Source organism: Pseudomonas fluorescens (genome assembly GCF_018614655.1).
In the GTDB taxonomy this organism is placed as follows: Bacteria; Pseudomonadota; Gammaproteobacteria; order Pseudomonadales; family Pseudomonadaceae; genus Aquipseudomonas; species Aquipseudomonas fluorescens_BX.
The window spans coordinates 57,672-114,475 of the sequence record NZ_JAGGOG010000001.1 but is presented as its reverse complement, the minus strand read 5'-3'; the positions used below and the strand labels follow the sequence as shown (position 1 = coordinate 114,475).

51 protein-coding genes, 1 tRNA gene and 2 pseudogenes (2 of these 54 cut by a window edge) are annotated in these 56,804 nt (G+C 59.5%); 26 read left to right on the top strand and 28 right to left on the bottom strand.

Going from position 1 to position 56,804, the window contains the following annotated elements; all coding sequences use genetic code 11:
• Window positions 1-656, top strand: partial view of a protease SohB gene (sohB, locus tag J7E41_RS00500; RefSeq protein ID WP_214989456.1) — the 3' portion only. 367 nt of this gene lie to the left of the window's left edge; only the last 656 of its 1,023 coding nucleotides appear in the window; its start codon lies off the left edge, out of view; it ends in the stop codon at window positions 654-656.
• A gap of 203 nt (window positions 657-859) precedes the next feature.
• On the opposite strand, the gene dhaL is transcribed toward sohB, so the two are convergent.
• From dhaL to J7E41_RS00465, 7 genes are all read right to left on the bottom strand, one after another.
• Entirely contained in the window at window positions 860-1,501 is a 642-nt protein-coding gene (dhaL, locus tag J7E41_RS00495) for a dihydroxyacetone kinase subunit DhaL (RefSeq protein WP_214989455.1), read from the bottom strand.
• A 3-nt stretch (window positions 1,502-1,504) separates the two neighbouring features.
• Entirely contained in the window at window positions 1,505-2,506 is a 1,002-nt protein-coding gene (locus J7E41_RS00490) for a dihydroxyacetone kinase subunit DhaK (protein WP_214989454.1), read from the bottom strand.
• Between the two features lie 156 nt (window positions 2,507-2,662).
• Window positions 2,663-3,772: an MDR/zinc-dependent alcohol dehydrogenase-like family protein gene (locus tag J7E41_RS00485; RefSeq protein WP_169355112.1), complete on the bottom strand. Its 1,110-nt coding sequence runs from the start codon at window positions 3,770-3,772 to the stop codon at window positions 2,663-2,665.
• A gap of 28 nt (window positions 3,773-3,800) precedes the next feature.
• On the bottom strand, window positions 3,801-4,556 hold the full coding sequence (locus tag J7E41_RS00480) for an SDR family oxidoreductase (RefSeq protein ID WP_214989453.1): 756 nt from the start codon (window positions 4,554-4,556) through the stop codon (window positions 3,801-3,803).
• Between the two features lie 181 nt (window positions 4,557-4,737).
• On the bottom strand, window positions 4,738-5,745 hold the full coding sequence (locus J7E41_RS00475; protein WP_214989452.1) for a substrate-binding domain-containing protein: 1,008 nt from the start codon (window positions 5,743-5,745) through the stop codon (window positions 4,738-4,740).
• Window positions 5,746-5,799: 54 nt separating this feature from the next.
• Window positions 5,800-6,792, bottom strand: coding sequence for an ABC transporter permease (locus tag J7E41_RS00470; protein WP_155581984.1), 993 nt, complete (start codon window positions 6,790-6,792; stop codon window positions 5,800-5,802).
• On the bottom strand, window positions 6,789-8,276 hold the full coding sequence (locus tag J7E41_RS00465; protein ID WP_214989451.1) for a sugar ABC transporter ATP-binding protein: 1,488 nt from the start codon (window positions 8,274-8,276) through the stop codon (window positions 6,789-6,791). Before J7E41_RS00465 ends, J7E41_RS00470 begins: the two co-directional genes overlap by 4 nt.
• 283 nt (window positions 8,277-8,559) lie before the next feature.
• On the opposite strand from J7E41_RS00465, the gene rpiB reads away from it, so the two are divergent.
• The 3 genes from rpiB (at window position 8,560) to J7E41_RS00450 (ending at window position 12,034) form a co-directional block, all read left to right on the top strand.
• Complete coding sequence (rpiB, locus tag J7E41_RS00460; RefSeq protein ID WP_214989450.1) at window positions 8,560-9,021, top strand: ribose 5-phosphate isomerase B; 462 nt, start codon at window positions 8,560-8,562, stop codon at window positions 9,019-9,021.
• A gap of 63 nt (window positions 9,022-9,084) precedes the next feature.
• Window positions 9,085-10,065, top strand: coding sequence for a sugar-binding transcriptional regulator (locus tag J7E41_RS00455; RefSeq protein WP_169355107.1), 981 nt, complete (start codon window positions 9,085-9,087; stop codon window positions 10,063-10,065).
• A gap of 415 nt (window positions 10,066-10,480) precedes the next feature.
• Window positions 10,481-12,034, top strand: coding sequence for a TerC family protein (locus tag J7E41_RS00450; RefSeq protein ID WP_214989449.1), 1,554 nt, complete (start codon window positions 10,481-10,483; stop codon window positions 12,032-12,034).
• Between the two features lie 12 nt (window positions 12,035-12,046).
• Here the strand turns inward: J7E41_RS00450 and J7E41_RS00445 are convergent, their stop codons facing one another.
• Window positions 12,047-12,400 (bottom strand): thioredoxin family protein, encoded by a 354-nt coding sequence (locus J7E41_RS00445; protein ID WP_214989448.1) that lies wholly within the window; start codon window positions 12,398-12,400, stop codon window positions 12,047-12,049.
• Window positions 12,401-12,749: 349 nt separating this feature from the next.
• Here J7E41_RS00445 and J7E41_RS00440 point away from each other — a divergent pair, with 349 nt between their 5' ends.
• From J7E41_RS00440 to J7E41_RS00405, 8 genes are all read left to right on the top strand, one after another.
• Window positions 12,750-13,598, top strand: a complete 849-nt coding sequence (locus tag J7E41_RS00440; RefSeq protein WP_214989447.1) for a transporter substrate-binding domain-containing protein — start codon at window positions 12,750-12,752, stop codon at window positions 13,596-13,598.
• A 52-nt stretch (window positions 13,599-13,650) separates the two neighbouring features.
• Window positions 13,651-14,313 (top strand): amino acid ABC transporter permease, encoded by a 663-nt coding sequence (locus tag J7E41_RS00435; protein ID WP_155581992.1) that lies wholly within the window; start codon window positions 13,651-13,653, stop codon window positions 14,311-14,313.
• Between the two features lie 9 nt (window positions 14,314-14,322).
• On the top strand, window positions 14,323-14,985 hold the full coding sequence (locus J7E41_RS00430; RefSeq protein ID WP_214989446.1) for an amino acid ABC transporter permease: 663 nt from the start codon (window positions 14,323-14,325) through the stop codon (window positions 14,983-14,985).
• Window positions 14,982-15,767: an amino acid ABC transporter ATP-binding protein gene (locus J7E41_RS00425; protein ID WP_214989445.1), complete on the top strand. Its 786-nt coding sequence runs from the start codon at window positions 14,982-14,984 to the stop codon at window positions 15,765-15,767. Before J7E41_RS00430 ends, J7E41_RS00425 begins: the two co-directional genes overlap by 4 nt.
• Window positions 15,768-15,782: 15 nt before the next feature.
• The gene (locus tag J7E41_RS00420; RefSeq protein WP_214989444.1) at window positions 15,783-16,172 is read left to right on the top strand and encodes a RidA family protein; all 390 of its coding nucleotides are present in this window, start codon (window positions 15,783-15,785) and stop codon (window positions 16,170-16,172) included.
• 190 nt (window positions 16,173-16,362) lie between these two features.
• Complete coding sequence (locus tag J7E41_RS00415) at window positions 16,363-17,127, top strand: IclR family transcriptional regulator (RefSeq protein ID WP_214989443.1); 765 nt, start codon at window positions 16,363-16,365, stop codon at window positions 17,125-17,127.
• Window positions 17,128-17,144: 17 nt separating this feature from the next.
• Entirely contained in the window at window positions 17,145-18,353 is a 1,209-nt protein-coding gene (locus J7E41_RS00410; RefSeq protein WP_214989442.1) for an amino acid deaminase, read from the top strand.
• A 47-nt stretch (window positions 18,354-18,400) separates the two neighbouring features.
• Window positions 18,401-19,309, top strand: coding sequence for a sugar kinase (locus J7E41_RS00405; protein ID WP_214989441.1), 909 nt, complete (start codon window positions 18,401-18,403; stop codon window positions 19,307-19,309).
• Window positions 19,310-19,462: 153 nt separating this feature from the next.
• On the opposite strand, the gene J7E41_RS00400 is transcribed toward J7E41_RS00405, so the two are convergent.
• From J7E41_RS00400 to J7E41_RS00345, 12 genes are all read right to left on the bottom strand, one after another.
• Window positions 19,463-19,738, bottom strand: a complete 276-nt coding sequence (locus J7E41_RS00400; protein WP_010564624.1) for a peptidylprolyl isomerase — start codon at window positions 19,736-19,738, stop codon at window positions 19,463-19,465.
• Between the two features lie 53 nt (window positions 19,739-19,791).
• The gene (locus tag J7E41_RS00395; protein ID WP_214989440.1) at window positions 19,792-22,329 is read right to left on the bottom strand and encodes a PAS domain-containing hybrid sensor histidine kinase/response regulator; all 2,538 of its coding nucleotides are present in this window, start codon (window positions 22,327-22,329) and stop codon (window positions 19,792-19,794) included.
• Between the two features lie 136 nt (window positions 22,330-22,465).
• Window positions 22,466-24,424, bottom strand: coding sequence for an acetoacetate--CoA ligase (locus J7E41_RS00390; protein WP_214989439.1), 1,959 nt, complete (start codon window positions 24,422-24,424; stop codon window positions 22,466-22,468).
• Window positions 24,425-24,622: 198 nt separating this feature from the next.
• Window positions 24,623-25,396: a 3-hydroxybutyrate dehydrogenase gene (locus J7E41_RS00385; RefSeq protein ID WP_214989438.1), complete on the bottom strand. Its 774-nt coding sequence runs from the start codon at window positions 25,394-25,396 to the stop codon at window positions 24,623-24,625.
• A gap of 7 nt (window positions 25,397-25,403) precedes the next feature.
• A complete protein-coding gene (locus tag J7E41_RS00380) occupies window positions 25,404-26,795 on the bottom strand; it encodes a GntP family permease (protein WP_214989437.1) in 1,392 nt (463 codons plus the stop codon).
• Between the two features lie 384 nt (window positions 26,796-27,179).
• Entirely contained in the window at window positions 27,180-28,580 is a 1,401-nt protein-coding gene (locus J7E41_RS00375) for a sigma-54 interaction domain-containing protein (RefSeq protein ID WP_214989436.1), read from the bottom strand.
• Window positions 28,581-28,695: 115 nt separating this feature from the next.
• Window positions 28,696-30,273 (bottom strand): ABC transporter ATP-binding protein, encoded by a 1,578-nt coding sequence (locus J7E41_RS00370; RefSeq protein WP_214989435.1) that lies wholly within the window; start codon window positions 30,271-30,273, stop codon window positions 28,696-28,698.
• 14 nt (window positions 30,274-30,287) lie between these two features.
• The gene (locus J7E41_RS00365) at window positions 30,288-31,310 is read right to left on the bottom strand and encodes an ABC transporter permease (protein WP_214989434.1); all 1,023 of its coding nucleotides are present in this window, start codon (window positions 31,308-31,310) and stop codon (window positions 30,288-30,290) included.
• Entirely contained in the window at window positions 31,310-32,371 is a 1,062-nt protein-coding gene (locus tag J7E41_RS00360) for a microcin C ABC transporter permease YejB (RefSeq protein WP_214989433.1), read from the bottom strand. The genes J7E41_RS00365 and J7E41_RS00360 overlap by 1 nt, the downstream gene beginning before the upstream one ends.
• Window positions 32,371-34,239 (bottom strand): extracellular solute-binding protein, encoded by a 1,869-nt coding sequence (locus J7E41_RS00355; protein WP_214989432.1) that lies wholly within the window; start codon window positions 34,237-34,239, stop codon window positions 32,371-32,373. The genes J7E41_RS00360 and J7E41_RS00355 overlap by 1 nt, the downstream gene beginning before the upstream one ends.
• A 139-nt stretch (window positions 34,240-34,378) precedes the next feature.
• Window positions 34,379-34,660 carry a peptidylprolyl isomerase gene (locus J7E41_RS00350; protein ID WP_069075821.1) on the bottom strand — a complete coding sequence of 94 codons (282 nt, stop codon included), beginning with the start codon at window positions 34,658-34,660 and terminating at the stop codon, window positions 34,379-34,381.
• 308 nt (window positions 34,661-34,968) lie between these two features.
• Window positions 34,969-36,051 carry a 3-deoxy-7-phosphoheptulonate synthase gene (locus J7E41_RS00345; protein ID WP_214989431.1) on the bottom strand — a complete coding sequence of 361 codons (1,083 nt, stop codon included), beginning with the start codon at window positions 36,049-36,051 and terminating at the stop codon, window positions 34,969-34,971.
• 635 nt (window positions 36,052-36,686) lie between these two features.
• On the opposite strand from J7E41_RS00345, the gene J7E41_RS00340 reads away from it, so the two are divergent.
• The 8 genes and pseudogenes from J7E41_RS00340 to J7E41_RS00310 form a co-directional block, all read left to right on the top strand.
• Window positions 36,687-37,442: a carbon-nitrogen hydrolase family protein gene (locus J7E41_RS00340; RefSeq protein WP_214989430.1), complete on the top strand. Its 756-nt coding sequence runs from the start codon at window positions 36,687-36,689 to the stop codon at window positions 37,440-37,442.
• Between the two features lie 15 nt (window positions 37,443-37,457).
• The gene (locus tag J7E41_RS00335; RefSeq protein ID WP_214989429.1) at window positions 37,458-37,907 is read left to right on the top strand and encodes a GNAT family N-acetyltransferase; all 450 of its coding nucleotides are present in this window, start codon (window positions 37,458-37,460) and stop codon (window positions 37,905-37,907) included.
• 18 nt (window positions 37,908-37,925) lie between these two features.
• A pseudogene (locus J7E41_RS27920) lies at window positions 37,926-38,027 on the top strand (transcriptional regulator); the annotation flags it as partial.
• A gap of 151 nt (window positions 38,028-38,178) precedes the next feature.
• Window positions 38,179-38,820 (top strand): response regulator transcription factor GacA, encoded by a 642-nt coding sequence (gene gacA / locus J7E41_RS00330; RefSeq protein WP_008436066.1) that lies wholly within the window; start codon window positions 38,179-38,181, stop codon window positions 38,818-38,820.
• Window position 38,821: 1 nt separating this feature from the next.
• The gene (gene uvrC, locus J7E41_RS00325) at window positions 38,822-40,645 is read left to right on the top strand and encodes an excinuclease ABC subunit UvrC (protein WP_214989536.1); all 1,824 of its coding nucleotides are present in this window, start codon (window positions 38,822-38,824) and stop codon (window positions 40,643-40,645) included.
• A gap of 32 nt (window positions 40,646-40,677) precedes the next feature.
• The gene (pgsA, locus tag J7E41_RS00320) at window positions 40,678-41,238 is read left to right on the top strand and encodes a CDP-diacylglycerol--glycerol-3-phosphate 3-phosphatidyltransferase (RefSeq protein ID WP_214989428.1); all 561 of its coding nucleotides are present in this window, start codon (window positions 40,678-40,680) and stop codon (window positions 41,236-41,238) included.
• A 63-nt stretch (window positions 41,239-41,301) separates the two neighbouring features.
• Window positions 41,302-41,377: transfer RNA gene (locus tag J7E41_RS00315), tRNA-Gly, on the top strand.
• Window positions 41,378-41,602: 225 nt separating this feature from the next.
• Window positions 41,603-41,751, top strand: a pseudogene (locus J7E41_RS00310) (IS3 family transposase); the annotation flags it as partial.
• A gap of 614 nt (window positions 41,752-42,365) precedes the next feature.
• Here J7E41_RS00310 and J7E41_RS00305 read toward each other — a convergent pair.
• From J7E41_RS00305 to J7E41_RS00295, 3 genes are all read right to left on the bottom strand, one after another.
• Complete coding sequence (locus J7E41_RS00305) at window positions 42,366-42,908, bottom strand: histidine phosphatase family protein (protein WP_214989427.1); 543 nt, start codon at window positions 42,906-42,908, stop codon at window positions 42,366-42,368.
• An 89-nt stretch (window positions 42,909-42,997) separates the two neighbouring features.
• Window positions 42,998-44,065, bottom strand: a complete 1,068-nt coding sequence (locus J7E41_RS00300; RefSeq protein ID WP_214989426.1) for an SDR family oxidoreductase — start codon at window positions 44,063-44,065, stop codon at window positions 42,998-43,000.
• Window positions 44,066-44,068: 3 nt separating this feature from the next.
• Window positions 44,069-44,488, bottom strand: a complete 420-nt coding sequence (locus tag J7E41_RS00295; protein ID WP_214989425.1) for an ester cyclase — start codon at window positions 44,486-44,488, stop codon at window positions 44,069-44,071.
• 115 nt (window positions 44,489-44,603) lie between these two features.
• Between J7E41_RS00295 and J7E41_RS00290 the strand changes: the two genes are divergently transcribed.
• Window positions 44,604-45,536, top strand: a complete 933-nt coding sequence (locus J7E41_RS00290) for a LysR family transcriptional regulator (protein ID WP_214989424.1) — start codon at window positions 44,604-44,606, stop codon at window positions 45,534-45,536.
• A gap of 114 nt (window positions 45,537-45,650) precedes the next feature.
• Window positions 45,651-46,691 carry an alpha/beta hydrolase family protein gene (locus tag J7E41_RS00285; protein WP_353049384.1) on the top strand — a complete coding sequence of 347 codons (1,041 nt, stop codon included), beginning with the start codon at window positions 45,651-45,653 and terminating at the stop codon, window positions 46,689-46,691.
• A gap of 157 nt (window positions 46,692-46,848) precedes the next feature.
• Here J7E41_RS00285 and J7E41_RS00280 read toward each other — a convergent pair whose 3' ends face one another.
• The gene (locus J7E41_RS00280) at window positions 46,849-47,424 is read right to left on the bottom strand and encodes an NADPH-dependent FMN reductase (RefSeq protein WP_353049383.1); all 576 of its coding nucleotides are present in this window, start codon (window positions 47,422-47,424) and stop codon (window positions 46,849-46,851) included.
• Between the two features lie 246 nt (window positions 47,425-47,670).
• On the bottom strand, window positions 47,671-48,633 hold the full coding sequence (locus J7E41_RS00275; RefSeq protein ID WP_214989422.1) for a GlxA family transcriptional regulator: 963 nt from the start codon (window positions 48,631-48,633) through the stop codon (window positions 47,671-47,673).
• Between the two features lie 95 nt (window positions 48,634-48,728).
• Between J7E41_RS00275 and J7E41_RS00270 the strand changes: the two genes are divergently transcribed.
• From J7E41_RS00270 to J7E41_RS00260, 3 genes are all read left to right on the top strand, one after another.
• Window positions 48,729-49,172, top strand: coding sequence for a tautomerase family protein (locus J7E41_RS00270; RefSeq protein ID WP_214989421.1), 444 nt, complete (start codon window positions 48,729-48,731; stop codon window positions 49,170-49,172).
• Between the two features lie 239 nt (window positions 49,173-49,411).
• Window positions 49,412-50,935 carry a diguanylate cyclase gene (locus J7E41_RS00265; RefSeq protein WP_214989420.1) on the top strand — a complete coding sequence of 508 codons (1,524 nt, stop codon included), beginning with the start codon at window positions 49,412-49,414 and terminating at the stop codon, window positions 50,933-50,935.
• Between the two features lie 406 nt (window positions 50,936-51,341).
• Window positions 51,342-52,643, top strand: coding sequence for an Nramp family divalent metal transporter (locus J7E41_RS00260; RefSeq protein ID WP_140893153.1), 1,302 nt, complete (start codon window positions 51,342-51,344; stop codon window positions 52,641-52,643).
• 335 nt (window positions 52,644-52,978) lie between these two features.
• Here the strand turns inward: J7E41_RS00260 and J7E41_RS00255 are convergent, their stop codons facing one another.
• Both J7E41_RS00255 and J7E41_RS00250 read right to left on the bottom strand, forming a co-directional pair.
• Window positions 52,979-53,977 (bottom strand): NADP-dependent oxidoreductase, encoded by a 999-nt coding sequence (locus J7E41_RS00255; RefSeq protein WP_214989419.1) that lies wholly within the window; start codon window positions 53,975-53,977, stop codon window positions 52,979-52,981.
• Between the two features lie 150 nt (window positions 53,978-54,127).
• Complete coding sequence (locus J7E41_RS00250) at window positions 54,128-54,916, bottom strand: SDR family NAD(P)-dependent oxidoreductase (protein WP_214989418.1); 789 nt, start codon at window positions 54,914-54,916, stop codon at window positions 54,128-54,130.
• Window positions 54,917-55,200: 284 nt separating this feature from the next.
• Between J7E41_RS00250 and J7E41_RS00245 the strand changes: the two genes are divergently transcribed.
• Window positions 55,201-55,779 carry a TetR/AcrR family transcriptional regulator gene (locus J7E41_RS00245; protein WP_214989417.1) on the top strand — a complete coding sequence of 193 codons (579 nt, stop codon included), beginning with the start codon at window positions 55,201-55,203 and terminating at the stop codon, window positions 55,777-55,779.
• A gap of 295 nt (window positions 55,780-56,074) precedes the next feature.
• Here J7E41_RS00245 and J7E41_RS00240 read toward each other — a convergent pair whose 3' ends face one another.
• A protein-coding gene (locus J7E41_RS00240; RefSeq protein WP_214989416.1) for a TolC family outer membrane protein crosses the window boundary here: on the bottom strand, window positions 56,075-56,804 show its 3' portion. It continues 614 nt past the right edge of the window; the window shows 730 of its 1,344 coding nt (coding positions 615-1,344); its start codon lies off the right edge, out of view — the gene reads right to left on this strand; the stop codon is at window positions 56,075-56,077.

The following is a 56,804-nucleotide window of genomic DNA, read 5'->3' as shown; positions in this document are numbered from 1 at the left end:
CCAAGGATGAAGTGGTGCTGCGCCTGGAAAGCGGCGGCGGCATGGTCCACAGCTACGGCCTGGCGTCTTCGCAACTGGCGCGTATCCGCCAGGCGGGCGTACCGCTGACGGTGTGCATTGACAAGGTCGCGGCCAGCGGCGGCTACATGATGGCGTGCATCGGCGAGAAAATTATCAGCGCGCCGTTCGCCATCCTTGGTTCCATTGGCGTGGTTGCCCAGTTGCCTAACGTCAACCGTCTGCTGAAAAAGCATGACATCGACTTTGAAGTGCTGACTGCCGGTGAGTACAAACGCACCCTGACGGTGTTTGGCGAAAACACCGAGAAGGGTCGGGAGAAGTTCCAGGAAGACCTGGACATCACCCATCAACTGTTCAAGAACTTCGTGTCCCGCTACCGTCCGCAATTGGCCATTGACGAAGTGGCCACCGGCGAAGTCTGGCTTGGTGTTGCCGCGCTGGACAAGCAACTGGTGGACGAACTGCAAACCAGCGACGAATACCTGGCCGCCAAGGCCAAGACCGCCGAGCTGTACCACCTGCACTATGCCGAGCGCAAAAGCCTGCAAGAGCGGGTTGGCCTGGCAGCCAGCGGTTCGGTGGACCGGGTGCTGTTGGCCTGGTGGAGCCGCTTGACCCAGCAGCGGTTCTGGTAACAAAACCACTGGCTTGTGAAGATCAAAAGGTCGAGCGAATACGGTTGTAGCCGTTGCCGAGCTACAGGTTGGGGCAGCGCAAACGATCACCTGTAGCCGCTGGCGCAGCCTGCGATCGGTTGCGAAGCAGCCGCGGGATCTTGAAGGTCCTGCGGCCCTTATCGCAGCCTCGTGCCTCGACAGCGGCTACAACGGGTCGGTATCTACAGGCGCGATTGCACGGAGTCCGCCAGCCGGGTCAGGATCAAGCAGCACGACACCGCCCCCGCATCCAGCACCCCCAGCGAACGCTCCCCCAAGCGGCTGGCCCGGCCGATTTTTGCCATCAGATCCTTGGTCGAATCACGCCCCTGCGAGGCCGCGCTTTTCATTGCCTCCAGCGCATCATTGAACGAAGCACCCGACGCGTTGGCTTGCTCAAACGCCTCCACCGCCGGAATCAGGGTGTCCATCAAACACTTGTCACCCACACCCGCTTCGGTGATGTCCTGCAAGGACGTGAGGCCGCCCCGCAACAAGTGAGCAAAGATGGCGGCATCAATCTCGTCGCTGCCGCGCACCTCATCCGCCATGCCAATAAACAGGCTGCCATACAGCGGCCCCATGGAACCGCCGATGCCTTCCATCAAGCTCAAGGTCAGCTCGTCCAGGGCTTCGGCCAGGGTCAGTTGGCGGCCTTCAATCGTGCGGCCGCAATGGGCAAAACCCTTGGCCATGTTGATGCCGTGGTCACCGTCACCGATGGCGCCGTCGACTTCACTCAAATAGTCGCGGTTGGCGACAATCACGCTCACCAGGTCAGCGACGATGGCGCTGCCGTCATGGGTGGAGAAATACTGGCTCATGGTTCACTCCGCCTGGGTCATGCCGATGGAACGGCAAGGTTGGTCGATCAGGGTTTTCAGCTCGGCATCCAGGCCCAGCAGGGTCAAGGTCACGCCCATCATCTCAAGGGAAGTGAAGTAGTTACCGACGTAGCAGCGATGGATTTTCAGCCCTTTGGCCTTGAGCTGCTGCTCGACTTCGGCGTAGAAAATGTACAGCTCCATCACTGGCGTTGCGCCCAGGCCCGAGACCAGCACCACCACGCTGTCGTCCTGGCTGAAATCACGGTCGGCGAGAATCGGCGCCAGCATCCGTTCGGCCATGGCCGCGGCGGACTCGATGGGGATCACTTCAATGCCCGGCTCGCCGTGATGGCCGATGCCCAGTTCCATCTGGCCGTCCGGAATCTGGAAGTTCGGCTTGCCCACCGCCGCAATGGTGCAGGGCGTAAGGCCGATGCCGATGGAGCGGCAGTTGTCGACGGCTTTTTGAGCGACACGAATCACTCCGTCCAGGTCGTAATGCTGCGCGGCAGCGGCACCGCCGACTTTCCACATGAAGATTTCCCCGGCCACGCCACGACGCTTGGCGATGTCGGCTTTAGGCGCCGAAGCCACGTCGTCGTTGGCGACCACGGTACGGATCTGCATGTCTTTGCTGGCGGCCATTTTCATCGCCAGCTTCACGTTCATATTGTCGCCGGCATAGTTGCCGTACAGGCACGCCACACCGGCCCCATGGTCGGCTGCGCGGAAGGCGTCGAAGAAACTCTTGGCGGTGGGCGAGGAAAAAATCTCGCCGACGGCCACAGCGTCCACCAGGCCTGGGCCGACATAGCCGAGAAAGGCAGGTTCATGGCCGGAACCGCCGCCGGTGACGATACCCACCTGGCCCTGACGGGAAGGCTTGGCCTTACTGATGACCCGGGGGTTGGTGCCGCTTTGGCACAGCTCTGGATGGGCGACCAGAATGCCGCGCAGCATATCCTCGACCACTTGGTCCGGATCATTGATCACTCGATTCATAACGCGATTTCCTGTGTTCTTGTTTTGATCGTCTGTAGGAGCGAGCTTGCTCGCGAAGAACGTCAACGATAACGTGTGTATTCAGGGTAAACGCGGTGCCTGTGCGTTCTTCGCAAGCAAGCTCGCTCCTACAGTGAAAGCGGTTTGGTGGTGTTATCAGGGTTCGAGCACGACTTTAAGGGACTTGTCCCCACGCTCCATCACCGCAAATGCCTCCTTGAAATCCGCCAGCGCAAATTTGTGGGTCACCACGTCGCGCATGTCGATTTTGCGGTTGCCGATAAAATCGATGGCCCGGGGGTACATGTACGGTCCCAGGTGCGAGCCCAGCACGTCCAGTTCCTTGCGGTCGCCGATGATCGACCAATCTACCGTGGCCTCGTCGTTGAAGACGCTGAACTCCACGAAACGCCCCAGTTTGCGCAGCATCGCCAGGCCCTGGTTGACCGCCTTGTGGTGCCCTGTGGCTTCGATATAGATATCGCAGCCGTAACCGTCGGTGATCTCGCGAATCTTCGCCATCACATCGACTTCGGCCGGGTTCCACACTTCATCGGCGCCCATGCGCAGGGCGAGGGCGGCTCGCTCGGGTTTCATGTCGAGGACAATGAGTTTTTTCGGGTTGCGCATGCGTACCGCACCGATGATCCCCAGGCCCAGGGTGCCGGCACCGGCAACCACCACGATGTCATCAAAATCGACATTGGCCCGTTCGGCGGCGTGCAGCGAGCAGGCCAGCGGTTCGATCAGGATCGCTTCGTCCGGGGCAATCGAGTCCGGCACTTTATGGACGATGCCTTCCTTGGTGAAAATCATGTATTGGGCCATGGCGCCCTGGACGTTGTTCTGGAAGCCGTAGAGGTCGTGTTTCTGGCACATCCAGTACTGGCCGTGGTTGCAGAAGCGGCAACCCCAGCACGGTACGATCTGTTCGGAAATCACTCGATCACCGACCTTCACTCCGCGCTTTTCGGCGCCCGGGCCGAGAGCGACTACGCGGCAGACAAACTCATGGCCGGGGATCATCGGCGGCTTGACGTAGCGTGGCTGCTCGGCGTCGCCCCAGAACGACGGCGCGCCACGGTAGGTCTTGATATCGCCCATGCAGATGCCGCACAGCTCGACCTTGGTAAGGATTTCTTCGGGGCCGGGTGTCGGCACGTCGACGGTTTCCAGGCGGTAGTCTTCGGGGCCATGGCACACCACGGCTTGCATGGTCTTGGGGATGATGGGCGACAGTTGTTCGGCAGTGCGTTCGGTGGACATGACGATAAACCTCACGACAAAAGATGAATTACTGAATGCTGTAGCCGCCGTCGATCACCACGTTTTCGCCGGTGATCATCTTGGCGGCATCGCTGAGCAGGTACAGCGCCAGCCCGGCGATTTCTTCCGGCTGGGCGAAGCGGCCCGCCGGGATCTGCAATTTGGCCCGCTCGCCCAACTCACCTGCCCAGGCCTTCTTGCCCAGGGCGGTCTCGACGATGGTGGGGGAGATGGCGTTGACGTTGATGTGCGGCGCCCATTCCATGGCCAACACCTTGGTCATGCCGACGATGGCCGCCTTGCTCGCGCAATAGGCGACGTGGCGGTCAAGGCCGATCACCGCCGCCTGGGAGGCCAGGTTGATAATGCGACCACTGCCTTGGGCAAGCATGTGCCGCGCGCAGGCCTGGGCCACGAAAAAGCTGGCCTTGAGGTTGATGTCGAGGGTGGTGTCCCAGGCGTTTTCGCTGACGTCCAGGGCCTTGTCCAGTAGGGCGACACCGGCACTGTTGACCAGGTAATCCAGGCGCTTGAAGTGTTCGAAGACGTAGTCGACGGTACTCTGCACCTGATCGAGTTGGCGCAGGTCCACGGCAATGCCGATGTTCCCGGCACCGAGGCTGGCGGCGACGTCGGCCACGGCCGGGTCACGGTCGAGCAAGGCGACCCGCGCCCCACGTTCCACCAACAGGCTGGCACAGGCCAGACCGATCCCGGCGGCCCCGCCGGTGATCACGGCGCAGCGGCCGGTGAGGTCGAAGGCCTGATTCCAGAATCCAGACATTGGGTTGACTCCATTTTCTCAGGACGGTGGAGATCAAATGTGGGAGCGGCGGTGCGACGATTCGACTTGCTCGCGAAAGCGGTGTGTCAGACAGTGCATCAGTTACTGATCCACCGCTTTCGCGAGCAAGTCGAATCGTCGCACCGCCGCTCCCACACTTGACCGTATTTCAAGTCAAAACTTACTTACCACCACTGACTTGCTGATACAGCGCATCCGCATTGGCATTGGTCACCGGTACCCACGGCAGGATGTAGTTCTTGGCGGTGCCATCGCCCCACTTCACGTCTTTCGCGTAGCGTTCCCAGATCACCGACTTCGGCTTGTAATCCTCGCCGGCCAGGGCGCGCAGGGCCACATCGAGAGCCCCCTGGGACTGGGCCTGGGCATCTTGCAGGAACGTCGTGACTTCATCTTTTTTCGCTGCCTGGATCGCATCCGGCATGCCGTCGATGGAGGTCACCGGTACATCCTTGGACGACAAACCGTGGGACTTCAGTGCCTGCACGGCACCCAGGGCCATGTCGTCGTTCTGCGCGATCACACCGTTGATGCCTTTGGGGTGGGCGTTCAGCCAGTCTTCGGTCAAGGTCAGGGCCTGGGCGCGGTCCCAGTTGGCGGTCTTTTTCTCGATGATCTTGATATCCGGGTGCTTGTTCAGCACTTCCATCTCGCCCTTTTCCCGGTCGATCTGTGCCGACTGGCCGATCGGGCCCTGGATGATCACTACGTTGCCGCGACCCTTGAGTTTGTCGACCATGGCCTGGGCCTGTAGGCGACCACCTTCCACATCGTCGTTGCCCACGTAAGGTACGTTGGCGTCGGCCACCTTGGCGTTGGAAGCGATGACCACCACGTCGTTACTCATGGCCGCCTTCACGGTGCCAACCCCGGCCTTGGTGTCGATGGGCACAAAGAGGATGGCGTCGTAGTGCTGGGTGACCATGTTTTCAATCTGGTTGTTCTGGGTCAGCGCGTCGTAGTTGCCGTCGAACACGGTCAACTGCACGGTGCCGTCTTTGACCGCCGGGTGTTCCTTCAACTCGCGGACCCAGTTCTGCATGAACTGGCCTTTGAGCCCGTACACTGCGGCGCCGATCTTGTAGGTCTTGCCATCGGCGGCCAGGGCGATGCTGCTGGCGAGCAGGGAGAGTGCCGCGACGGCGGCTAAGGTTGTACCCAATTTCATGATGAGAACTCCGGTTATTGTTATGGTCGTTCAGTTCGGTTCAGAGCACAGGGACTAGCGTTTTTTCTTGCGCCACACGTCAATCAGTACGGCGAGTACGATGATCAGGCCCTTGGCGACCTGCTGGTAATAGGAGGACACGCCGAGCAGGTTCAGGCCGTTGTTGATCACCCCGATCAACAGGGCGCCGAACAGCGTGCCGACGATGCTGCCGGTGCCGCCGGAGAGGCTGGTGCCACCGATGACTACGGCGGCGATGGCATCCAGTTCATAGGACATACCGGCCTGGGGCAGGGCGGAGGTGGTGCGTGCTGACAGCACCACGCCGGCCAACCCAGCGAGCAGCCCGGACACCACGTACACCGAAAACATCACTTTGCGCACGCCGATCCCCGAGGTGCGTGCGCTCTTCTCATTGCCGCCCACCGCATACACGTAACGGCCGTAGGTGGTGTAGCGCAGCACCATCCAGAAAATCAGCGCGACCACCGCGAAGATGATGATCGGCACGCCAATCGGGCCGATTTTGCCAATGCCCAGCGCCAGATAGGCGTCGGGCAGGTCGGTGACCGGACTGCCGTCGTTAAGAATAAAGGTCATGCCCCTGGCCACACTCAACATGCCGAGGGTGGCGACAAAGGGTGGGATCGACAGGTTGGCGACCATGAACCCGTTGACCACCCCGAGCATGGCGCCGGCAAACATCCCGGCACTCACCGCCGCCAGCAGGCCGTAGCCCTGGGTCGCGACCATCGCGCTGCACAGCCCGGCAAAAGCCAGGATCGAGCCCACTGACAGGTCGATGCCCTTGGTCAAGATCACATAGGTCATGCCCACGGCGAGAATGCCGTTGATGGAGGTCTGGCGCAGGATGTCCATCCAGTTGCGCCAGGTCATGAAGTATTCGCTGGAAAACGCCATCACCACGCACAGCAGGATAAACACCAGCGGCAGGCCGAAGCGGTCGAGGGACAGGCGCAGGCGACTGCGCGGTGCCGCCTTGACGGGGGCGGCGACAGGTGTGGACAGGGTTGTTTTGGCGTTCATGAGGCAAGACTCAACAAGGCTTCCTGGGAAAGGGCGGTGTCAGTGCTGATGGTCACCAGCCGACCGCCCTTGAAGACAGCGATTCGATCGCTCAGATGCAGCAGTTCCGGTGCTTCCGACGACACCACAATGGCCGCGCCGCCGGCGCGCACGAATTGGTCCAGCAGGTGATAGATCTCCTGCTTGGCGCCTTCATCAATGCCGCGTGTCGGCTCGTCGCAGAGCAGGCAGATCGGCTGGGTCGAGAGGCATTTGGCGAGCACCACTTTCTGCTGGTTGCCGCCGCTCATGGATTCCACCGGCAGTTCCAGGGACGTGGTCTTGATCTGCAGGCGCTTGACCATGTCCTGAGCCAGTTGGTTTTCCTTGCGGGCATTGATCAGCGACCAACTCGACAACTGCTTGTAGGCCGACAGCGCAATGTTGGAGAGGATGCTGCCACTGAGCACCAGGCCGCTGTCTTTGCGGTCTTCGGTGACCAGGGACATGCCGGCGCGAATGGTGGCCTTGGGCAGGCCGATGGGCATCGGCTTGCCTTGCAGGGTGACGCTGCCGGAGTCCGGTGTGGTCAGGCCGTAAATGCAGTTGAGAAATTCGCTGCGCCCCGAGCCCATGAGGCCATAGATGCCCAAAATTTCGCCCTGGCGCAGTTGCAGGCTGATGTCCTGGAACTCGCCGGCACGGCTCAGGCTGTCCACGTCCAGGCAGCACTCGGCCGCACATTCGCGGCCGACCTTGTGATCGATCCGCGTCAGTTCCTGGCCAACGATGCCGCGCACCAAGTGGGCACGGTCGATATCGGCCATGCGTCCGGTTTCGACGAAGGCGCCATCGCGGAAGATGCTGTAGTCGTCGGCGATCTGCGCCAGTTCGCTGAGGCGATGGGACACATACACGATGCCGGCGCCACGGGCCGTCAGGCGGCGGATGGCCTTGAACAGGGTTTCCGCTTCGCGCTCGCCGATGGCGGAGGTGGGCTCATCCATGATCATCACCTGGCAGTCATGGCTGAACGCCTTGGCGATTTCCACCAGCTGGATCTGCGCCACGCTCAGGCGGTGCATGGGGCTGGTGGCGTCGACGTCGAACTCCAGGCTTTCCAGCAATTCCCGAGTGCGGCGGTTCAGTTCCTTGCTGTCGACGATGCAACCGGCGCGGCGCGGTTCGCGGCCCAGCCAGATGTTTTCGGCGACGGTCATGTAGGGAATCGGCTCCAGCTCCTGGGTGATCATCGCGATCCCCGATGCCAGGGCCTCGCTGGGCCGATGGAAGTGTACGGGCGAACCGTTGAGCAGGATGGTACCGGCATCACGCGCCGTGATGCCCATCAGGATGCTGAGAAACGTTGATTTGCCTGCGCCATTGCCGCCGCACAGGGCGTGGACGCTGCCGGCCCGCAGAGAAAGGCGCCCGTCACGCAGGGCAGGGATCCCGGCGTAGGCCTTGGCGACGTGTTCAGCCTGGAGCAGTAATGGCGTGGCCATCGGCGTGTCCTCGTGCTGTGAATTCTTATTAGGTCGCACAGTCATGTTTCACTGTGAGCATATGTGTATCAAATGAAATTCTGATCAGTCAATCTCTTTCATGGAAAAGATGTAAACGCGTCAGTTTGCGCAAATCACGGCCTTTTAGAGGGCTTTGACTGGTGAGTCAGTTAAATCTTGCTTGACAGGGGGAGGTGAATATCTGAGAAATAGCTGATACAAATTTCACTGAGTGATCATTTGATCAGTCTTAAGCACGACCACGGCAGCGGAGCCAGACGCCATGAACACACCCTTCCCGGTGGCTATCGGATGCGATGAAGCGGGTTACGAGCTCAAAGAAGTGTTGAAGCGCCATATCGAAGCGCTGGGCTATCCGGTGACCGACTTTGGTACCCATTCCACGGCGCCGGTGCTGTACCCGGACATCGCCCTGGCGGTGGCCACCGCGATCAATGCCGGGCAACAGCGGCTGGGGGTATTGGTGTGTGGCACGGGGATTGGCATGGCCATTTCGGCCAACAAGGTCCTGGGGATTCGTGCGGCCCAGGCCCATGACACGTATTCGGCGGAGCGGGCACGCAAGAGCAACGATGCGCAGATCCTGTCCATCGGCGCGCGGGTGATCGGCGCGGAACTGGCGAAAAGCATCGTCAAGTCGTTCCTGGAATCGGAGTTCGAGGCGGCGCGTTCCGGGGCCAAAGTCGACCGTATCAACGCGATCGAGCGTGACGGGCATCAGTAGTGGACGTGACGGGTCTATAGTCGGGAGAATGCGCCTTTGACGCCGAAACGGAAGCCCGTGCCCATGAGTGACAGTACCCAGCGCATTGCCAGCGATATCGATCTGATGACCGAAGTGGCGATGCTCTATTACCTTGAGAACGTCACTCAGGAAGCCATCGCCAAGCGCTTCGACCTGTCTCGGGCAAAAGTCAGCCGTTTGCTCAAGCGTGCACGGGATGAAGGGATTGTCGAAGTTCGGGTGTTACAGCACCCGGCGATGAATAACGAGCTGGAGCAGGCGCTGGTGGAGCGCTTCCAGCTGGATCGCGCGCTGATTGCGGTCGACCACAGTGACCCTGACACCCAGCGTTCGGCCGTCGCCAGCCTGGTGGCCAACTACCTGAACAAGACCTTGAGCGACGGCATGATCGTCGCCGTGGGCATGGGTCGTAACGTCGGCGCGGTGGCCGACAACGTGTTCTTGCCGGTGACCCGCAACTGCACGTTTGTCTGCGCCATTGGTGGTTCGCTCAAGGCCGGCGAATACATGAACCCCGACCATATTTGCCGGCGCCTGGCCCTGCGCTTTGGCGGCGAGAGTGAAAGTTTGTACGCCCCGGCGCTGGTGGCCAACCCGGAACTGCGCGGGGTGTTGATCAGCAACGACACCGTACGGTCCACCCTGGACCGCGCCCGTCGCGCCGACATGGCGTTGATCGGCATTGGTGACATGAGCGAAAACAGCAACATGGTGCGCATGGGCTGGTTTTCACCCCAAGAGATTGCCCAGGCCCGATTGTCCGGCACCGTGGGTGACATGATGGGTTATGACTTCATTGATATTCACGGCCAACCGGCGATCAACGCTATTCAGGGGCGGGTGATCGGCTTGACCGTGCAGGAGTTGTTTCGGATTCCGGATGTGGTGGCGATTGCCAGTGAAAACACCAAGGCGGCGGCGACGTTGGGCGCGCTGCGCTCCGGTGTGATCAACACCCTGGCGACCACCGTGACCAATGCCCACACCATCCTGGCCCTGGATGATGCCACCCGCAAAAACTGACACACCATCGATCAAAATGTGGGAGCGGGCTTGTGTGGGAGCGGGCTTGCTCGCGAATACGGAGTGTCAGGCAAATAGATATCAACTGATCCACCGCCTTCGCGAGCAAGCCCGCTCCCACACAAGCCCGCTCCCACATTGGATTAGTGGTATTTGATGGATTGGTGGGGGTACAGATCTTGTAATAGTTTTGCGTTGTAGGGAATTTGCCTTTCGCCTGTACGATTCAAGTCCTTTTCCCGCTACAGGACTTGCATGAACACCCTCTCGGAGCCTCCCAGTCGTCTTTCCCCAAGACATTTGCTGCTGTTCCCGCTGAAACATCCCGTATTTCGACTGCTAACCTTTTTCCGGTCTCCTGACCGTGCCTTGCCGTGCCCGGCATTCTGAAAACTTTTAAAGAGACGACATTGATATGGAATGGTTAGCGGATCCCACGGCCTGGCTCGGCCTATTGACGTTGATTGTGCTGGAGCTGGTGCTGGGCATCGACAACCTGGTGTTTATCGCGATCCTGGCGGACAAGTTGCCGCCGGAGCAGCGCGACCGTGCGCGGCTGATCGGTTTGTCCCTGGCCTTGCTGATGCGCCTGGGCCTGTTGGCGAGTATTTCCTGGCTGGTGACCCTGACCCAGCCGTTGTTTGAGGTGTTCGACAAGAGCTTCTCCGGTCGAGACCTGATCATGCTGTTTGGTGGTGTGTTCTTGCTGTTCAAGGCCACTATGGAGTTGCATGAGCGTCTCGAAGGCCATGTCAGCCAGCGCACCGGCAATGTCGCCTATGCGATGTTCTGGCCAATCGTGGCGCAGATCGTGGTGCTGGACGCGGTGTTCTCCCTCGACGCGGTGATTACCGCCGTGGGCATGGTGGATGAGTTGGCAGTGATGATGATCGCCGTGATCATTTCCATCGGCCTGATGATCATCGCCAGCAAGCCGCTGACGCGCTTCGTCAATGCGCACCCGACGGTGATCATGCTGTGCCTGGGCTTCCTGATGATGATCGGTTTCGCCCTGACCGCCGAAGGCTTGGGCTTCCATATTCCGAAGGGTTACCTGTACGCGGCCATTGGTTTCTCGATCCTGATCGAGGTGTTTAACCAGATTGCCCGGGCGCGCCGCAAGAAATCGGCCCAGGGCGCGCTGCCGATGCGTGAGCGTACGGCGCATGCTGTGATGCGTCTGCTGGGTGGCCGGAGCCTGGCGGTGGAAGAGGTGAGTGAAGAGGTGGCCGACCTGCTGGGTGAAACGGATGCCAGCCAAGGTCCGCTGTTCGACCGTCGCGAGCGCGTGATGATCAGCGGCGTGCTGCAATTGGCCGAGCGGCCGATCCGTAGCCTGATGACACCGCGTGCGAACGTCGACACCATCGACCTGGCGGACGATGCAGACACGATTCGCCTGAAGCTGATGTACTCTTCCTATTCGCGCCTGCCGCTGATCCGCAATGGCGTGATCGATGAGCCGCTGGGCTTTGTGCACAAGAAAGAACTGCTCAAGGAATACTTGGCCGGTAATGAGCCCGACCTTGAGCTCCTGGCTCGCCGCGCGGTCAATCTGCTGGAGAGTTTTTCGATCCTCAATGCCCTGGAGCAGATGCGTCAGGCGTCGACCCACATTGCGTTTGTGATCAACGAATTTGGTGATTTCATGGGTGTATTGAGCATGACTGACATCCTCGAATCCATCGCCGGCGAGTTGCCGGACGCCAGTGAAATCGACGGGCCGGATATCATTGAAGAAGGCGGTGGATTCAGGGTCAGTGGCGCCTTGAATCTCAATCTGATCCGTCAGCGCACCGGCTTCAAGGCCGTGGAGACCGAGGATTACCAGACATTGGCCGGGCTGGTCATGAGCTTGCTGGACCGTCTCCCGGTGGTGGGCGACAGCCTGGAGCACGAAGGCTGGCACCTGACCGTGGCGGCGGTGGAAGAGCGGCGGGTGACGCAGGTGCTGCTGCGTCGCGGCTGATAACTTGTACCTTTACACACGCTTGGTGCGCACGCGGCGGGTGTGCCGGTTGAAGGTTTTTTTCAGGGTCTGCTCCTGGGTTTCCCAGGGGCCGAAACCCTTGAGTTTTTCCACCAGCTTGCCGTTCTTCAATACCAGCAGGGTCGGCGTACCGGTGACGTCGGGATGCCTTGGCGTCTGCGTGGTATCCAGTACGTACAGCTTCGTGCGCGAGCGGTAACGGCTGGCGACCTTCAGGAACAGTGGCTTGGCCTCGCCGCAGGCGGGGCAATTGGGCGAGACGAAGAGTATGAACACCGCACGTTGCGTCTGCAGCGCCCTCTGGTATTCGCCCGCGTCGTTGATGGCAGTCGTTGCAAGCCCCATGAGCGATCTCCTTGTGCGAAAGGCTAAATGGCACTTTCGCTCACGCTAAGCCAGGGGATTAAAACGGTCTACTGTCAGAATTCACAGGTATCCCTGGCCGTACGCGATAACGGCTCACCCGCGCACTTAAATGTGGCCTGTCACCGCAGGGTGGGGCCAACAGTAGCAATCTGATTACAGGTGCTGGCGCAACGCTGCGCCTCACAAGAATCTTATCTATTTGTTTTTAAATACATTTAACTCGGAAATAGGCTTCTGCGGCCGCGTGTGGCACACTTTCTGCTGTCTATTCCGTTGTTACATACCAATTTCCGATATAGCGGAATACACAACTCCTGGAGTGCTTGTCATGCATCACCGACCTTCCGTGTTTAAAGCGTGTGTTTTTCTCTTCGCCGCATCGGCTTCCCTTGCCTGCACAGCGCAGGCAGCGGACAGCAAGCTCGACAATGTGCTCAAGCGTGGGCACCTGATCGTGGGTACAGGCAGTACCAATGCGCCGTGGCACTTCCAGGGAGCGGATGGCAAGTTGCAAGGTTTTGATATTGATATCGGTCGCATCGTGGCCAAGGGGCTGTTCAATGACCCCAGCAAAGTTGAATTTGTGGTGCAGTCCTCCGACGCGCGGATTCCCAACCTGTTGACCGACAAGGTCGACATGAGCTGCCAGTTCATCACCGTCACCGCCAGCCGTGCGCAGCAGGTGGCGTTCACCCTGCCGTACTACCGCGAAGGCGTCGGCCTGCTACTGCCGACCAACAGCAAGTACAAGGAAATCGAAGACCTGCAAGCCGCGGGTGACGGCGTCACCGTGGCGGTGCTGCAAAACGTCTACGCCGAAGAACTGGTGCACCAGGCGCTGCCCAAAGCCAAGGTCGATCAGTACGACAGTGTCGACCTGATGTACCAGGCGGTGAACTCCGGCCGCGCCGACGCCGCTGCCACCGATCAGTCCTCGGTCAAGTACCTGATGGTGCAGAACCCTGGCCGCTACCGCAGCCCAACCTACGCCTGGAGCCCGCAGACCTATGCATGTGCTGTCAAACGTGGCGATCAGGACTGGCTGAACTTCGTCAATACCGCGCTGCATGAAGCCATGACTGGCGTTGAGTTCCCCACCTATAAGGCATCGTTCAAGCAATGGTTTGGTGTGGACCTGCCAGAGCCGGCGATTGGTTTTCCGGTCGAATACAAATGATGTGTGAGCACGGGGCGCCCTTGCAGGCGCTCCGAACAAGGTACTGTCGATCATGAATTATCAGTTGAACTTTGCCGCCGTATGGCGCGATTTCGACACCTTGCTGGCGGGGCTCGGACTGGGCCTTCAGTTGGCGTTGCTGTCGATCGCCATCGGCTGCGTGATTGGCCTGCTGGCAGCGTTTGCCCTGCTGTCCAAGCACCGTGCGCTGCGTATCCTGGCGTCGGTGTATGTGACGGTCATCCGCAATACGCCGATCCTGGTGCTGATCCTGTTGATCTACTTCGCCTTGCCGAGCCTTGGGATTCGTCTGGACAAGATCCCATCCTTCATCATTACCCTGTCGCTGTACGCCGGTGCCTACCTGACCGAAGTGTTCCGTGCCGGGCTGTTGAATATTCCCAAGGGCTTGCGTGAAGCGGGGTTGGCCATCGGGTTGGGCGAGTGGCGCATTCGGGCCTACATCACCGTGCCGGTGATGCTGCGCAACGTGCTGCCGGCGCTGTCGAACAACTTCATCTCGCTGTTCAAGGACACCTCCCTGGCGGCCGCGATTGCGGTGCCGGAGCTGACCTATTACGCCCGCAAGATCAACGTCGAAAGCTACCGGGTGATTGAAACCTGGCTGGTGACGACCGCGCTCTACGTGGCTGCCTGTTACCTCATCGCCATGCTGCTCCGTTACCTGGAACAGCGTCTGGCGATCCGTCGCTAAGGAGTTCCCATGTACGAATCCCCCAGCTGGCTGCATGAGTTGTGGATCGCCCGGGAAACCCTCTGGGCGGGATTTCAAGCCAGCGTGTATGTCTCGGCCCTGGCGATTATCTTCGGCACCCTGATCGGCATTGTGGCCGGGTTGATCCTGACCTACGGCAAATTCTGGATGCGTGCGCCGTTTCGTCTGTATGTCGACCTGATCCGTGGTACGCCGGTGTTTGTGCTGGTGTTGGCCTGCTTTTATATGCTGCCGGCGCTCGGGTGGCAGATCACGGCGTTCCAGGCCGGTGCCGTTGGCCTGACGCTGTTTTGCGGCTCCCATGTCGCGGAGATTGCGCGCGGTTCCCTGCAGGCCATCCCGCGTGGGCAACTGGAAGCGGGCAAGGCCATCGGCCTGACCTTCTACCAGTCGCTTGGCTACGTGCTGTTGCCCCAGGCACTGCGGCAGATTCTGCCGACCTGGGTCAACTCATCCACGGAAATCGTCAAGGCCTCGACCCTGCTGTCGGTGATCGGTGTGGCCGAATTGCTGCTCAGTACGCAACAGGTGATCGCCCGGACCTTCATGACCCTGGAGTTTTACCTGTTCGCCGGTTTTCTGTTTTTTGTCATCAACTACGCCATCGAGTTATTCGGGCGCTACATTGAAAAGCGGGTGGCCTTGCCATGACTCAATCTCACACTGCAACGCAGCCACTGCTGAACATCCGCGGCCTGCGTAAACAATATGGCCCGGTGGAAGTGCTCAAGGGCGTCGACCTGTCGATGCAGCGCGGCAACGTGGTCACGCTGATCGGCTCCAGCGGTTCGGGCAAGACCACGCTGTTGCGTTGCGTCAACCTGCTGGAAGAGTTTCAGGGTGGGCAGATCACCCTGGATGGTGAGTCCATTGGTTATAGCGAGATTGCCGGCAAGCGCGTGCGCCATCCGGAAAAAGTCATCGCCCAGCACCGGGCCATGACCGGCATGGCGTTCCAGCAATTCAACCTGTTCCCTCATCTGACGGCGTTGCAGAACGTCACCCTGGGCCTGCTCAAGGTCAAGAAAATGAGCAAGGACGAGGCGGTGGCGCTGGCGGAAAAATGGCTGGAGCGGGTCGGCTTGCTGGAACGACGCAATCACTTTCCGGGTCAGTTGTCCGGTGGTCAGCAACAGCGTGTGGCGATCGCCCGGGCGATTGCCATGAACCCCAGCTTGATGCTGTTCGATGAAGTGACCTCGGCGCTGGACCCGGAACTGGTGGGTGAAGTGCTCAGCGTGATCAAGGGCCTGGCGGAAGAGGGCATGACCATGTTGCTGGTCACCCACGAGATGCGGTTTGCCTATGAAGTGTCGGACAAGATCGTGTTCATGAACCAGGGCCGTATTGAAGAGCAGGGGCCGCCCAAAGACATGTTTGAACGCCCGCAGTCACCGCGGTTGGCGGAATTTCTGAAAAATATTCGTTTTTAATCAAGGAGAACCTTTATGAGCATTACTCGTTACGGCACCGGCAGCACCGCTGGCGGTGGCCAGCCTCGTCCCTTCGCTCGCGCCGTGGAAGCGGATGGCTGGTTGTACGTGTCGGGCCAAGTGCCGGCGGTGGATGGCGAAATCATCCAGGGCGGGATCATCGAGCAGACTCGCCAGACCATGCGCAATGTGGTCGCCATTCTGGAAGAGGCCGGCTATGAGTTGAAAGACGTGGTGCGTGTCGGTGTGTGGCTGGAAGACCCGCGGGATTTCTGGAGTTTCAACAAGGTGTTCGGTGAGTTCTTCAGCCCTGAACACGCGCCGGCGCGAGCCTGTGTGCAGGCGAACATGATGGTTGATTGCAAGGTTGAGATTGATTGCGTGGCTTATAAGAAAAAAGGCTAAATGCACTGATTTTCCGACTGCACGCGATTCAAATGTGGGAGCGGGCTTGCTCGCGAAAGGGATGTGTCAGTTGATGCATCAGTGGCTGACGTAACGCTTTCGCGAGCAAGCCCGCTCCCACTGGGGACTGTGCATCGAGAGCCCCTTGCATTCGCCCAGCCATATGACTTTGACGGGACCTGAGACTGCCATGACCGAAGACACCATCAAACGCCGCGCCAAAGGCCTGGACCGGGCGTTCGATATCCTCGATTTTCTCAAGGAGGTCGGCCAGCCGCTTCGCCCGAATGACATTGCCAGCGGCATCGGCAGCCCGAAATCCACCGTCTATGAACTGGTCGCTTCGTTGCTGGAGCGGCGGATTCTCGAGACCGTGGGCAAGGACGGCCACGTCTACCTCGGCCGCCAGTTGTACTTCCTCGGTCAGGCGCACTTACGGCATTTCGACCTGACCCGCGAGGCCGACCACGCCTTGCAGGAAATCGTCAGCCAGACCCACGAAACCGCACAGATGTGCCTGCTCAACGGCCGAAAATACACGGTGGCGCTGATGCGCGAAGGTGAGCGGCATTTCCGTATCTCCTCCGATATCGGCGAGAACGCCCCGATCCCCTGGACCGCCTCCGGCCGCCTGCTGTTGGGGCACCTGAGCGACCAGCAAATCGTCGACTTGATCGACCATGACGACTTCATCCTGCCGGACGGTCAGCGCCTGTCACTGGAAACCTTCCTGGGGCAGATTCGCCAGGCCACCCTTGATGGATTCTTTTCCTTCGACAGTGTGGCCGACACCTTTACCCATTGCTTTGCCGCCCCTGTACGGGACGCGCAAGGCATCAGCATTGCGACCCTGTGCATCGTCGCCCCACGGGACGATGCCCGGAAAAACTACAACGACTACCGCCGGGTGCTGACTGAAAGCGCCAACAGCCTGGCCCGTCGCATCAACGAATAGCGAATTGGAGTATCCCCATGTCTGCCCTTAATGCCGTTGAAAAAGGCGCCGCCAAAATCGGTGCTCACCTGGTCCGCGACGTCAGCTTGCCTGCTCTGGTACTGCACCGCGGGGCCCTGGAACACAACATTCGCTGGATGCAGGAGTTTGTCCGCAACAGCGGCGCGCAGCTGGCGCCCCACGGCAAGACCAGCATGATGCCGGCGTTGTTTCAGCGTCAGATGGAGCAGGGCGCCTGGGGGATCACCCTGGCCACTGCGGTACAGACTCGCGCCGCCTATGCCGGTGGCGTACGCCGGGTGCTGATGGCCAACCAACTGGTGGGAGCGCCGAACATGGCGCTGATTGCCGACTTGCTGGCCGACCCGGACTTCGACTTCCACTGCATGGTCGACCACCCGGACAACGTCGCCGACCTGGGCGCATTCTTCGCGGCCCGTGGCCTGCGCTTGAACGTGATGATCGAATACGGCGTGGTCGGCGGCCGCTGCGGTTGTCGCAGCGAGCAGGAAGTGTTGGCCCTGGCCAAGGCGATCAAGGCCCAGCCGGCCCTGGCCCTGACCGGTATTGAAGGCTACGAAGGCGTGATTCACGGTGATCATGCCGTCAGCGGCATCCGTGAGTTCGCAGCAAGCCTGGTGCGCCTGGCGGTGGACCTGCAAAACAGCGGCGCCTTCGATCTCGGCAAGCCGATCATCACCGCTTCGGGCTCGGCCTGGTACGACCTGATCGCCGAATCCTTCGAAGCCCAGAACGCCGCCGGCCGTTTCCTCAGCGTGTTGCGCCCTGGCAGCTATGTGGCCCATGACCACGGCATCTACAAAGAGGCGCAATGCTGTGTGCTCGACCGTCGCAGCGACCTCAACGAAGGCCTGCGCCCGGCCCTGGAAGTCTGGGCCCATGTGCAATCCATGCCGGAGCCGGGCTTCGCGGTAATCGCCCTGGGCAAGCGTGACGTGGCTTACGACGCCGGTTTGCCGGTGCCATTGTTGCGTTACAAGGCGGGCGTACTGCCGGCGACGGGCGAGGATGTGAGTGCGTGCAAGGTCACGGCGGTGATGGATCAGCACGCGTTCATGACCGTCGCGCCAGGGGTTGAGTTGAAGATTGGCGACATCATCTCCTTCGGCACTTCCCATCCGTGCCTGACCTTCGACAAGTGGCAGGTGGGTTGCCTGGTGGATGAGCAGTTGCAGGTGATCGAAAGCCTGCATACCTGCTTCTAGACCGAGCCGCGCCCATCGCGGGCAAGCACACTACGAGAGTTTCCTGCATGAATACACCTCTGCGCATCGCCCTGATCGGCGAATGCATGATCGAACTGCAACACCGCGCCGATGGCAGCCTGCAACAGAGCTTCGGCGGCGACACCTTGAATGCGGCGGTGTACCTGCGCCGCGAGTTGGGTGAAGGGCCTATCGTGGATTACGTCACGGCGTTGGGCGATGACAGCTTCAGCGATGCCATGTGCAAGCAATGGGCCGAGGAGGGCCTGGGCTTGGACAGGGTGCAGCGTCTGCCGGGGCGCTTGCCGGGCTTGTATTGCATCCAGACCGACGCTCGGGGTGAGCGCAAATTCCTCTACTGGCGCAACGAAGCGGCGGTTCGCGATTGCTTCACGAACCCGGCAGCGGAGCCGATCCTGGCGGCGTTGCCGGCTTACGACGTGCTGTATTTCAGCGGTATTACCCTGGCAGTGCTGGGTGAGGTTGGGCGCGAGCGTCTGCTGGAAACCCTGATCGAAACCCGCAAGCGGGGCGGCAAAGTGGTGTTTGACAACAACTATCGCCCGCGCTTGTGGGCCAGTGTCGGCGCGGCGCGTGCGGCTTATCGCAAGGTCCTGTCGCAGGTGGACATTGCCTTGCTGACCGAAGATGACGAGCGAGCGTTGTTTGGTTTTGATGACAGCGAACAGGTCTTCGCAGCGTATCCCGAGATCGCCGAGGTGGTGCTCAAGCGTGGGGCTGAGGAATGCCTGATTCGCTGTGAGGGCGAGCGTTTTGCCGTGCCGGCGCGGGTGGTCGAGAAGGTGGTTGATACCACGGCGGCGGGGGATTCGTTCAGTGCAGCGTATCTGGCCGGGCGGCTCACGGGCGGCACGCCGGAGCAGGCGGCATTGGCTGGGCATCGCTTGGCCAGTCGGGTGATTCAGGTGCCGGGCGCCTTGATTCCCCGAGTCTAGATTGACTTCCCCTTGTGGCGAGCGGGCTTGCCCGCGTTGGGCTGCGAAGCGGCCCTGAAACCTGCCACCTCGGTCTGTCTGAAGAAGCTCAGCGACTCTATTGGGGCTGCTGCGCAGCCCAGCGCGGGCAAGCCCGCTCGCCACAAAAAATGATCAATCCCGGTAGAACACCTGTACCAGGTGATAACCAAACTTGCTCTTGATTGGCCCATGCACCACCTTCACGGGCTTTTTGAAGATCACCGCATCAATCACACCCACCATCTGGCCGGGCCGCACTTCACCCAAATCACCGCCGCGCTTGCCGGACGGGCAGGTGGAATACTTCTTGGCCAGCACATCAAACGCTTCGCCCTTGGCAATGCGTTGCTTGAGCTGTTCGGCTTCTTCGCTGGTTTTCACCAGGATATGGCGAGCTTGGGCTTTCATGAGGTTGTTACCTTGCAACGGTCGAACGTAAGGGCGCGCGATTATGCCTGAACTCATTCATCGACGCTGATCATGCTGCGGATTTTATTGGCCAGCAGGTCAATCGAAAACGGCTTGGCCACCATGTCCATGCCTTCCTCCAGGAAACCCTGGCGCTCGGCGGCTTTCTCGGCGTAGCCGGTCATGAACAATACCTTGAGCCCTGGGCGGTATTGGCGAGCGATTTCCGCCAGTTGCCGGCCATTCATGCCCGGCAGGCCGACATCGGTCACCAGCAGGTCCACCCGCAAGTCGGACTCAAGCAACGGCAGTGCTGCCCGAGCATCGACGGCCTGGTGGGCGGTGTAGCCCAGTTCGTCCAGCACATCGACCACCAGCATACGCACCGCCGGGTCGTCCTCGACCACCACCACGGCCTCTCCGGCCAGGGCCACCGGGGCTGCCCCAAGACTTTCGGGCTCGCTGGTTTCCAGGGAGGTGCCATGCAGGCGCGGCAGGTACAGGCGCACGCAAGTACCCACGCCCGGCGTGCTTTGAATGGTCACATGGCCGCCGGACTGCTGGGCAAAACCATAAATCATCGACAGGCCAAGTCCGGTGCCCTGGCCAATTGGCTTGGTGGTGAAAAACGGGTCGAAGGCCTTGGCCAGGATCGACGGGCTCATGCCGGCACCGTTGTCGCAGACGCCGAGCATCACGTAGTCACCGGCCTTGACCGGTTCGAGGGTGTTGATGTCGGTGTCGTTGAGGTAACTGTTGGCGGTTTCGATGCGCAGCTCACCACCGTCGGGCATGGCGTCGCGGGCGTTGATCACCAGGTTGAGCAGGGCGTTTTCCAGTTGGCTGGCATCGGTGTTCACCGGCCAGATATCGCTGCCCAGTTGTACCTTGAACTCGATATGGGCGCCTTTGGTACGGCGAAACAGCTCTTCGAGGGAGGTGACCAACTGGTTGGGATCTATCGGCCGCCGGTCCAGCGACTGGCGCCGGGAAAAGGCCAGCAAGCGGTGGGTCAAGGCCGCGGCACGGTGGGCGGAGGACACGGCGGCGTCGGTGAATCGGCCGATTTCTGCACTGCGCCCGGCAGCGATATAGCGTTGCATCAGGTCCAGGCTGCCGATGATCCCGGTGAGCATGTTGTTGAAGTCGTGGGCGATGCCGCCGGTGAGTTGGCCGACCGCTTCCATCTTCTGTGCGTGGCGCAGGGCATCTTCGGCACGCTCGCGTTCGAACATCTCGTTTTGCAGGCGCTGGTTGGCTTCGGCCAGCGCCCGGGTACGCTGGTCAACCCGCTCTTCGAGGTTTTCGTTGAGGTGGCGCAGCGCCTCTTCGGTCAGCTTGCGCTCGGTCTCATCGATCACAAAAATATAGAAGCCGTTGACCGAACCGTCATTGCTGAAGCGCGGCAAGTACTTCATCAGGGCCTGTCGTGGCCGGCCATCACGATGGGGGGTAACGGTGACAAAACTGCAGGCCTTGCCCTTCAGGGCAGCGGCGATTTTGTCGGCACGCCCGGCGTAGACCTCTTCGCCCACCACTTCGAGAATGGTCTTGCCGTAGAGTTCCTGCGGAGTCATGCCGTACCAGTCCAGGTAGGCGCTGTTGTTCAGGCGAAAACGCTGTTCGTGGTCGACATAGCCGATCAGCACCGGCATGGCGTTGATGATCAGTTGCAGCTCGGTCTGGCTTTGGCGCAGGGCCTGCTCGGTGTGTTTGCGTTCGGTGAGGTCCAGCGCGGCGCCGAGAAAACGCGCCGGGCGCCCATGGTGATCCTTGTAGCAGCGGCCTCGGGCAAACACCCAGCGCACCTGGCCGTCGGCTTGCAACAGGCGATATTCCTCGGCGTATTCGGTGCCGTGGGTAATGCAATGCTTGATGCTGCGGGTGACCATGCCCCGGTCTTCGGGGTGTACACCATGCAGATAATCGCTGATGGGCAGCAGGCCGGCGTCGCAGGCGTCGACGCCATGCAGATGGGCGAAATGGGCGTCGGCAATAAAGCGATCTTCGCTGATGTCCCAGTCCCAGGTGCCCACGGCATCGGTGGCGGCCAGGGCCAGTTGCAGGCGTTGTTCGGTGTTGTGCTGGGCCTTGAGGCTTTGTTCGGAGCGTTGTTGCAGTTCCAGGGCGACGCGACGGCGTTCGTTGGTTTCGATGGCGGTGGCCAGGATCCCGGCGACCGCACCGCGCTCGTCGCGAATCGGGCTGTAGGTCAGGTCCAGCCAGATCTCGGTGTCGCGGCCATGGCGTTGCAGCACGAAGCGTTGCTCGCTGAAGGTGCGCACCTCGCCGCTCAGCACGGCGCTGTAGATCGGATCGGTGAAGCTTTTCATCTCCGGCCAGATCAGGTCCACCGGTTGGCCGAAGGCCCTGGGGTGCTTGTTGCCGACCAGTCGGGCGAAGCCGTCGTTGTAGATCTGCGTGAGTTGGGGGCCCCACAACAACAGCATCGACATGGGTGAGTGGATGACGATGTCGACCGCCGTGCGCAGGCTTTGTGGCCAGTCAATAGCATCACCGAGGGGGCTTTGCGCCCAGTCCAGCTGCGCAATCAGTGCGGCGGCCTCGCTGTCGGTGGGTGTTCCGTTCATGTAAATGCCCTGGGCTTAACGCTTTGAAGAGTAACCAAAGCCGATTGTCCTGTGAGTCGGGATCGGCTTTCCACCCTCGAAAAATAGCATGCCTGAGGGTTTTTTCTTCAACTCCGTGCGTCAGGGCTGAAACCGTTCATTCGCTCGCCAGTTCCCAGCGGTTGCGGAACTGCTCCAGCTCTTCGGGGTTGGCCAGGGCATCGGTGTTTTTGACCTCCTCGCCATGCACCACGTTCCTGACCGCCAGTTCGACGATCTTGCCGCTGATGGTGCGCGGAATATCGGTTACCGCGAGAATCTTCGCCGGTACGTGCCGGGGCGTGGTATTGGCGCGGATCATCTGGCGAATCTGTTGCTCCAGCATTTCATCCAGTTCGACGTCCTCGCTCAAACGGACGAACAGCACCACCCGCACATCGTCTTGCCAGCGTTGTCCGATGGCCAGGCTTTCGATCACCTCAGGGACCTTTTCCACCTGTCGGTAAATCTCTGCGGTGCCGATGCGCACGCCGCCAGGATTGAGCACTGCATCCGAGCGACCGTGGATCAGCAGGCTGCCATTGGGGCGTTGTTCGGCATAGTCACCCTGGGCCCAGACGCCGGGAAACTGGCTGAAATAGGAGGCCCGCAGCTTTTCCTGGAGCGGGTCGTTCCACAGCCCGATGGGCATTGCCGGAAAGTGTCGGGTACACACCAGTTCGCCTTTTTCGCCCACCAAGGGCCGGCCCTGCTCATCCCACACCTCGATGGCCATGCCCAGGCTCTTGCATTGCATCTCGCCGCGCCGCACCGGCAACACCGGGTTGCCGATCACAAAGCAGGAAACGATATCGGTGCCCCCTGACATGGACGACAGGCACAACTCCTGTTTGATATCACGGTACACGTAGTCGTAGCTCTGTGGTGACAGAGGCGAGCCGGTGGAAATAATGCTCTTGAGGCTGCCCAGGTCGTGGCTCAGGCGTGGCGTGAGTCCGGCCTTTTCCAGGGTCGCGAGGAATTTTGGGCTGGTACCGAAGACGCTGATGTTTTCTTGATCGATCAGGTCCATCAGGCGTTCCGGCCCCGGGTGAAACGGCGAGCCGTCATACAGCACCGCTGTCGCGCCGATGGCCAGCACCGACACCAGCCAGTTCCACATCATCCAGCCGCAGGTGGTGTAGTAGAACAGGCAATCGTCCCGGGACAGGTCTGCATGCAGGCCGTGTTCCTTGAGGTGGGTCAGCAGCACGCCGCCCGTGCCATGGATGATGCACTTGGGCACGCCGGTGGTGCCACTGGAGTAGAGGATGTACAGCGGATGATCGAAGGGCACGGCGACGAATTCGGGCTCACCGCCTGCCTGGTAGAAGTCGTTCCACAGCGCGACATTGGCCTGTGTCCGGTAATCCTCGACCCGTGCCTGTGGGCGCTCATAAGGCACGATGATCAGCTGTTGCAGGGACGGCAGGCGTTCGAGGATCTCATTGAGCTTGGGGCTCTGGTCGATGTCCTTGCCGGCGTAGCGATAACCGGCGCAGGTGATCAGTACTTTGGGCTCGATCTGGCCGAAACGGTCGATCACGCCCTGGGTGCCGAAGTCCGGTGAGGAGCAGGTCCAGATCGCCCCCAGGCTGGTGGTGGCGAGCATGCCCACCAGGGTCTGCCAGGTGTTGGGCAGGCACGCGGCGACCCGGTCGCCTACACCCACACCGACCGCCCTCAGGCTGTGTTGCAGGCCGGCGACGTGGCGGGCCAGTTCGGCGTAGGTGAGTTGCTCGCGCTGGCCGTCTTCGCTGATCGCGACCACGGCTGGGTGGTCGTCGCGACGGCGCAGCAGGTGTTCGGCGAAATTCAACGTGGCGCCGGGAAACCACTGGGCGCTGGGCATCTGCGCACCTTCGACCAGCACGGTGCTGGGTGGGGTGCGGAACTGCACGTCGAAGAAGTCGACAATCGCCTGCCAGAAATCCGGGCGCTGATCGATGCTCCACTGGTGCAGAGCCGAATAGTCGGTGAGCTGCAAGGTATGACGATCATTGATAAAACGCCGGAAGCTGTCCATGCGAGTGTTGCGGATGCGCTCGGGGCTGGGTTGCCAGAGGATGTCGGACATAGCGAAATCTCTTGTTCTTGTGTGAAGCCTTCCAGACAACAACGATCAAGTGTGGCTGGCTTGTGTGGGAGCGGGCTTGCTCGCGAATACGGAGTGTCAGGCAAATATGTATCAACTGACCCACCGCCTTCGCGAGCAAGCCCGCTCCCACACAAGCCAGCTCCCACCTTTGATCTCCTGTGTTTTATAGGGCGTGCCCTATTGAGCCAACCAACCCCCATCGATATTCCACGCGGCGCCACGCACCTGGCTGCCGGCTTCGCTGCACAGGAACAGCACCAGTTCCCCCAGTTGCGGCGGCGTCACGAACTCCAGTGAAGGCTGTTTCTCCGCCAGCAAATCATGTTGCGCCTGTTGCGGATCAACGCCCGCCGCCGCGCGATCATCAATCTGCTTCTGCACCAGCGGCGTCAGTACCCAACCCGGGCAAATGGCGTTGCAGGTGACGTTGCTGGTGGCGGTTTCCAGGCCCACCACCTTGGTCAGGCCGATCACCCCATGCTTGGCGGCGACATAGGCGGCCTTGCCCACTGAGCCCACCTGGCCGTGGACTGAGGCAATATTGACGATTCGCCCCCAGCCTTTGGCTTTCATGCCTGGCAGGCTCAGGCGCGTGCTATGAAACACCGACGACAGGTTGATGGCAATGATCGAGTCCCAACGCTCCACCGGAAAGTCTTCCACGGCGGCCACGTGCTGGATGCCAGCGTTGTTCACCAGGATGTCGACGCCGCCAAACTCGCGTTCAGCGTACGCAATCATTTCGGCAATCTGGGCCGGGTCGCTGACGTCCGCTGGATGATGGCCGACCTTGCCGCCAAAGGCCTTGACCTGGGCGATCACCGTGCTGGCATCGCCAAAACCGTTGAGGATCAGGTTGGCACCGGCCTTGGCCAGGCTCAAGGCAATGCCCAGGCCGATGCCGCTGGTGGAGCCGGTCACGAGGGCGGTCTTGCCGTTCAAAGTCGTCATGGAAACCTCACACAATGCCGGTGGCGTAGAAAGTACCGATCACCACGAACACCGCAAGGGTCTTGATGATCGTGATGCCGAAAATATCCTTGTAGGCTTCGCGGTGGGTCAGCCCGGTCACCGCCAGCAGCGTGATCACCGCGCCGTTGTGGGGCAGGGTGTCCATGCCGCCGCTGGCCATGGCCGCAACCCGGTGCAGCACTTCAAGGGGGATATTGGCCGCATGGGCCGCTGAAATAAAGCTCTCGGACATCGCCGCCAGGGCAATGCTCATGCCGCCGGACGCGGAGCCGGTGATGCCGGCCAGCAAGGTCACGGTAATGGCTTCGTTGACCAGCGGGTTGGGAATGCCCTTGAGCCAGTCCGCCAGCACCAGGAAGCCTGGCAGCGAGGCGATCACCGCGCCAAAGCCATATTCCGACGCGGTATTCATCGCCGCCAGCAACGCACCGCTGACCGCGCTTTTGCTGCCTTCAGCCAGCTTGCTGCGGATCGCCGAGAAGCCGAACACCAGCACCATGATGATCCCCACCAGCAACGCGGCCTGCACCGCCCAGATAGCGGTCAATTTGGCGATTTCAGTGGTCACCGGCGCGCTCATACCTGGCAGGCTGAGGCTATGGGTCTTGCCGTACCACAGCGGAATCCAGTGGGTGAACAGCAGGTTCATGATCCCCACCAGCAGCAGCGGCGACAGAGCAACCCACGGGTTTGGCAGCTTGATGTCTTCGGCGGTTTCCGGCTCGTTGCGCAGTTCAGTGCCGTAGCCTTCGCCGGCCCGTTGCGCCTTGTTGCGCTGGCGGGCCAGGTACAGCATGCCGGCGCAGAACACGAAGATTGTGCCAATCACGCCCAGCCATGGAGCGGCCCAGGCGGTGGTGTTGAAGAAGGTGCTGGGGATGATGTTCTGGATCTGCGGGGTGCCCGGCAGCGCGTCCATGGTGAAGGAAAACGCACCGAGGGCGATGGTGGCCGGGATCAGGCGCTTGGGGATATCGCTCTGACGGAACATCTCGGCGGCGAATGGGTACACCGCGAACACCACGACGAACAGCGACACGCCGCCGTAGGTCAGCAGGGCGCACACCAACACGATCACCAGCATTGCCTGACGAGTGCCCAGCAAGCGGATAGCGGCGGCAACGATGGAGCGCGAGAAGCCGGAGATTTCAATCAGCTTGCCGAACACCGCACCCAGCAGGAACACCGGGAAATACAGCTTGATGAAACCGACCATTTTTTCCATGAACACCCCGGTGAAGGCAGGGGCGACGGCGGAAGGGTCGGTGAGCAGCACGGCGCCGAGGGCGGCGATGGGGGCAAACAGGATGACGCTGTAGCCACGGTAGGCGGCCAGCATCAGCAGCCCGAGGGCGGCGAGGGCAATGATTACACTCATGGAGTGTCTCCAGATCGAATTGTTATTTTTGTGGGGTGAGGCGCTGGGGAGGGGCTATGGCGAGATGTGTGCCATGTTTATAACTTATTGATATTTATACAAAATATTTTATTTGTTGGACGAGGAAAGAATTTTTGTCTCAAATTTGAGACTGACGAAAATCTAATGTGTGAGGGGCTTGCTCGCGAAAGCGGTTGTAGCCGCTGCCGAAGAATGAGGCTGCGATGGGCTGCGCAGCGGCCCCAAGGCGGTCCTGCGGACACGCATCGCAGCCTCGTGCCTCGGCAGCGGCTACAACCGCTTTCGCGAGCACGTCGAATCGTCGCACCGCCGCTCCCACATTTGAATTGTCTCTATATATGGAATTGTGTCTCTTTAGTGAGATCAGGTGATGCCCAATGCCACCATTTTCTTGTAAAGGGTCGACCGGCCCAGCCCCAGATACTTGGCCGCCTCCACGACATTCCCATCGCAGGCGGCCAGCGCCGCCCCAATCACCTGCCGATCAAACCGCTCCCGCGCCGCACTGAAGGTTTCCCCTTCAACCTGCGCCACCACTGCACCGCGCTCCACCGGACTGAACGTGCCAATCGCCGCACGAATCTCGCGGGCATTCAGCACCAGGTCATCGCTCAACAACGCCGCTCGCTCCAACACATTGCGTAGCTCGCGGATATTCCCCGGCCACGCATGTTGCGCCAGCAGCGCCAGCGCCTCGCGGTCCAGTTCATGCTGGCTGCGCAACTCCTCCAGAATCGCTTCACTCAACGCCGGCAAGTCATCCAGCCGCTCGCGCAGCGGCGGCACCTGGATCGGCAGCACATTCAGTCGGTAATACAGATCCGCGCGGAACTCGCCGCGCTTGATCGCCGCTTCCAGGTCCATGGATGTGGCGGCAATCACCCGCACGTCGCTGTGGATCATCTCGTTGGAACCCACCGGCTCGAACTCTTTCTCCTGCAATACCCGCAGCAATTTACTTTGCAGCGGCAGGGGCATGTCACCGATTTCATCGAGGAACAGCGTGCCACCCTGGGCGATTTGCAGTTTGCCGGGACGGCCCTTGCGGTCGGCGCCGGTGAAGGCGCCAGGGGCGGTGCCGAAGAACTCGGCTTCCAGCAGGTCATGGGGAATCGCCGCGCTGTTGATGCTGACAAACGCTTTATGGGCACGCGGCGATGCCCCGTGAATGGCCTGGGCCAGCAGCTCTTTGCCGGTACCGGTTTCCCCCAGCAGCAACACCGGTGAGTCGGCACTGGCGCTGCGCCGGGCGCGGCGTTTGACCTCCAGGCTGGCGGCGCTGGTGCCGATAAAGTGGGCGAAGTTGTACTTGCTCTGGCGTGAGCGCAGCAGCGAACGGGTAGAGGCCAACTCCTGTTGCATGCTCAAGTAGCGCTCGATCAGCGGCGACAGGTTGCGCAATTCATCGAACAAGGCGAAGCCAATGGCACCGATCACCTTGCCGGCGTCGTCATGGATCGGCAGGCGCATCACCACCAGCGGGCCTTTAGGCGTGTCCTGGATATCCAGCAGGATCGGCCGGTCGTTGCGCACCACCTGGCGCAGCAGGCTGTTGGAAATCACCTGCTCGCAGGGTTGGCCGATGGCTTCGTCAGCGCTTTTCAAGCCGAAGCGCCGAGCGTAGCGCTCGTTCATCCAGACGATGTTGGCGTCACCGTCGACAATCACCGTGCCTTCGCTGGATTGCTCGATGATCTCGAACAGCGACTGGATCGCCAGGCCGCGAACGTGTTGGTAATCCTTGAGGCTTTCGGTGGTGTTCATATCGGGTTGTCCTTGTGTGTAGCCGCTGCCGAGGTACGAGGCTGCGATGGTTTGCGCAGCAAGCCCCGAGGGCGGTCCTGCGGACACGCATCGCAGCCTCGTGCCTCGGCAGCGGCTACAGGGGCGCGTGCGAAGCGGCCAGCAGTTCTTGGGTGTAGGGGTGCTGCGGTGACGCAAATACCTCATCGCTCGGCCCGCGTTCCACCACCTTGCCGTCCTTAATCACGATCATGTCGTGGGCCAGGGCGCGTACCACCGCCAGGTCGTGGCTGATAAACAGGTAGGTCAGGCCGTACTTTTCCTGCAGCTCGCGCAGCAGCGCCACCACTTGTTTTTGCACGGTGCGATCGAGGGCCGAGGTGGGCTCGTCCAGCAGCATCAGCGCCGGCTTGAGCACCAGAGCGCGGGCGATGGCGATGCGTTGGCGCTGGCCGCCGGAAAATTCGTGGGGATAGCGATGGCGGCTGGCAGGGTCGAGGCCGACGTCGAGCAGCACCTGGATCACCTGGGCCTCGCGATCCTTGAGGCTGCACGGGGCGTGAACTTCCAGGCCTTCGCTGATGATCTGTTCCACCGACATTCGCGGGCTGAGGCTGCCGTAGGGGTCCTGGAACACCACCTGCATCTGCTTGCGCCATGGGCGCATCTGCTTGTGGGTCAGGCTGTCGAGGGCCTCACCCTGGAAGCGAATGCCACCGCTGGAATCCAGCAGGCGCAAAATGGCCTGGCCCAGGGTGGATTTACCGGAGCCGGACTCGCCGACAATCCCCAGGGTCTTGCCGCGCTGCACGCTCAAGCTGATGCCGTCCACCGCCCGCAGGTAGTGCTTGCGTCGGAACAGCCCGCCGCCGAGGGGGAATTGCACGTGCAGGTCGTCCACCGCCAACACCGTTTCACGCTCTTCGCGGCACAGCGCGAGCCCAGCCGGTTCAGCGTCCAGCAGCAGGCGGCTATAAGGGTGTTGCGGAGCGCTGAACAGGGTTTGGCAATCGGCCTGTTCGACGATTTCCCCGGCGTGCATCACGCAGACTCGCTGGGCGATGCTGCGGACCAGATTGAGGTCGTGGCTGATCAGCAGCAGCGACATGCCCAGCCGCTGTTGCAGGGATTTGAGCAGCACCAGGATCTTGCGCTGCACGGTCACATCGAGCGCGGTGGTCGGCTCGTCGGCGATCAGCAGTTCCGGCTCGCAGGCCAGGGCCATGGCGATCATTACCCGTTGGCGCTGGCCGCCGGACAATTGATGGGGGTAGGCCTTGAGCCGCTCCTTGGGTTTCTGGATGCCTACCAGTTCCAGCAGTTCGAGGATCCGCGCCTGTGCTTGTTTGCCACCCAGGCCCTTGTGCAGCAGCAGGGTTTCGCCGATCTGCTTTTCGAGGCTGTGCAGCGGGTTGAGGGAGGTCATCGGCTCCTGGAAGATCATCGCAATCCGGTTACCCCGCAGCTGTTGCAGGGTCGAGGACGACGCGCCCAGCAGTTCCTGGCCGCGATAACGCACTGAACCGGTGGTTTCGGTGCCGGCCTCAGGCAGCAGTTGCAGGATCGAATGCGCCGTCACCGACTTGCCCGAACCTGACTCGCCCACCAGCGCCAGGCATTCGCCGGGGCGGATATCCAGGCACAGGTTGCGCACCACAGTCTGGCCGCTGAAGGCGACACACAGGTCGCGGATCTCGATCAGAGTGTCTGTCATCGTTTCGCAGCCTTTCATGAGCGTGGGTCGAAGGCGTCGCGCAACGCCTCGCCGATAAATACCAGCAGGGACAGAATCAGCGCCAGGGTGAAAAACGCCGTCAGCCCAAGCCACGGCGCTTCCAGATTCTGTTTGCCCTGGGCGATCAGTTCGCCCAATGAGGCGCTGCCGGCTGGCATGCCGAAACCGAGAAAATCCAGGGCGCTCAAGGTGGAGATCGCGCCGGTCAAGATGAACGGCAAGTAGCTCAAGGTGGCGGTCATCGCGTTCGGCAGGATATGCCGTCGGATGATCTTTCCATCGCCCAGGCCCAGGGCTCGCGCGGCCTTGACGTACTCCAGGTTGCGCCCACGGAGGAATTCGGCGCGCACCACGTCCACCAGGGCCAGCCACGAAAACAGCGCCATGATCCCCAGCAGCCACCAGAAGTTGGGCTCGACGAACCCCGACAGAATGATCAGTAGGTACAGCACCGGCAGCCCGGACCACACCTCCAATATCCGCTGGCCAAGCAAGTCGACCCAGCCACCGTAATAGCCCTGCAACGCCCCGGCGGCGATGCCGATCGCGGCGCTGATGGCGGTCAGGGCCAAGGCAAACAGAATCGACACCCGAGCACCGAAGATTACCCGGGCCAACACGTCACGGGACTGATCGTCGGTGCCCAGCCAGTTAACCGAAGAGGGCGGGCTAGGGGCAGGGCGGGTCAGTTCATAATTGGGGGTGTCGTCGCTGAAAGGGATCGGCGGGAACAGCATCCAGCCGCCGTCCTTGTTGATCAGTTGTTGCACGTACTCACTGCGGTAATCGGCCTGGAACGGCAGTTGGCCGCCGAACTGCTGCTCGGTGTAGCGCTTGAAGGCCGGGAAATACAGTGAATGCTGATAGCTGAGTACCAGAGGCTTGTCATTGGCAATCAGTTCGCCGCCGAGGGTCAGGATGAACAGGCCGATAAACAGCCACAGCGACCACCAGCCACGGCGGTTTTTCTTGAAACGTTCGAAACGCCGACGGGCCACGGGAGACAGTCTGAGCATCAGGCGTTCCTCCCGGCGAAGTCGATACGTGGGTCCACCAGGGTGTAGCAGAGGTCGCCGATCAGCTTTATCAGCAGGCCGAACAGGGTGAAGATAAACAGCGAGCCGAACACCACCGGATAGTCTCGGGAGACTGCCGCTTCGTAGCTCATGCGGCCCAGGCCATCGAGGGAGAAGATCACCTCGATCAGCAGCGAGCCGGCAAAGAACACGCTGATAAAGGCCTGGGGAATGCCCGAGATCACCAGCAGCATGGCGTTGCGAAATACGTGGCCGTACAACACTCGGCGTTCGCTCAGGCCTTTGGCTCGGGCGGTGACCACGTACTGGCGGGTGATTTCATTGAGAAACGAGTTTTTGGTGAGGATGGTCAGGGTCGCGAAACCACCGATCACCAGGGCGCTGACGGGCAGCACCAGGTGCCAGAAGTAGTCGGCGATCTTGCCCACGGTGCTCAACTGGTCGAAGTTTTCCGAGACCAGCCCACGCACCGGGAACCAGTTCAGTGAAGTGCCCCCGGCAAACACCACGATCAGAAACATCGCGAACAAAAACGCCGGCATCGCATAGCCGATCACGATGGCGGTGCTGCTCCAGATATCGAACTGGCTGCCATGCTTGACCGCCTTGCGAATGCCAAGAGGGATCGACACCAGGTAGGTGATCAATGTGGCCCAGAGCCCGAGGGAAATGGTCACTGGCATTTTTTCCAGGATCAGGTCGACCACGGTCGCGCCGCGAAAGAAGCTGTTGCCGAAGTCGAGTTGGGCGTAGTTCTTGAGCATCAGCCACAGGCGTTCCGGCGCCGGTTTGTCGAAGCCGTACTGTTTTTCAATGTCCTTGATCAGTTTCGGGTCCAGGCCACGGCTGGCCCGTGAGCCGCTGCTGATACTTTCCCCGGAACCGCCACCGATGCCACCGCCACCGATGCCTTGCAGATGAGCAATGGCCTGTTCCACGGGGCCGCCCGGTGCGGCTTGCACGATGACAAAATTCACCAGCAGGATGATCACCAGGGTGGGAATGAGCAGCAGCAGGCGCCGCACGATATAGGCAAACATCAGTGGGCTCCTCCCGGTTGGCCGCGCTTGATCTGCTCGGCTTTCATCTGTTCGTTGGTCAGCGGCGTGGAGCTGACTTGCCACCAGGTTTCCAGGGCTTCGTCATTGCTGGCTTCCACCGCCGGGCGGCCGAAGCGGTTCCACCACGCGGCGGAGGTGCCCGGTGGGTAGTAATTGGGGATCCACAGGTAATTCCATTGCAGCACCCGGTCCAGGGCGTGGGCATAAGTGAGCATCTGCGCCTGGGTGGTGGCCTTGACCAGCCCGGAGATCAGGCTGTCGACGGCCGGGTCCTTGAGGACGATGTAGTTGTTGGCGCCGGGATCAAAGGCGGCGGCCGAGCCGAAATAGTTGTACAGCTCCATTCCCGGTGAGGTGGTGACCGGGAAGCCGGTGACGATCATGTCGTAGTCCCGGGCCATGACGCGGTTGACGTACTGCGAGGAGTCGATACGGCGGATATTGAAGGTGATGCCGATCTGCGCCAGGTTACGTTTATAGGGCAGCAGCAAGCGCTCAAGGCCGGCCTGGGCATTGAGGAAGGTGAACTCCAGAGGCTCGCCGTCGCCGTTGACCAGTTTGTCGCCGTCGGGCTTCCAGCCAGCCTGTTCCAGCAGGGCCAGGGCTTGCAGCTGTTTGTCGCGGATCATCCCGGTGCCGTCGGTGGTGGGTGCCTTGAACACTTGGGTGAAGACCTCGTCGGGAATTTGTCCGCGCAAGGGTTCCAGGATCGCCAGCTCGGCAGCGTCCGGCAGTTGGGTGGCTGCCAGGGGGCTGTTGGAGAAGTAGCTTTGCTGGCGGATGTACAGGTTGCGCATCATCTGCCGGTTGGCCCATTCGAAATCCCACAGCATTGCCAGGGCCTGGCGTACGCGGCGGTCCTTGAACATCGGTTTTTGCACGTTGAACACGTAGCCCTGGGCCGGTTGCGGCGCCTCCTTGGCCAGGTGCGCCCGCTGCAGGCGGCCGTCGTCCAGAGCCGGGCCGTTGTAGCCGATGGAATAGCCGGTGGCGGAAAATTCGCGGTTGAAGTCGTAGGCGCCGCCCCGCAGGACCTGGCGGGCGACTTCGGTGTCGCCGAAGTATTCCAGGCTCAGATGGTCGAAGTTGTACAGGCCACGGCTGACGGGCAGGTCCTTGCCCCACCAATCGGGGTCACGCTTGAAGCTGATGGTGTTGCCGGAATCGACCTTGCTCACCTGGTAGGGGCCGCTGCCCAATGGTGCTTCGTAGCCGCCGCCGTTGGCGAAGTCGCGGGTCTTCCACCAGTGTTCGGGGAAGACCGGCAAGGTGGCGACGTCCAGGGGCAGGGTGCGGTTTTCATTGCTGGAGAAGTCGAAGCGTACCTGCCGTGGGCCCTCCACTTCGACGTGCTTGACGTCGGCAAACAGCGTCCGGTAGCGCAGGCTGCCTTGGGTCAGCAGCAGGTCGTAGCTGTAGCGTACATCGAAGGCGGTGATGGGCTGGCCGTCGGCAAAGCGTGCCTTGGGGTTGAGGTAGAAACGCAGGGACAGGCCGTCGTCTGAGCGCTCCATTTTTTCCGCCACAAGGCCGTAGACCGTATAGGGCTCATCCAGGGAGCGCTGGGCCAGGGGCGAGTACACCCAGCCGTCGATCTGGCTGACGCCGATGCCTTTGTCGATATAGGGCATGACATGGTCGTAGCGACCAATCTCGATGGCCGAGCGCCGCAGGCTGCCGCCCTTGGGGGCGTTGGGGTTGGCATAGGCAAAATGGCTGAAGCCGGCGGGGTATTTTGCAGGTTCCCCGTACACCGTCAGCGACGGTTGCGGTGCCGCAATCACGGTCGTACTGGCCATCAGCAGGGCCAGGGTGGTGCCAATCAGAGAAGAAAAAACCAGTCGCATTATCAGCCTTGAGCGCCGGGTGAAGAAGGAAGGGGATTTGTACGCTAACGGCGCACGCCTCGCCAGTCACCATGCTGTCACACAAACAGAACGGCCCACCAAAAGGCGGGCCGTTCTGTTAAGCATTAGGGCGAACTGATCAGTCCTGACGGCTGGTCACTTCCAGCAGGTGGTAACCGAACTGGGTTTTCACCGGGCCTTGTACGGTGTTGACCGGGGCGCTGAACACCACGGTGTCGAATTCCTTGACCATCTGGCCTGGACCGAACGAGCCCAGGTCGCCGCCCTGACGGCTGGATGGGCAGGTGGAGTTGGCTTTGGCGATTTCTGCGAAATCGGCGCCGCCTTCGATTTGGGCCTTCAGTTCGTTGCACTTGTCTTCAGTGGCAACCAGGATGTGACGGGCGGTAGCTTTGGCCATGGGGGTAACTCCTTGAATAAAAAAGGTGAGCCTACCGGATTCAGGCGGTTATTTCCCGGCAAAGTTCCACTGTTTTTGTTGGCGAAACCTGATCAGGGTGGGAGCTGGCTTGGCTGCGATAAGCATAAGTATCTGCACAATTGCGCAGGGGCCTGACTTCCTGTAGCCGCTGGCGCAGCCTGCGATCGGCTGCGCAGCAGTCGCCAGGAGCTTGAAACCGCTGAAGGTCCTTCGGCCCTTATCGCAGCCTCATTCTTCGGCAGCGGCTACAACGGGCCAAATGTATGACTTGACAGGGCTCTCCCACATCACGCGCTTATCCCGTGGTGTACTCGCAGCCGCTGGGCGGCCTCGCGCAACAATTGCTCGGTGCTCTCCCAGCCCAGGCAACCGTCGGTCACCGAGACCCCGTAGTGCATCGACGGGCTCAGCGGCTGGCAGCCTTCGAAGAGATGGCTTTCCAGCATCATGCCGATCAGCGAGGTGTCGCCCTGCAAGCGCTGCTCCAGCACGTCATTGAATACTGCCGGCTGGCGCAACGGGTCTTTACCGCTGTTGGCGTGGCTGCAATCGACCATGATCCGTGGCGCGACCTTGGTTTTCGCCAGGTCAGCCTTGACCTGGGCCACGCTCTGACGGTCGTAGTTCGGCCCGAGATGGCCGCCGCGCAGCACCAAGTGGGTGTCGGGGTTGCCAGGGGTCTGGATGATCGCCGGATGGCCCTGGCTGTCGACGCCGAAGTGGCGGTGCGGGTGCGCGGCGGAGCGCATGGCGTCGCAGGCGATGGCGACACCCCCGTCAGTGCCGTTCTTGAAGCCCACGGGCATGCCCAGTCCGCTGGCCATCTCCCGGTGGATCTGCGATTCGGTGGTGCGGGCGCCAATGGCTACCCAACTGAGCAGGTCATCGAAGTAGCCGGCAGCCATGGGTTGCAGTAACTCGGTGGCGACTGGCAGGCCCAGGCGCAGCATTTCGCGCATCAGTTCCCGGGACAGAGTCAGGCCGGCCGCCATGTCGTCGCTGCCATCGAGGTGCGGATCGTAGGCCAGACCTTTCCAGCCAATGGTGGTGCGGGGCTTTTCGACGTAGGCGCGAATCACCAGCAGCATCTGGTCACTGACTTCATGGGCCAGCTTCTTCAGGTTGCGGGCGTATTCCATGGCCGATTTCGGGTCATGGATCGAGCACGGACCGACGATCACCAGCAGGCGGGAGTCTTCACCGTTGAGGATGGCGCGCACAGCCTGGCGATGAGCGTGGATTTGCTCGCTCAGGAATGGGCTCAGGGGCAGTTGGTGCTTGAGTTCAAGGGAGCTGGGCAAACGCTGGGTCAGCGCTTCATTGGCACAGGGCAGGGCAGAAACAGGCAGAGCGGCGATGGAGGAGTTCATATTCAAGGCTTCCTGGACAAGCGGCGGGCGTCTCCCGCGCGCTTGGCCCTACTGGGGTGTTCGACAATTGGCCGAATTGGCTACGTGTGTTGGCTTGCCACCTGTAGGTGACCGATCGGAGGCGGCAGGCTGTCCCGAACGGAGCTTGCTAAATCGCCAGGCGGTGGACGTGTCGTAGCGGTAATAGGTGGCGTAGTTCATGGCGTAATTCCTTCAAGTGTTCTGGATGAAACGAAATATTAAGGAGGCTCTTTACTGGGCCCTGAAAAAACAAAACCCCCGGTCGGGGAGCCGACCGGGGGTTAGATTTCTCTGGTAGGCGACCCCTTGAGTAGTGGGCGCCGATTTCAGGTATCAGGCGCGCCAGTGGCTAAACCAATACCCAAAATAAAAGCTGACCAGTGCGCTCAAACCATTCACGCGAGCAGCCACGGCCGAACGCTGTGCGTTGGCAGTAGGGCAAACCTGAGTGAGGGTGAGTTGCAACATGGTAGGTCTCCAAATGATGGGAGGAGCTTACTAGAGGCCGGCGGGTGGATTCAATCAGTAATTTCTATGGGGGTTGAGTACTTACGGCTATGACGTAAGTGTCGATATGCTGGGCGGACCTTCACGATGTTTGCCAGGACGCAACCATGACTGCCGTAACCCTTGCTGCTGCTCAATCCATTTCCATCGCGGGCGACGTGCCGGCCAATATCGCCCGCCATCTTGTATTCATGCGGGTTGCCGCGGAGCAAGGCGTGCAGTTGCTGGTGTTTCCGGAGCTATCCCTGACCGGCTATGAGCCCTCCCTGGCGGCCACGCTGGCAATTGATCCGGAGGATGCCGTGCTGGAGCCGTTGCGGGCGATGGCCCGTGAGTTGCGCATCACCGCGGTGGTTGGCATGCCGATCCGGCGTGCACCCGGTGCGAAGGTGCTGATCGGTGCGCTGGTACTGGCGCCGGATGGTTCGCTGGCGGTGTACAGCAAGCAACATCTGCATCCCGGTGAAGACGTGGCGTTTGCGCCAGGGGAGGGCGGTGCAGCGCTTGAGTGGGGGGAGGACCGGATCGCCCTGGCGGTATGTGCGGATTTTTCCCACCCCAGTCATCCGCGCCAGGCGGCGAAAGGCGGGGCCAATATCTATGCTGCAGGAGTACTGATCAGTGAAAACGGCTACGGGCCGGACACCACATTGCTGCAGGGGTACGCCGCCGAACACGAGATGGTAGTGCTGATGGCTAACCATGGTGGACCCACGGGAGGATGGACTTCTGCCGGGCGCAGCGCTCTCTGGGCCAGTGATGACCGCTTGATTGCCGCGGCTTCGGGTGTGGGTGATGTTTTGGTGGTTGCGCGCAGGGAAGGCGGATGCTGGAGCGGGCAGCAGCGGGTGGTTGCATTTTAAACGGAGCGCGACGATATGGCGTTTGAACTGCGGGCCGCGACGGATCGGGACCTGGCGTTTGCTCGAACCCTGACGTATCAGGCGATGGGAAGCTATTACCGTCAATACGACCTGGTGTGGTCCGACAAAGGCTTCGATACGGCCTGGGCCGGCCGGGAAAACTGGCTGATCTACCAAGACCAGACGGTGCTCGGCTTTGTCAGCCTGAGTCATGATGACAAGGCACTCTATATCCGCGAGTTGCACATCCTTGATGCGTGTCGCCGGCAAGGGGCTGGCAGTTGGGTCCTGGAGCAAGTGGTGTTGAAAGCACGGGCCCAGGGTCTGGGGCTGCTGCGGCTGACGGTGTTCAAGACCAATCCGGCGCGAAGGCTCTATCAGCGCAAGGGCTTGAGTATTGTTGGCGAGGAGGATTGTTTCTGGCGGATGGAACTGGGTTGTCAGCCGGCCTCTTCAGGCGGGTAACTACCGGGTGATGTTCAATTCAAGGAGGGTCAGGACGCCATCCGCCGGCTGACATCTACCCTGGCGGAGCATTCGTCCACGCTCAATGGGAAAAGCAGGCCGGAGCCCCCGGAATTCTGACCTTTTACCCAGGAAATACAGCTGTTTGCTACTCGGCAGACGTCTGGCATGCGCTGAAACTCTATATATATGACGCTTGCAGCTAGGTCTGCGCCTTGGTTTTTTGCTAAGGTGTTCAGCAACCTATAAGACCATATCGCGAGGTGTCTGCTTGATTAGGGTGCTAGTAGTCGATGACCATGATCTCGTTCGTACAGGCATTACACGAATGCTGGCTGACATCGATGGCCTGCAAGTAGTCGGCCAGGCCGAATCGGGGGAGGAGTCCCTGATCAAGGCCCGGGAATTGAAGCCCGATGTGGTTTTGATGGACGTCAAGATGCCCGGGATCGGCGGTCTTGGCGCCACTACCAAATTGTTGCGCAGTCATCCGGACATCAAAGTCGTGGTAGTGACCGTGTGCGAGGAAGATCCATTTCCTACACGGCTTCTACAGGCGGGCGCGGCTGGTTATCTGACAAAGGGCGCAGGCCTGGCGGAGATGGTCCAGGCGATTCGCCTGGTGTTTGCCGGCCAGCGTTACATCAGCCCGCAGATTGCCCAGCAGTTGGCGATCAAGTCCTTCCAGCCCACCAGTGACTCGCCGTTCGATGCATTGTCGGAGCGGGAAATCCAGATTGCCTTGATGATTGTCGGTTGCCAGAAGGTTCAGTCCATCTCCGACAAGCTGTGCCTGTCGCCGAAAACCGTCAACACCTACCGTTATCGTATTTTCGAGAAGCTCTCTATCAGCAGTGATGTTGAATTGACCTTGCTGGCGGTGCGCCACGGCATGGTGGATGCCAGCGCCTGAAATGACAGACCTGTTCGATCCGAGTGCTTTTCTTTCCACGTGCAGTGGTCGTCCTGGCGTGTATCGCATGTTCGACAGCGATGCGCGTCTGTTGTATGTCGGCAAAGCCAAGAACCTGAAGAGTCGCCTGGCGAGTTATTTTCGCAAGACCGGCCTGTCCACCAAGACTGCCGCGTTGGTGGGGCGTATCGCCCAGGTGGAAACCACCATCACCGCCAACGAAACCGAGGCGCTGCTGCTTGAGCAGACGCTGATCAAGGAATGGCGGCCGCCCTACAACATCCTGCTGCGTGACGATAAGTCCTACCCGTACGTGTTTTTATCCGACGGTGACTTTCCACGGTTGAGCATTCATCGCGGGGCGAAGAAGCAGAAGGGCAAGTATTTCGGCCCTTACCCCAGTGCCGGCGCTATCCGCGAAAGCCTTAGCCTGCTGCAAAAGGCTTTTTTTGTTCGCCAGTGCGAAGACAGTTTCTACAAGAACCGTACCCGGCCGTGCCTGCAGTATCAGATCAAGCGCTGCAAGGCGCCCTGCGTGGGCTTTGTGGAGCCCCAGGAGTACGCCGAAGACGTGCGCCACTCGGTAATGTTCCTCGAAGGCCGCAGCAATGCCCTGGCCGATGAACTGTCCGGCGCCATGGAACAGGCCGCCGGCATCCTGGACTTCGAGCGGGCTGCCGAATTGCGCGACCAGGTATCGTTGGTACGTCGGGTTCAAGATCAGCAAAGCATGGAGGGCGGAACCGGCGACGTTGACGTCATCGCTGCTTTCGTCAACCCGGGCGGCGCCTGCGTCCACCTGATCAGCGTACGTGGCGGGCGGGTGCTGGGCAGCAAGAACTTCTTTCCCCAGACCGGTATTGATGAAGAGGTCGCCGAGGTCATGGCGGCGTTTCTTGGCCAATATTACGTCAGCAGCCCCGAACGCGACTTGCCGGCGGAACTGATCGTCAACGTGGTCCATGAAGACTTCCCGGCGTTGATCGAAGCGATTCACGAACTGCGTGGCCGCGAACTGGATATCAGCCACCGGGTGCGCGGCACCCGGGCACGCTGGCAGCAATTGGCGGTGACCAATGCCGAGCAGGCCCTGAGCGCACGCCTGGCCAACCGGCAGCATGTTGCCGCGCGTTTTGAGGCGCTGGCCGAAGTCCTCAATCTGGATGAGCCGCCCCAGCGCCTGGAGTGTTACGACATCAGCCATTCCAGCGGCGAGGCTACGGTGGCATCCTGCGTGGTGTTTGGGCCGGAAGGGCCGATCAAGTCCGACTATCGGCGCTATAACATCGAAGGCGTTACCGCCGGGGATGACTACGCCGCCATGCACCAGGCCCTGACCCGCCGCTTCAGCAAACTGAAGGACGGTGAGGGCAAGCTGCCGGATATCCTGCTGGTGGACGGCGGCAAGGGCCAGTTATCCATGGCCCGTGATGTGCTCAATGAACTGGCGGTGCCCGACCTGATCTTGCTCGGCGTGGCCAAGGGCGCTACCCGCAAGGCCGGTTTTGAAACCTTGTACTTGAATGATGCGGCCCATGAGTTCACCTTGAAGGGCGATTCCCCGGCGCTGCACTTGATTCAACAGATTCGCGACGAAGCCCACCGTTTCGCCATTACCGGCCACCGCGCCCGTCGTGGAAAAACCCGGCGTACGTCAACCCTGGAAGGGATTGCAGGGGTAGGGCCGACGCGTCGGCGCGACTTGTTGAAACATTTTGGTGGCTTGCAAGAGCTGTCCCGTGCCAGCATCGAAGAAATAGCCAAAGCTCCCGGTATCAGTAAAAAGCTCGCTGAGTTGATTTATGCAAACCTGCACAGCGAGTAGAATGCCTTCTCACCTCGTAGCCAGTTGTGCCGATGAATATCCCTAATCTGATCACCGTACTACGCGTCCTGCTCATTCCGATTTTCATTTTGCTGTTCTACCTGCCGTACGAATGGAGTTACATGGCCTCCAGTTCAGTCTTCGCCTTTGCGGCGGCGACCGACTGGCTGGACGGATACCTGGCCCGTCGCCTGGAGCAGAGCACGCCTTTTGGCGCGTTCCTTGATCCCGTGGCTGACAAACTGATGGTGGCCGTGGCCTTGGTGCTACTGGTGCAGGAACACGGCAACTTGTGGCTGACTCTGCCAGCCGCCGTGATCATCGGTCGCGAGATCGTCGTCTCCGCCTTGCGCGAATGGATGGCTGAAATCGGCGCCCGTGCCCACGTGGCCGTCTCCAACATGGGTAAATGGAAAACCGCGGCGCAGATGCTTGCCCTGGTCATCCTGCTGGCCAACCCCTCGCAATTCACCTTCTGGGTATTGTTGGGCTACGCCTTGTTGCTGATCGCTGCGGGCTTGACCCTGTGGTCGATGCTGCAATACCTGCGAGCTGCCTGGCCTCATCTGCGAACCACCGTTGAAAAGAAATAAAACTTTTTTGAATCAAGGGGTTGACGGGTGTTCTGGAGTCTATAGAATGCACACCACCAAGACGCGGGAATAGCTCAGTTGGTAGAGCACGACCTTGCCAAGGTCGGGGTCGCGAGTTCGAGTCTCGTTTCCCGCTCCAAATACTGCGCTGCAGAGTTCCACTGAATTCTGTAAGTGATTGAAATCAGGACCTTCGGGTCCTTTTTTCGTTCCGGCGGGAACCACTGAGATCCAGCACTATCCGGTGCGTTTAAGTCCTGAATGAGAGTCTTGAACTCGGGCGCGCGCTGAGTCAGTTTGTTGCTGGAGCAGCTTGGATAGCAAGATGAGCATCTGGCCCTGACTCTGATGTCCCTAGGTAGTTAACTGCCACGGCAACGCCGTAGCTGAGATTTTTTCCAGTTGCTGAAACGGGAATGTATCAAGAGAAAGATCTACACCCCGCGGCAAGATGCTCGCGGTGATGTATTCGATTACATCGAAATGTTTTACAACCCAAAATGTCGCCAATGAAATGGCGGTCGGGAAGTTTCTGGACCGGCGCATCCGTTAAGGCGTTGTTGAATTTTATTCGGTCAAAAAGTGGTGTTTTTTGATTATGGTCTTCGGCTCATGCACGAAGACAATAGCTTTTGAAATCGTTAAAACGCACGCTGAAGAAGAAACGACTCTAGCCGCAGAAAGCTCCGATGATTCTATCTGCGGAGTCAATCTCTATGTTCAGGACGACCGTCCTCAAGGCTCAGATCCTTCGGCTGGCCATCAGCCAAAACCCTTACGGTCTTAACTCCAGATAGTCGCTTTGCGGCAGTCAAATTTTCCTTGTTTGCTATAGACCCAAGCAAAGAGAGGGAGGCACCGGAAGAGCGGCCCAAGACTTCAATCGATCAGCCAAGCACCGTATACAAATGCACGGAGAGAAATCGAGACAGGTAAGGAATTGTAGAAAACTCGTACGCTGATGATTGTGGAGGGGAGGGTGCGCGAAAAAGGTGAGGATTGGTGGCTGCCACCTTCCTGGTACCACGGCAATTCAGCAGTAGAACATCGGAGGCGGTAGGCTGAATGACACCGCTGGCCGATGTGGGGTGGCACTGGGGATTCGTGAATACCTCGCCGATCACAGTTTATACACCACCATATTGATATACCGTCGTACTCCAATATCGGCTGCCGTTACGCTGTTGGCGAGTCCACCCGTTTGCCTGCAGTTGTTGGGCAATCATTCGATTCATAAAGCCATGACCGAGCAGCAGAACCGGTCCCTCGCTGGCAAGGGACTGTAATCGTTCAGCTGCCGTGCTGGCGCGCATCCTCGCAGTATCGGCGGATTCGACGCTGCGTGAGTAACCGCATAACCATAAGACTCGAAGGATAAATGCCCAGGTAAACGGCGATAGTCGTGGCAGTTTCCAGGGACCATAAGGCAGTTGCGCCTCACAGAAAAGCGCGTCGACGAGGAATGGTTTCAGGCCAAGAGCCTGGACGGAGGTCAGCGCACGAGGCGCGTTGCTTGAGACAATCACCGTGGCGGTTGCAGCGAGCTGCATGCTGGCCTCCGGGACGGGGTGGTTGGTGATTTCGGACCGGTTGTATTGTTCGATCCAGTCTTTCATGTTGAGCGCTGAGATTTTTTCGGTTGCGGCCAGCTTTGGCTGGCCGTGACGCATCAGGATTATTTTCCTACCCACAGTATGTTTACATCCTTGTCCTGGTCTGCGGTGAATGTGGAACTCGACGGTGATCTTAGCTGCGAAAGTCAGTCGTCGGCCATGGCGGATGTGCGTTTTTCCGGCGCCGGAGCCGCACTGTGGTTTTCGAACCAACCGTGATCGCGGTACCACCCCACGGTGTCGGTGAGTGTCAGCTCTAACGCCCGGAAACTCAGGCCAAGTTCTTGTTCGCTCTTGCTGTGGTTGAAACAGGTGCGGTCCTTCTCTCGTACTAACAGGCGCAACGTGGCCATGCTCAGCAGAATGGGTTTGCCGGTAATGCGCGCATAGATCTCCTGCACGGCTGCCAAGGTGTATAGAAGGGGGAGCGGTAGTTGTCGAACGGGTGTCTTGACGCCCGCGATACGTCCCAGAATAGGGACCAGCTCACGCATGGTCATATGCCGGCCCGCCGCGAGATAGCGCTCACCTCGCCGTCCATGTTTGACTGCGGCAATCTGCGCCAACGCTACATCGCGGGCATCGACAATGGAGAAACTGCCCGGCATCAGTCCGGGTAGTTTGCCGCGTACGACATCGTTAACCAACTGTCCGGAGGAGGTCGGGCCAATGTCGGCAGGGCCCCACATCCAACCAGGCAGGACCATGCAGGCATGCATCTCGGGATGGCGTTCCAGGAACGACAAGACGACACGGTCGGCGAGGATCTTGCTACGGTAGTAGTCATCCGCGGCGACGTCGGCCCGCAGGCACGTTTCATCGATTGACGTGCCGGGTGCGCCGTCGAGCACGGCAATGGAAGACGTATGGATGAAACGTCGGATACCGGCGTTGTAGGCTTGGGCAAGCAGGCGCCGCGTACCCTCCACGTTAATCTTTTCGAGTTCTTCCCAGTGACTGCCGCCCTTGTAGTTGTCGCGAAAGAACGCAGCGGTATGAAACACCGTATCGCAGCCTTGCAGCGACGTTGCGAACGCGTCGACATCGGCCATGTCCCCAACGACCAGTTCCACACCCTGCAAATGGTTGAACTGTTGTTCACCTTTGGCGCTTGAACGAACCAGGGCTTTGACCGTGCAGCCACGAGCGACCAGTTCACGCACCAGGTTGTTGCCCAGCAAACCGGTCGCGCCAGTGACGAATATGTTATGCATAGATCAGCCCTCGTTCTGATCGGCTAATGGCATCAATACCGCACTGTCGAAGAAGGCCTCTTCACGTATGGCCAACCCGTCTCTGAAGGTGAAGTGTGCGGCGTAATACACGGTAATGTGGCGTCCGTGGGGTGGAATCACCCGGTCCGGCAGCACTAATGGTGCGGTGAAGGTGCCGGTCAGGAAGGCGGTGAGTGCCAAACGATCGTCAGAGACGATAAATGGGCTCAAGGTCACCTGTGCATCGGGGAGTGCTTCGAGTAATGCGCGCTCTCGCATGTGCATGGACTCGCGACCGGTTTGTATCCGCGCGCCATCGAAGTAGATGAAGTCCTCGGAAACCAGCGCAAGCATCGCCTCCAGATCACGGCGATTAAAGGCGCTGGCGGCTCGTTCCGCATAGTTGCTGGGGCCGGTAGTCATACAGTCATTCCATTCTTTTTGAGGGCATGTAGATATACCGTTGGCGCCGCTGCCGAAAAACAGCGACTGCTGCATAATGGCTTTGCAAATTTGCAGATCAGGGAAGATATGAAGCATGGCTTTGCAAGCAAACTGGGACGATCTTCGCCTGCTGTTGGCAGTCTCGCGACGTGGCAGCTTTCTTCAGGCCGGTCAATTGCTGGGGGTCGCTGCGTCCACCGTGTCGCGACGACTGACCCAACTTGAAGGTGCACTTGGCGAGCCAATCGTTGAGCGGGGCGTTGAAGGATGCTGGTTGACCCCACGAGGCCAATCCCTCGTTGAAGTTGCCCTGGCGGCAGAAGCGGGCTTGAGGCGTCAAACCGTTACGGGTAGGTCCGAGCTACACACAGAGCTCTCTGGAAGTGTCGTGGTCAGCGCAGGAGAGGGGTTCTCGTCTTGCGTGTTGGAGGCCGCGAATCGTTTCACCACTCAGCACCCGCAATGCTCGGTGGAGTTACTGACAACAGCCGACTTTCACAAGATCGCCCGGGGCGCCGCAGACATTGCTGTACGCACAGCTCATCTGGGCGAGCCGTCGCTGATTTATCGCCCCCTGGGCAGGCTCGCTTACGGTGTCTTCGCCGATGCACGTTATCTGAAGCGGTTTCCAGAGGTGACTCCAGCCACTGCAGTCAATATTGCCTTGTTGCCTCCGCTGGATAGGTTGCCGCAAATGTGCGTGGCAAAGGCCGCGGGCCTGGAGAGCACGCAGATCAGCGTGAACTCGTTCGCGGCTCAGCTCGAATCGGTGAGGCGAGGTATGGGCGTGGCAGTGTTGCCCCGTATTCTGGCGAAGGACTTGATCGGGGTGTTCCCGGATCTCCAGCTTCCCGATATGGAGGTCTATCTGGTGACTCGGCCGCAAGCATTGAAACAGGCGCACATCAAATGTTTGTTTGCCATCTTGGAGCAGGTGCTGCTCGAAGCCCTATGCGTTGAAAATGCCGGAGATTATCTCTTGGGGGAGCGGCCCGAAATGGCTGCACCCAGGAGTTTGTCGAAATAATTCAGATTGATTCAGTCATGGCCTCGAACCACCAAGACCAGAGCTGTGACTGCTTCAGGGATTGGCACTGAGGTTCGAGCCTGTTAGCCGGAACTCTTGAAAGGAAAAAAGGCAGTGACTGTGTATAAAGTTATCTGGATGAAGCGTTACCGCGTGTGGTTGATTTCCGTCGTCAGTCTCATCATGGCTACCGCTTTTGTTGTTCTCGCGCGGTTTGACACTTATGGTCTGGATCGCAGAGCAAGCGAACCTTTTGCATTCGAAGCAAATGGACTGCTCCTGGCTGGCACGCTCTGGCTTCCTGATCATGCAGCAACAGCGGCAGTCGTTCTGGTTCACGGGGATGGCCCACAAGATCGCACGTCGCAGCAAGGTTACGATCCACTCATCAACACTCTTCTCGATGCAGGCATTGCAGTTGTTTCGTGGGATAAACCAGGCATTGGGGGCTCGCAGGGGAATTGGCTCAGTCAGTCAATGACTGACCGCTACGTGAACGTGCGCAGCGGGTTGTCCACCCTGCGCAGTAAGCTGCAAGGAATCCCTGTAGGTGCGCTTGGGTTTTCACAAGCCGGCTGGGTGCTGCCCCGCCTGGCGTCGGGAGATGCGGACTTTCTTGTGCTTGTCGGAGGCGCTGTATCCTGGCAACGACAAGGTGACTATTACACTAGGACGCGGTTGCAACGCTCAGGGATGTCTGAGCCTGACATTGAAACAGCGATGGCTGAGATGGCTGCCGCCGATGACCGTTTGTTCGCCTCTTCACAGGTGCCGCCGGTTGCCCTTCTGGACGGTATGAGCCCAGAGCGCTGGGCTTTTGTGCGGCGAAATCTTCACGAAGATGCAACCAGTGCTTTGAAAAAACTCGACATTCCTCTGCTTGCGTTGTGGGGCGCGGACGATCTGAATGTCAATCCCGAAGTCAACGCAACCCTCTACCGAAAGACTGTTGGGGGCAACCATCCCGCCAACCGGATTGAAGTCATACCGGATGCAACCCATGGGCTCTTGAGGGCGACTTCTTACAACACACAACTCACCAGCGAATGGTCCTGGTTCACCACGATGAGGTTCCTGATGGAAAGTCGTCATGCCTACGCACCAGGCGCTCTTGAAACGATAAACGAATGGGTTCATGCAAGAGCCAGCCAGTAGAGGCACTGGCTGCCAGCGTTCGAGCGGAAAGTCACTGAATGTGGCTAGGTGACGGGCCCACGGATAACCGCACTGAAAGTCAGTAAGCTCGGCAAGTGCTTATCGGGTCGTGTCGTGTTACTCAGTCAAACCAACGGATGAAACCCGTGTTGGAATATCAAAGGTTTTGATTGTCGAGGTGTCGTTTAAAAGCGCCGAGCGCAGTACCCACCAGTGGGCCTATCACTGGGTCTGTGGCAATGCTCTCGACGTTCAATCGGCTGGACAAGAGGTTAACAGTCATTGACGCTTCCTCGATGATGCTCGCTGACATCGTCTCCAGGACCAGACGCAATGCGGCTTGCGCGTGACTTGCTCTGGGAGATGCGTTGAAAAGCGCGACAGGCTTGCCCGGAAACTCTTCACTGCTCACGAGCCAATCGAGCATGTTTTTGAATGCGCCGGGAATACCTCGAGCGTACTCGGGGCACGAAAACAACAGCCCATCCGCCTGCCCGATAATTGAACGTAACTCTATGACTGCCTCGGGGGGATCCTCGAGCAGATCCGGGTTGAAGTGAGGCAATTCACCGACGCCTTCGTAATGTGCGACCAACATTCCTTCGGGGCATAGAAGCTCAGTTGCTCGTAGCAAAATTGAGTTGGAGGAGGCCTGACGCAGACTTCCCGAGACAGCCAGCAAACGCACCATTTCAACACCGTTCGTGATTCGTAAGTCGGTGAAGTTTCGCACGAGCCGGACCTCATTCACCATTGCTGCATAGCAAGGCAGCGATGGACATATTCTTCCATTTTGCTGCTACGAACGAATGTATTCACGGGATAGAAACCTATTGGGTGGGCTCAGGGTGGTGGCTCCACAGATCAACTTACCCTTTCAGCCTTGCAGGAAGTTACGGGCATGCTCCGCAACACGGCAGGGGCTGAGGTCGTAAAGCACTTACGAGCTGTCTGCGGACAAGACCTTCGGGGATAGCGCTTACTGGCGCAGTTGTTTTGGGGAGGTGTTCAACAGACGGCGCATAAGTCGCCGTAGGGCTGTGGCATCCTGGTATCCCACCTGCTCGGCGATGACCTCAACGGAGTACCTGCTGGTTTCCAGTAGTACGCGGGCCCTGTTCAGTTGCACACGCTGGATCAAATAGTGGGTTGAAAGGCCGGTTGCTTTTCGAAGGTGCCGGGACAGCGTTCGCTCAGACATGCCGGCGTACGCCGCAAGACTCGGGACACTGGGCGGATGGGGCAGTCGTGCTTCTATGTAAGCGGTGAGGTTGGCGACCAGCGTATTGCCCTGGGCCATGATCGCTGGGTTGATGAATGGGGATTGTAACTGTCGGCCATCGAGTAGAAGGGCCTTGCCCACATAGTCGGCGAGCTCCGGCGACAGACGTCTGCGCAACAGGTGCAGCATCAGGTCGGATTGCGCGAAGGCTGCTCCAGCGGTCGTCAAAGGTGGGTCGCAGAGCACCATGACCTTGGGGTCGACAATGCAGTCCGGCGCAATGCTCGACAACCAGGGGGCGAGCCACCAGGAGGTCGTTACCTGTCGACCCGTCAGTAATCCTGCGGCATGCAGGAGAAAGACAGCCGAGCACGAGGCTGCGATCTCCTTGCCTTGATTCACATGTGCCCTCAGCGCCGGCAGTGTCTGAAGTACCCAGTCTTCCTCAAGACGTTGCAGCAGCGCGTCGAAGTCGCTGATGCCAAGGCCCGGAATGACCCAGCAGGAGTGGTCTTCGACGTCTGTCGTCAGTTCGTCGACTAACAGTTGCATGCCTTGCCCTAGCGTAATCAACCCTGACTGCGGCCCACAAACGCGCCAGCGTGGCACGGCAAGGCCGCGCCGCTGCGCAAGTGTGGCGGCGGTGCCGAGGATGTCCAGGGTGGCTGCGACGCTGGAGGCAAACGACCCGGGAAAGACGAGCACAGTGAAATCGTACATTGTCCGATTATGCCCGAAAGAAGACGAATCGGTCACTTATCGAGTGAGGCAATAACTGGCCCAATGGTGCCTCCAGTCAATAACGAGGTTTCGCCATGCCAAACATCCTGATCAAGGTGCCTACCGGAGTTTTCAATCAGCCACAACGCCAACAGCTGCTTCGAAGCGTGAGCGACGTGGCAATGATTAATGAACACATGGGCGATGCCCCTCAGCAGCGTGCTTTATGCTGGGTGCTCATTGAGGAAATTCAAGCAGATGAATGGCTGTGCGGAGGCATTGCTCCTCATGCCCGGGCCGTCCCATGCATTGTCATCGTCAAGGTACCTGCCGGCGTTCTTGATGCAGCGATGCGCCAGCGCTACGTACGTGAATTGCACTGCGCAATACAATCGAGCCTGGCAGCGGGGGATCAGCGCCAGTTGCTGACCTCAATCCAAATTCAGGACGTTGTTGATGGAACCTGGGGGGCGAACGGTGATATCTGGCATTTGGCCGACTTCATCCGTGCAGCTGGATATAGACATCTCGCTCACTAGGATAGGCCCTCCAGAAAGCGCAACGCGGTAGTCAGCAACGGGTCGATTTCCTTAATCCTGCCGCCCCCGCCATGGCCACCGCGTAATCGGCTCTGTGCGTGAATGATCAGGCTGCATACTCTGTTGCTGCAGCGACGCCAGACTACTTGTATGCTTGCGCCCCGAAACACATGGCCGCCGTGAGTGCCAGCGTTTGAATGATGGCTGGAGTGGGGACCGGACTTCCCTAAGGTACTGACGTGAAGCGTGATACTCGCCTTGTAATGCTCTTGCTGTTGGTGGTTGGCTGTTCCCTGACTTCGCTGACGATCTGGAAGATTCTCTCCTCGCGCGACCGAGCGTTGGCGGAGGTGAACGTTCATGGTTTGAACCTGACACAGGCACTCAACACCTACACCGAAGGTATCGTTCGGCAAAGCTCGTTATTGTTGCTAGGGCTGGTTGAGCGTCTGGAAACCGAAGGAAATGGCCCGGCGCAAATCCAGCGAATCAATACGCTGATTGACCGTCAGCAGCCGCTTATGCCGCAACTCAGTGGCATCACTATCTATGACAATCAAGGTCGCTGGCTGATGTCTTCCAACCGGCCGATTCCGGTGGGCGCCAATAGCAGCGATCGCGCTTATTTTATTCATCATCGTGAGGACCCCAGCCGGGAGCCGTTTATTGGTCCGCCGATCCAGAGCCGCTCCAATCGGGAGTGGGTGGTCACCATCAGCCGCCGTTTCAATGACGCCCATGGCGAGTTTGCCGGGGTGGTCGCCGTGACGCTGGGCGTGGAAAACTTTCTGCGCGTGTTCGGTAAACTCGACGTGGGCCAGGACGGCGCGATCGGTTTGTCCTATACCGATGGCACGCTGCTGGTTCGTTATCCGTTCCGCGAGCAGGACATGGGTCGCAACTTCTCCAAGTCGCCAATCTATGCCAAATACCTTGTCGACCATTCCGTCGGCACCGCTTCTTACACGTCCAGCCTGGACGGTGTGGAACGGCTCTACGCTTTTCGCAAAAGCGAAACCTTACCCCTGATTACCACCGTTGCGCTGGGCAAAGACGAAGCCCTGGCGGCGTGGCGCATTGAAGCGGCGCTGTCGGCGGTGGTGGTGGCGGGGTTGCTGGGACTGACCGGACTGATCGGCTGGTTCCTTATTCTGGATATTCGCCGACGCACCCAGGCCGAAGAGGCGTTGCGCGTCGCCCAGCAACAGTTGCTCGACTCCAACCGGCAATTGGAATTATTGGCAATGAAGGATGCGCTGACCGGCTTGGCGAACCGGCGCTGTTTCGATGAGACTCTGGCTTTGGAAGCGCGCCGGGCACAGCGCGATGGTTCTTCCCTGGCACTGCTAATGATCGATATTGACTACTTCAAACGGTTCAATGATGCCCTCGGCCACACGGCCGGTGACGCCTGCTTGCAAACGGTCAGCAAACTATTGGAGACATGCGTGCGACGTCCGTCGGATCTGGTAGCCCGCTATGGTGGAGAGGAAATGGCAATCATCATGCCCGCGACCGACATCGAAGGGGCAGCGGTCGTGGCGCAACTGATTCTCGACCGTCTACAACAGGCAAACATTGCACATCCGAGCAGTCCGCTCGTACGGGTGAGTGTGAGCATCGGTATTGCTACGGCAACTGGGTCGCAGCTGGAGCCGATACTGGCTTTGATCGAGGCTGCCGATCAGGCGCTATACAGGGCGAAAGCTGCGGGCCGCAATGCGTTTGTACAACACTCCGATTTTGCTGCCTCAAGCCGCTGATCAAAATGAAACCGATGGGCTTTGAGCTATTTGCCAGGCTGGGCGGGGCGGGGCTGGTGTGATCCTTCCAATCCATACTTCGAGGTCGTGAACGAGTGTTTCGGCCAGGAGAAGGGGTTTTCTCACAGGAGATCCTTTATTTTTATGGGTGTGGTAGGTCATCCTATGACTGTGCTTGGGGAATATCAATCGCTGTTTTTCTCACGTCGGACAGACACCTCATGGCTTAGGAGCAGTATTTACATGACCTTGTCCCGGTTCGATGCCATTCAACACGCAGCACGACGCTAATTCGCGGCGTTGAAACATTTCCAAACAAAATCGTTTAGGTATTGTTGTACGATGTCGTATCTATCATGTTCGACTATGCTCGTTCTCACAAAAAAAATAAATGGAGATACCGTCTATGACGAGCATTCGTTCCGTCGAAGGCCAGGCTGCAGCGCCCGCACAAAATCGATTTTCACGAATACTCAAACTGCTGGGCCCCGGAATCATCGCCGTACTGTCCTGGCTGGGCGCAGGTGACCTGATCACGTCATCCGTGGCGGGTGCCAATTACGGTTACGCGATGATGTGGGTGCTGGCGGTTTCTCTGCTCTTGAGATACCTGATCGTAAACATCATCGCTCGCTTCCAGTTGTGCAATAACCAGGGCATGACCATCCTGCAAGGCTATGCGCAGTTGAACCCCTTTTTCGCCTGGTTCATGCTCGTCTACGCCCTGCTGATGGGGCACTTGATGAATGCCTACATGATCAAGGGGGCGGGTGAGTCGCTGGCGATGCTGCTGAAAATCGACCAGCCGCTGCTGTGTTCACTGGCGGTGGTACTCGCTGTGTGGATGCTGGTGGGTCGTAATATTTATTCGATGATCGAAGGCGTGATGAAGGTGCTACTGGCGATCATGACTCTGGCCTTCATTGCGTTGGCCGTGATGTCCGGTCCCGATGTCGTCGGTATCGTCAAAGGCACCATAGGCTTCAGCATCCCGCCGGATGAAGGCGTGCATGGCGCGCTGCTGGTGGCGGTCTCGGTTATCGGCGCGGTTGCAGGCTCCATCGCCAACTTCGTGCATCCGTATGTCATGCGCCAAAAGGGTTGGGTAGGGCCGCAGCACAAGCGTGTTCAACGTAACGATTTGCTGTTTGCAGTGTTCGTCGGGATCGTCATCAACCTGGCCATCTGGATCGTTGGCGCAGAAATCCTGCGACCCAACGGCATCGAAGTGAAGACCTTGGGCGACCTGGGCAAGGCGCTGGAAATTTTCTTCGGCCCAATTGGGTGGTATGTGTTCTTCATCGGCGTGTTCGCGACACTGTTTGCCAGCATTTCAGGCAAGACCACCGCGTTCCCGATGCTGATTACTGATGCCTTCCAGCACGTTCGTCCTGAACGTCGCGAAAAGTACGGCAAAGAGTTTCATCATGATCCGATGCACAAATGGTTCATGTTGTTCATCCTCGTGACGCCGTTGATCTGGTCGCTGCCAGGTATGCCGGATTTCGTGACGCTGACCATTGGTGTCAGCGCGTTGAACATCATTGGCTTGCCGGTCATTTCCCTGGGCCTGCTGATCATGTCCAACCAGAAGTCGCTGCTGGACAAGAAATATCGCAACAACCTGTTTGAAAACATCGCGCTGCTCTTTGCCACAGGCCTCGCGCTGTGGGTTGCCTTCCAATTGGGCGTCGATCTGTTTACCTGACACCGAGCCGCCGAGGGGATGCAACGTCTCCTCGGCGGCCAATATTCTATTAGCGGACGTTCAGTCTATATCCGCTTTTGATGCAAACTTGCCACTCGCTACGAGCGTGTGGCGATGTAAGCATTATTGCGATTGAGGAGTGGCCTCAACCATTTTCCGTTACTGCTCAAGCATCAAGCTACGCCAAATGATCATTGGCTTTTCCAGAGGTGCGACTTCCGGTTGCAACTACTCCTGTATGTGTCTGCTGTGCGGTGGCTGCTCCTCTGGCTCAGGCGCTGGAGTGTGATACTTGGCGGCATGTACGTTACCGACGGACATTTTCTGTAGTGCGCTTATTTGATGGTTAGGGTGACTTTGCCTTTTGATCTGCCCTGTTCGACGTACCGCAACGCTTCTGCAGTCGATTCAAAAGGGAAGGAACGATCGATGACCGGTTTGATGGTGCCCGTTTCGATAAGCGAGGTGATTTTTTGCAGTTGTACCCCGTCGGCACGCATCAACAAAAATGCATAGCTCACCCCATGCTTGCGGGCTTTTCTACGAACACCGCTGCTCAGCAGGCGCATGATTTGCCGTAGCATCCAGGACAGGCCTTGCTCTTGGGCAAATTCTGCTGTCGGTGGTCCTGAGACGGAAATGAGCTGTCCGCCGGGCTTGAGAACCTCGACTGATTTCATCAGTACATCGCTGCCCAGGCTGTTCAACACCACGTCGAAATCGTGTAATTCGGCAGCAAAATCTTGCTGCTTGTAGTCGATGACCACATCCGCCCCGAGCGCCTTCACCCATTCGACATTCGCCGTGCTGGTGGTCGTCGCAACGAAGGCGCCGAGGTGTTTGGCGAGTTGGATGGCAAACGTGCCGACACCGCCGGATCCGGCATGAATCAACACCTTCTGGCCTTTTTTCACCTGGGCGGTTTCAACCAGCGCCTGCCAGGCCGTCAAGGCAGCCAAGGGGACAGACGCTGCTTCAGCCATGTCAAGGTTCCGGGGTTTCGGCGCAAGCGCGTTTTCGTTCACGGCGATCAGCTCGGCAAACGTCCCGATCCGGTCCTCGGGAGGGCGTGCATAGACTTCGTCTCCTGGATTGAATCGCTTCACCGCCGAACCTGTGCGAACGACCACACCCGCCAGGTCATTGCCCAATACCAATGGAAATGTATAGGGCAGGATCAGTTTGAATTCCCCGGTTCTGATCTTCGAGTCCAACGGGTTCACGCTCGTTGCATGCACCTGGATTAGAACGTCATGCGCACCGACCGCAGGGTCGGGCACTTCGCCAATCATTCCGTTCTGCTTGCCGTAGCGGTCGATAAAAAATGCTTTCATGTTGCAGTTGCTCTTGTCGGTGGAGTGAGAAGGGGGAGGCCCCGGCCGCGTTGGTAAATGACGACTGTGAATCTGGATGATTGCTTCTATCCAAATAAGCCATGTTTATTCCGTCCGATTGCGGGGCGAGGCCGACCTGCTCGACAGGGTTCAGGCTTGGGTCAAATAGCGTTGCGCCACGGTGGACTGTCTGATCTGCGACAAAAGACCCTGACGCGCGGCTTGCAGGGCATCCCAGCGCTCGCCTTCTTGCAACGGAGGAATGGTCACCGGTTCGCGGCGGTCGAAGCCGACCAGTGCAGCATCCACCAGGTCATCCACCTCCATGATTTCGCTCAAGGTATTGATATCGATACCGGCGCGATCCCAAATCTCCGTGCGGGTGGCGGCGGGCAACACGGCTTGCACATAAACACCCTGAGGCGAAAGTTCCAGGCTCAAGCCTTGGGAAAGGAACAGCACAAACGCCTTGGTCGCCCCATAGACCGACATACCAAATTCAGGCGCCAGACCCACCACCGAACCAATGTTGATGATTGCGCCTTCACCTGCTTTGGCCAGGCGTGGCGCGATGGCGCTGGAGAGTCGCGCCAGCGCAGTGGTGTTGAGGGCCACCAGTTGTGCAACGCTGTCGGTGCTTTGCTCGATGAAGGTACCGGACTGCGCGGCACCGGCATTGTTAACGAGGATGCCGATGCGTTCGTCATTGCGCAGGCGTGCTTCGACAATGAGCAGGTCGCTGAGTTGAGTCAGGTCGGCGGGAACCACCTCAATGGCGACGTTGTGTTCGTCACGCAACCTTGCGGCGAGCGTTTCCAGGCGCGAGTGGTCGCGAGCGACCAACACCAGATCATGCCCGCGTTGGGCGAAACGTTGGGCATAAACCGAGCCGATGCCGGTGGAAGCGCCAGTGATGAGAACGGTAGGACGAGTAGTCATGATGTCAGCTCTTTTTCGGGAACATGGATGGGGATGGATGCGTGATCAAAATCAGGCCCGATCAGCCTGTGCCTGGTTCGCGACAGCACTGGATTCGCCAAGCGTCGGGTAGTCGATGTAGCCCGCCGCACCACCGCCGTAGAGCGTGGAAGGGTCAAAGGCGAATTTCATATCGCTGGCATTTAGGATGATGATCGAAATCTAAACTGTCAACAACTTTGATTATGATCGGCATCTATGTATCATGGCCCCATGATTTTCCAAGCGCTAACGAGGTATCGAACATGCGAGTGACCAAGGCCCAGGCCCAGGCAAATCGGGAACACATCGTCGAAACGGCCTCGGTCATGTTTCGCGAACGTGGTTTTGACGGTGTCGGCGTGGCCGACTTAATGGCCGCTGCCGGTTTCACCCATGGCGGTTTCTACAAACATTTCGGTTCGAAGGCCGACCTGATGGCTGAGGCCTCGGCCAACAGCCTTGCGCAATCGCTGCTCAGCGTTGAAGCACTGAGCCTCCAGGATTTCATCGATGTGTATGTGTCCAGGGATCATCGCGACGGGCGCGCCATGGGTTGCACCATGGCGGCGTTGTGCGGCGACGCTGCGCGTCAGTCTGGCGATTTGAAGTCAGCATTCGCTGAAGGCATTGAGCGCATGCTGCATATTCTCGGCGAAAAATACCCGACCGGGCCGGATGTGCCAGCGGGTGACGCTAGAGAGCAAATGATTGATCTGCTGGCTCGCGGGGTCGGTGCGATCATGTTATCGCGCGCCTGCCCTGACGACTCGGCGCTGGCGGATGAAATTCTGGCGGTGTGTCACGCGAAGATGGACACGGACATCTCGCTCACAGGGATATAGGCCCTCCAGAAAGCGTAACGCGGCAGTCAACAACGGGCCGATTTCTTTACACCTGAACCTGTATGCCTATTCTTTCTCCAGCCTTCGTCTATCGGTTGAAATTACAGCCGATAGCAACTCCTGAAGGGATTGGCCGATCCCGCTGTAGCTTGAGTGATCTGCGCAGTGCTCAAGGAACCGCACAAGGGTTGGGAGTTGCAGGATCTGGTCAATATACCCGTGTTTGTCGATCGCCCCTGAGCAGCCGTTTCACCGCCTCGATCGCCACGGCTTTCGCTCAGAGCGTCAGCAAGCCTCAGTTCAGCAAATTGCTGATTTCATGTAGACGCACGTCGTTCAGGTTGCCGGTCGATGCCAACAGGTTCAACTGGGCCAACAGAATGGCATAGCGCTGCTGCGCCAGGCGTTGCTGGGTGTCGATGACTTTCTGTTGGGCATCCAGCACATCGGTGTTTATACGCGAACCGGCTTCGAAGCCGTGGGTCACGGAGGCGAGGTTGACCTCGCTGGATTTCAGCGCCTGCTTGAGAGCCTGGTATTGGCTCATCCCACTGGTCACTTGCAGGTAGGCCTGGCGCGCCATCAGCCCGGCTCTGCGGCTCGCATCTTCTACCTCATCCACCGCCTTGCTCAGCAGCGCGTGTGCTTCGCGTACGCGGCTGCTGGTGCTGCCCCCTGCGTAGAGTGGGACGCTCAGTTTGACCCCCACCACGGTCTGGTTATAGCGGTTCTCCGGCAGCGTGACGTCGTACACATCACCGCCGACCGAGGCAAAGCGGCCATGTGCGGCAATCAGATCAAGGGTCGGCAAGTGGCCGGCCCGTTCCTTGTCGATGTCCATTTCGGCCAGGTGCCGGGCAATCTGCGCCGCCTGCACGGCGAGGTTGCCTTGTTGCGCGGTGTGGGCCCAATCATCGATAGCGGCGGGCACCGGCACGCTGAACTGCGGCTCCTTGCCCGACCATGGGCGCGCCTGGGCTGCGGTCAATTGGGTGAGGACTTGATTGGCGAGGTCAAGCGCGCCG

Excerpts from the sequence above, each read along its gene's own strand:
- dhaL (WP_214989455.1), bottom strand. The coding sequence starts at position 1,501 with ATGAGCCAGTATTTCTCCACCCATGACGGCAGCGCCATCGTCGCTGAC.
- J7E41_RS00490 (WP_214989454.1), bottom strand. The coding sequence starts at position 2,506 with ATGAATCGAGTGATCAATGATCCGGACCAAGTGGTCGAGGATATGCTG.
- J7E41_RS00485 (WP_169355112.1), bottom strand. The coding sequence starts at position 3,772 with ATGTCCACCGAACGCACTGCCGAACAACTGTCGCCCATCATCCCCAAG.
- J7E41_RS00480 (WP_214989453.1), bottom strand. The coding sequence starts at position 4,556 with ATGTCTGGATTCTGGAATCAGGCCTTCGACCTCACCGGCCGCTGCGCC.
- J7E41_RS00475 (WP_214989452.1), bottom strand. The coding sequence starts at position 5,745 with ATGAAATTGGGTACAACCTTAGCCGCCGTCGCGGCACTCTCCCTGCTC.
- J7E41_RS00470 (WP_155581984.1), bottom strand. The coding sequence starts at position 6,792 with ATGAACGCCAAAACAACCCTGTCCACACCTGTCGCCGCCCCCGTCAAG.
- J7E41_RS00465 (WP_214989451.1), bottom strand. The coding sequence starts at position 8,276 with ATGGCCACGCCATTACTGCTCCAGGCTGAACACGTCGCCAAGGCCTAC.
- rpiB (WP_214989450.1), top strand. The coding sequence starts at position 8,560 with ATGAACACACCCTTCCCGGTGGCTATCGGATGCGATGAAGCGGGTTAC.
- J7E41_RS00455 (WP_169355107.1), top strand. The coding sequence starts at position 9,085 with ATGAGTGACAGTACCCAGCGCATTGCCAGCGATATCGATCTGATGACC.
- J7E41_RS00450 (WP_214989449.1), top strand. The coding sequence starts at position 10,481 with ATGGAATGGTTAGCGGATCCCACGGCCTGGCTCGGCCTATTGACGTTG.
- J7E41_RS00445 (WP_214989448.1), bottom strand. The coding sequence starts at position 12,400 with ATGGGGCTTGCAACGACTGCCATCAACGACGCGGGCGAATACCAGAGG.
- J7E41_RS00440 (WP_214989447.1), top strand. The coding sequence starts at position 12,750 with ATGCATCACCGACCTTCCGTGTTTAAAGCGTGTGTTTTTCTCTTCGCC.
- J7E41_RS00435 (WP_155581992.1), top strand. The coding sequence starts at position 13,651 with ATGAATTATCAGTTGAACTTTGCCGCCGTATGGCGCGATTTCGACACC.
- J7E41_RS00430 (WP_214989446.1), top strand. The coding sequence starts at position 14,323 with ATGTACGAATCCCCCAGCTGGCTGCATGAGTTGTGGATCGCCCGGGAA.
- J7E41_RS00425 (WP_214989445.1), top strand. The coding sequence starts at position 14,982 with ATGACTCAATCTCACACTGCAACGCAGCCACTGCTGAACATCCGCGGC.
- J7E41_RS00420 (WP_214989444.1), top strand. The coding sequence starts at position 15,783 with ATGAGCATTACTCGTTACGGCACCGGCAGCACCGCTGGCGGTGGCCAG.
- J7E41_RS00415 (WP_214989443.1), top strand. The coding sequence starts at position 16,363 with ATGACCGAAGACACCATCAAACGCCGCGCCAAAGGCCTGGACCGGGCG.
- J7E41_RS00410 (WP_214989442.1), top strand. The coding sequence starts at position 17,145 with ATGTCTGCCCTTAATGCCGTTGAAAAAGGCGCCGCCAAAATCGGTGCT.
- J7E41_RS00405 (WP_214989441.1), top strand. The coding sequence starts at position 18,401 with ATGAATACACCTCTGCGCATCGCCCTGATCGGCGAATGCATGATCGAA.
- J7E41_RS00400 (WP_010564624.1), bottom strand. The coding sequence starts at position 19,738 with ATGAAAGCCCAAGCTCGCCATATCCTGGTGAAAACCAGCGAAGAAGCC.
- J7E41_RS00395 (WP_214989440.1), bottom strand. The coding sequence starts at position 22,329 with ATGAACGGAACACCCACCGACAGCGAGGCCGCCGCACTGATTGCGCAG.
- J7E41_RS00390 (WP_214989439.1), bottom strand. The coding sequence starts at position 24,424 with ATGTCCGACATCCTCTGGCAACCCAGCCCCGAGCGCATCCGCAACACT.
- J7E41_RS00385 (WP_214989438.1), bottom strand. The coding sequence starts at position 25,396 with ATGACGACTTTGAACGGCAAGACCGCCCTCGTGACCGGCTCCACCAGC.
- J7E41_RS00380 (WP_214989437.1), bottom strand. The coding sequence starts at position 26,795 with ATGAGTGTAATCATTGCCCTCGCCGCCCTCGGGCTGCTGATGCTGGCC.
- J7E41_RS00375 (WP_214989436.1), bottom strand. The coding sequence starts at position 28,580 with ATGAACACCACCGAAAGCCTCAAGGATTACCAACACGTTCGCGGCCTG.
- J7E41_RS00370 (WP_214989435.1), bottom strand. The coding sequence starts at position 30,273 with ATGACAGACACTCTGATCGAGATCCGCGACCTGTGTGTCGCCTTCAGC.
- J7E41_RS00365 (WP_214989434.1), bottom strand. The coding sequence starts at position 31,310 with ATGCTCAGACTGTCTCCCGTGGCCCGTCGGCGTTTCGAACGTTTCAAG.
- J7E41_RS00360 (WP_214989433.1), bottom strand. The coding sequence starts at position 32,371 with ATGTTTGCCTATATCGTGCGGCGCCTGCTGCTGCTCATTCCCACCCTG.
- J7E41_RS00355 (WP_214989432.1), bottom strand. The coding sequence starts at position 34,239 with ATGCGACTGGTTTTTTCTTCTCTGATTGGCACCACCCTGGCCCTGCTG.
- J7E41_RS00350 (WP_069075821.1), bottom strand. The coding sequence starts at position 34,660 with ATGGCCAAAGCTACCGCCCGTCACATCCTGGTTGCCACTGAAGACAAG.
- J7E41_RS00345 (WP_214989431.1), bottom strand. The coding sequence starts at position 36,051 with ATGAACTCCTCCATCGCCGCTCTGCCTGTTTCTGCCCTGCCCTGTGCC.
- J7E41_RS00340 (WP_214989430.1), top strand. The coding sequence starts at position 36,687 with ATGACTGCCGTAACCCTTGCTGCTGCTCAATCCATTTCCATCGCGGGC.
- J7E41_RS00335 (WP_214989429.1), top strand. The coding sequence starts at position 37,458 with ATGGCGTTTGAACTGCGGGCCGCGACGGATCGGGACCTGGCGTTTGCT.
- uvrC (WP_214989536.1), top strand. The coding sequence starts at position 38,822 with ATGACAGACCTGTTCGATCCGAGTGCTTTTCTTTCCACGTGCAGTGGT.
- pgsA (WP_214989428.1), top strand. The coding sequence starts at position 40,678 with ATGAATATCCCTAATCTGATCACCGTACTACGCGTCCTGCTCATTCCG.
- J7E41_RS00305 (WP_214989427.1), bottom strand. The coding sequence starts at position 42,908 with ATGCGTCACGGCCAGCCAAAGCTGGCCGCAACCGAAAAAATCTCAGCG.
- J7E41_RS00300 (WP_214989426.1), bottom strand. The coding sequence starts at position 44,065 with ATGCATAACATATTCGTCACTGGCGCGACCGGTTTGCTGGGCAACAAC.
- J7E41_RS00295 (WP_214989425.1), bottom strand. The coding sequence starts at position 44,488 with ATGACTACCGGCCCCAGCAACTATGCGGAACGAGCCGCCAGCGCCTTT.
- J7E41_RS00290 (WP_214989424.1), top strand. The coding sequence starts at position 44,604 with ATGGCTTTGCAAGCAAACTGGGACGATCTTCGCCTGCTGTTGGCAGTC.
- J7E41_RS00275 (WP_214989422.1), bottom strand. The coding sequence starts at position 48,633 with ATGTACGATTTCACTGTGCTCGTCTTTCCCGGGTCGTTTGCCTCCAGC.
- J7E41_RS00270 (WP_214989421.1), top strand. The coding sequence starts at position 48,729 with ATGCCAAACATCCTGATCAAGGTGCCTACCGGAGTTTTCAATCAGCCA.
- J7E41_RS00260 (WP_140893153.1), top strand. The coding sequence starts at position 51,342 with ATGACGAGCATTCGTTCCGTCGAAGGCCAGGCTGCAGCGCCCGCACAA.
- J7E41_RS00255 (WP_214989419.1), bottom strand. The coding sequence starts at position 53,977 with ATGAAAGCATTTTTTATCGACCGCTACGGCAAGCAGAACGGAATGATT.
- J7E41_RS00250 (WP_214989418.1), bottom strand. The coding sequence starts at position 54,916 with ATGACTACTCGTCCTACCGTTCTCATCACTGGCGCTTCCACCGGCATC.
- J7E41_RS00245 (WP_214989417.1), top strand. The coding sequence starts at position 55,201 with ATGCGAGTGACCAAGGCCCAGGCCCAGGCAAATCGGGAACACATCGTC.